A 55,309-nucleotide genomic window follows, 5' to 3' on the forward strand; every position below is an offset into this window, starting at 1 on the left:
AGTCAGCTCACCGACCTGGCGCCGTTCGAGGCGGCCTTCACCAAGGTGGCGGAACTGACCGAGGTTCTGCGCGCCGACGGTCACGACATCCGCCGGCTCGACCTGGGCGGCGGTCTGGGCATTCCTTATTCGCACAGCAATCAGGCACCGCCGCTGCCCACCGATTTCGGCGCGTTGATCAAGCGCACCGTGGGCCACCTGGGCTGCGAGATCGAAATCGAACCTGGCCGCCTGATCGCGGGCAACGCCGGGCTGATGGTCAGCCAGGTGATCTATGTGAAATCGGGCGAGGGGCGCGACTTTCTGATCCTCGATGGTGCCATGAACGACCTGATCCGCCCCGCGATGTATGATGCGCACCACGACATCGTCCCGGTGATCGAACCCGCGCCTGGCACCGAGGAACGCCCCTATGACATCGTCGGCCCGGTCTGCGAATCCGGCGACACCTTTGCGAAGCAGCGCATGATGCCGCCCTTGGCCGCCGGCGATCTGGTGGCCTTTCGGTCGGCGGGTGCCTATGGCGCGGTGATGAGCAGCGAATACAACACGCGCCCCCTCATTCCGGAAGTTTTGGTGAAAGACGATCAATTTGCGGTTATTCGCCGACGCCCGACCTTTGACGAAATGATAAATCGCGATACCATCCCCGAATGGCTTTAAGGCGTATACCCGCCCGACAGGCCTTGTCGGAGACGGTACATGGCTTCTTTTTCCAGATATGACGCGGCCCGCGGGCTGACTTCCGTGCGCTGGCCGCTGCGCCTGACGTGGGTGGGGCTTTTGGCCGAAGCGGTGGTGCGCAGCCTCTGGCCGCTCATGGCGGTCTGTCTGGTCGTGTTGGCCGCGCTGATGCTAGGCCTGCATGATATCGTCTCCGTCGAGGTCGTCTGGGTGGCGGCGGTGGCCAGCGCGCTTGGCGTGGCTATCGCGCTTTTCCATGCCTTTCGCCGGTTTCGCATCCCCAGCCGCGGCGATGCGCTGTTACGGTTGGACGCCAGCCTGCCGGGGCGACCGCTGCAAGCGTTGATCGACACCCAGGCCATCGGTGGCGGTGATGCGCAATCCAGCGCCGTGTGGCGCGCGCATCAGGCGCGGATGGCACAGCGCGCGGCAACCGCGAAACCGGTGCCCGCCGACCTGCGCGTGTCCTCGCGCGATCCCTTTGCCCTGCGCTATGTGGCGCTGCTGGCCTTTGCCGTGGCGCTGTTGTTCGGATCGATTTGGCGGGTGGGGTCGGTGGCCGACATGGCGCCGGGGGCCTCGGGCCTTGCCTCGGGTCCGGTCTGGGAGGGCTGGGCCGAAAGCCCGCGCTACACCGGTCGGCCCACGATCTATCTCAATGACATTCCTGCCGGGGCGCTGAAGGTTCCGGCCGGCAGCCTGATCACCCTGCGGCTCTACGGTGAAGTGGGCGCGCTCACGCTGGCGGAAACGGTGTCGGGCCGGGTGGGCGACGTGCCCGCCGCCTCTGCGCTGGCGCAGGATTTCACCGTGGTCCAGGACGGCACGATCGCCATCGACGGCCCCGGCGGCCGGACATGGGATGTGGCCGTGATCCCCGATCGTGCGCCCGGCATCGCCATCCTTGACGATCCGACCGCTGCCGCGCTGGGCGAGATGTCGTTGCCGTTCTCGGCCCGTGATGATTACGGCGTGGAAGCGGGCGAGGCCCGCATCAGCCTTGATCTGACGCGCGTCAGCCGCAGGCATGGCCTGACCATCGACCCCGACGCAAGGCCCGCGATCGTCGTGCCGCTGCCGATGCCGATTTCCGGCGACCGTGCCGACTTCGAGGAAAACCTGATCGAGGATTTCTCGGAGCATGCCTGGGCCAACCTGCCGGTCGATATCACGCTGACCGCCCTTGATGCCGCCGAACAGCAAACCGAGACGCCGCCGCGCGCCATCGTGTTGCCGGGCCGTCGGTTTTTCGATCCGATGGCGGCGGCGGTGATCGAACAGCGGCGCGATTTGCTGTGGTCGCGCGCCAATGGTCGCCGCGTCGGCCAGATTTTGCGCGCGGTGTCGAACCTGCCGGAGGACGTGTTCCGCAACCAGACCGATTACCTGCGCCTGCGCCAGCTGACCAAGCGGCTTGAGCTTTTTGCCAGATACGGGCTTGAGGAAGACGCGCAGAACGGGTTGGCCAAGGACCTTTGGGATCTTGCGATCACACTGGAGGAAGGCGATCTGGCCGATGCGTTGGAGCGGATGCGGCGTGCGCAGGACCGCTTGACCGAAGCGATGAAGAACGGCGCCACCGACGCCGAGATCGCCGAGTTGATGGACGAGTTGCGCCGCGCCACCGAGGATTACATCCAGCAGTTGTCGCGTCAGGCGCAGCGCGACCAGCAAGAGGGTCAGGATGGCGAGCAAGGCCAGCAGGGCAGCCCTGAAAACTCCATGCAGATGACCCAGGACGATTTGCAGCGCATGATGGACCGCATTCAGGAGTTGATGGAGCAAGGCCGCATGGCCGAGGCGCAGCAAGCCCTGCAGGAACTGCAACAGATGATGGAAAACATGCGCGTCACCCAAGGCCAGGGCCAGCAGGGCCAGTCGCCGGGCGAACAGGCGATGGAGGGCCTTGCCGATACGCTGCGCCAGCAGCAGGGGCTGAGCGACCAGGCGTTCCGCGACTTGCAGGAGCAGTTCAACCCCGGCGCGCAGGCCGGCGAGAACCAGGGCAACGAAGGGCGCAACGGCGGTCAGGGCCGGGGTCAAAGCCACGAAGGCCAGAACGGTCAGGGTGACGGGCGGCAGCCTGGTCAGGATGGCGAGCCCGGCGAGGGGGATCAAAGCGCGCAGGGTGATGCCGAGGGCAGTATCGCCGACCGCCAGCGCGCGCTGCGCAACGAACTGTCGCGCCAGCAGGGGCGCCTGCCGGGGACGGGATCCCCCGAAGGTGAAGCGGCCCGCGACGCCCTGGACCGTGCTGGCCGTGCGATGGACGGCGCCGAAGAGGCGCTGCGCCGTGACGATCTGGCCGATGCCATCGACAACCAGTCGCAGGCGATGGAGGCATTGCGCGAAGGGATGCGCAGCCTGGGCGAGGCGATGGCACAGCAAGAGCAGCAGAACCAGCCCGGCCAAGGCACATCACAGTCCGACCGCCGCGCCAATTCCCGCGATCCGCTGGGCCGCGATTCCGGAAATTCCGGTGCTGACGGCGACGACGGGCCGCTTGCTTTGAACGATGACGGGTATGGCCGGGCGCGCGAACTCCTGGATGAAATCCGCCGCCGGTCGGGCGAAACCAGCCGGCCGGAGGTCGAGCGTGACTACCTCAAACGGCTGCTGGACCGGTTCTGATCAGATCCGGTCCACTGGCCAGCACTGGCCAGATTTGGCCGCCCTCGGGGGGGGCGGTGCTACGTGGGCTCTGACTGGCTGGCGACGGTATCGAGCCAGGTCAGGAAGCTCGCCAGATGGGAATCGACCCACATCCGCGCCTGATCGACCTTGCCGACATAGGCGCTGATCCACGGATCCACCTGCGGCGCCGCGCGGGCAAGTTCCGGCGCGTAGATATACAAAAGCACCAAGGTGACGGTCAAAAGCGCCGCTAACGCGACGCCAAGGCTGAACCCGCGCTTGCGGTCCGTTTCTTCATGTGCGGTCTCTTGCTCTGACAGCGCCGCGCTGGCGGCTGTCCGATCGCTGGTCGAACGGAGCGTGGAATTGATTTCCTCGATGTCCGGCAACAGATCCCGGCGCGACCCGACGGCCGCGGCCGTGGCTGCCGCGTCGGTGGCCCCGGTCGTGGGTTCTTCGCCACGCATCCGGGCCATGCGGTCGCGCGCTTCGCGTGCGCGTCGGGCGGCGGCGTCATCGGTTGCGCCATGATCGTCCAGTCCCAGGTCGGGCTGGCTTTCCATCGGCGCGGGTGTCTCCTTGCGGCGCACCTGCGCCTCGTGCTCTGCCTCCTGGCGCAGGATATCCGCCACGTCGGGGTCCAGCGACTTGCGAATGCGCTGCTCCGGCTTTTGCTGCGGCTCGGGTTCCGGTTCCGCTTCGGGCGCGGTAATCACCTCTTCATCCGGGTCTTCGGGGCCGCTGTGCGGCTCATCGAACGCGTCCCGATCGGCGGTCTCTTCCGCCGGCGCGTGGTCGGGGTGATGCTGAAACCATGTCTGCCCACAATTGGAGCACTGCACATCGCGACCGGTCTCCGGCATGACCTCGTCAGGTACTTCGTACTGCGCATCGCAATTTGGACATATCAGCCGCATGTCGTGTCCTGCTATTATTTTTTCTATCTGCCTTACCTATTGAAACAGCATATGCCTTGGAAAGCACATCGAAAAGTGCAATTTGGGCCGGGGCGACGCCAAGCTGCGCATTGAAACCCAAACGGTGCTGAGGCACAACAGATCCAACCAATGCGGGGACGACGGTGATCGAGCTTGAAAACGTGGCCTATAGTTATGGCGGGGGGGAGCTGTTGTCCGATATATCGGTCAAACTGGCGCCCGGATCGTTTCACTTTCTGACCGGTCCGTCGGGGGCGGGGAAAACCACGCTGCTCAAGCTGTGCTACGGTGCGCTGCTGCCGACGGCGGGCGTCGTGCGGATTTTTGGGGCGGACGTGCGCGCGATGCAGCGCGACGATGTCGCGCATCTGCGCCGGCGGATGGGCGTGGTGCACCAGGATTGCCAGTTTCTCAACCATCTGCCCGTCGCTGAAAACATCGCATTGCCGCTGACCGCGTCGGGCCGCGACGCCAAGGCCGCCGAGGCCGATCTGGACGACCTGATGGCCTGGGTCGGCCTGACCGAGCGGGCGCAGGCCCTGCCGCCGGAACTGTCGGGCGGCGAACGGCAGCGCGCGGCGCTGGCCCGCGCGGTGATCATGTCGCCCGATGTGGTGCTTGCGGACGAACCGACCGGCAACGTCGATTGGGACATGTCGCAGCGGCTACTGCGTTTGCTGGTCGAGCTGAACAAGATGGGCAAGACGGTGCTGATCGCCACCCATGACCTGAGCCTGATCCGTGCAGCCAAGGTGCATGTCCAGGCGCGCGTGCTGCGCATCGCCAACCGGCGGGTGCAACTGGCGGGGGCCGATCTGTGAACCTCGGGCTGGGAAACCTGGGCGCGCTGGCGGCCGGCGACACACAGGCCGACCGCGTCGTGCCGCGTACCGGCTTTACCGCGCAGCTGACGCTGTTCGCGGCCGCGACGATGGCCTTTCTGGCGGTCTTCACGCTGGCGCTGTCGCTGGCGTCGGGGCGGTTGGCCGCGCGATGGGGTGACGAATTGGCGCGCTCCTCGACGATCCGGATCGTGGCGCCGCAGGATCAGCGCGCCGCCCAGACAGAAGCCGCCCTGCGCCTTTTGGAGACGACGCGCGGCGTGCAATCCGCCCGCGCCCTGACGGATGCGGAGCAACAAGCGCTGCTCGCGCCGTGGCTGGGCCCGGATCTGGCGCTCGATGCCCTGCCGGTGCCCCGCCTGATCGAGGTGATCGAGGCGCCGGACGGGTTTGACGCCACCGGGCTGCGCTTGCGGCTGCAGGCCGAAGTGCCTGGTGCCGTGCTTGACGATCACACCCGCTGGCGCGCGCCGCTGGTGCAGGCCGCCCACCGGTTGCGGGCGCTTGGGTGGCTGTCCACGCTGCTCATTGCCCTGACAATGGGGGCGATGGTCACGCTTGCGGCCCATGCGGCCCTTGCCGCAAATGCGCAGGTGATCGCGGTGCTGCGCCTGGTGGGCGCGACCGACACCTACATCGCGCGCGCCTTTGTGCGGCGCTTTACCCTGCGCGCGCTTGGGGGGGCGGCGATCGGCACGGCGCTTGGCATGGCGGCGATGTTGGCCCTGCCGCGCGCATCCGACGCCGGCAGCGTCCTGACCGGGATAGGGTTCCAGGGCTGGCACTGGGCGATCCCGCTGCTGGTTCCGCTGCTGGCGGCCATCGTCGCCTTTGCCGCCACGGGTGCCGCCGCGCGCCGCACTCTGAGGGAGCTTGCCTGATGTCGTTTCAATGGATCCGGTCGCTGATTTTCGTGGGTCAGATCTATCTCGCGATGGCCGTCATCGGGCTGGCGTTCATGCCCTGGGCGCTTTTCAGCCGCAAGGGCGCCTATGCGGCCTGCAAGACGTGGTGCCGCTGGGTGATGTGGAGTGCGCGCTGGATGGTCGGCATCCGCTGCGAGGTGCGCGGAGAGGTGCCGCAACACGAGGCGCTGATCGCCTCGAAACACCAGTCGTTTCTGGATATCATCATGATTTTCAATGCGCTTCCGGCGGGCAAGTTCATCATGAAAAAGGAAATCCTCTATCTGCCGATCATCGGTCAATACGCCAAGCGGATCGGCTGTGTCCCGGTCGATCGCGGCAAGCGCGGCAGTGCGATCGAAAAGATGGTGCGCGATGTCGATGCCGGGCGGATCGAGCCGGGGCAACTGATCATCTACAGCCAGGGCACCCGCGTCGCGCCGGGACAGCGGCTGCCCTACAAGGTGGGCACGGCGATCTTGTATGACCAGCTTGGTCAGCCCTGCGTGCCGGTGGCCACGAATGTCGGGCTGCTGTGGCCGCGCAAGGGGATCATCCGCCGCCCCGGCGTGGCGGTTGTCGAATTCCTGCCCGAGATGAAGACCGGACTGAGCCGGGCGGAGTTCATGTCAGAGCTCGAGGCCTCGGTCGAAGGGCGCTCCGATGCGCTGATGGCGGACTTGGGATATGTGAGGAAGGTCGATGCGCTGGATTGAGGATCAGACCGAATTGGAGGTGCATTACGGTTCGCCCGGAGCGCCGTCGCTACGCAAGGTCGCACGGCATCTGACACCGCTGTACCGCGACTGGATCATGGCGTCGAAGTTCTGCGTTCTGACCACCGTCGGCACAGAGGGCACCGACGGTAGCCCGCGCGGCGACGACGGCCCCGTGGTGCTGGAACTTGACCCAGGCACGCTGGCGCTGCCCGACTGGCGCGGCAACAACCGTCTGGACAGCCTGCGCAACATCGTGACCGATGGGCGCGTGTCGCTGATGTTCATGGTGGCGGGATCGAACACGGTGGTACGGGTCAATGGCCGCGCGCGGCTGACCGACGATGCCGGACTGCGCGCGCGGTTCGACAAGGACGGCCGACAGCCCGCGACCGTCATCGTGATCCGGATCGCCGAGGTCTACACCCAATGCGCCCGGGCGCTGATACGGTCCGGCCTGTGGACCGCAGCACAGGGCCGCACCGCCGATCTGCCGACGCCGGGCCAGATCCTGGCCGAGGTGACATCGGGCGAGGAAGGCGGAGCGGCGTATGACGGCGCGTGGGGGGAGCGCGCCGCCAAGACGATGTGGTAAGGGGCCGGTTCCGCGTCAGGGCCGGGCGAGCCGACGGGCCCGCCGCCGCGGGGTGACGATCAGGGCAACAGCACCTGGTCGATGATATGCACCACACCGTTCGACGCGATGATGTCGGCGGTGATGACGTTGGCGCCGTTCACGCGCACGCCGCTGCCGAATTTCCCCACGATTCCGTTCACATCCAGGGTGCCACCCTGCACGGTCGCGACATCCAGCCGTTGGCCCAGCACCTCGCCGGAGGTGATGGCACCGGGCACGACGTGATAGGTCAGGACGCTGACGAGCTGGTCCTTGTTCTCGGGCAGCAGAAGGTTTTCGACGGTGCCCGCGGGCAGGGCCGCGAAGGCCGCGTTCGTCGGCGCGAACACGGTGAAGGGGCCGGGCCCGCGCAGTGTGTCCACCAGGTCGGCGGCCTGAAGCGCGGTGACAAGCGTGCTCAACTCGGGTGTGGCGATGGCCAGATCGACGATATCGGGCGCCGTCTCTGGCTGGGCGCAGGCGGTCAGGGTCAGGAGCGCGGCAGCGCCTCCGATGAGTTTCAATGCGGATCGACGTTCCATGCGTAGTCCTCTTTCAAGTCCGGGGCCGCGGCACCACGCCGCACGCCAGTGATTGAAAGACTAGAGCCGCTTGGGAAAACGACGAAATTTTCGGCAATAATCCGCCAGCGCCCTTGCCCGGCGGCACCGTGGCGGATCATCGGTGTTGGCAATCGTCGCAGCTGCCCACCGAAAGAAAGGGGGGGCACGGCGCGCTGGGGAGGGCGCGCGCCGTGCCCAAGGGCATCACATGTGGATCGCGCCGTCGCCGCAGGCCAGCGCGGCCTCGCGCACCGCTTCGGAGTAGGTGGGATGCGCGTGGCAGGTCATTGCCAGATCCTGCGCCGACGCGCCGAATTCCATCGCGACGCAGATTTCATGAATGAGATCGCCCGCCGCTGGGCCGATGATATGCGCGCCCAGAATGCGGTCGGTGTCCTTGTCCGCGAGAATTTTGACAAAGCCGTCCCCGGCAAAGTTCGCCTTGGCGCGGCCGTTGCCCATGAAGCTGAACTTGCCGACCTTGTAGGCGCGGCCCGCTTCCTTCAACGCGTCCTCGGTCATGCCGACATTGGCGACCTCGGGGTGGGTGTAGATCACGCCGGGGATAACGCCGTAATTCACGTGCCCATGTCTGCCCGCGATCTGCTCGGCCGCGGCCATGCCCTCGTCCTCGGCCTTGTGCGCGAGCATCGGCCCTTCGATCGCGTCGCCGATGGCATAGATGCCGGGCACGGATGTCTGCCAGTGATCGTTGACCTGGATCTGACCGCGCTTGGTCATCTGCATGTCGAGCTTGTCGAGGCCCAGGCCCTCCGTGAAGGGCTTGCGGCCGGTCGCGACCAGCACGACATCGGCGTCGATCACATGCTCGCTGTCGTCTTTGCGCAGCTTGTAATGGACCTTGGCCTTGGTCTTGGTGGCTTCGGTCTTTTGCACCGCAGCGCCCATGACGAAGCTCAGACCCTGCTTCTTGAGGAGCCGCTGGAAGTTTTTCTGCACCTCGCCGTCCATGCCCGGCGTGATGGCATCGAGGAATTCGACCACCGTCACCTCGGAGCCGAGGCGCGCATAGACCGAGCCCAGTTCAAGCCCGATGACGCCGGCACCGATCACCACCATCTTCTTGGGCACCTTGCCCAGTTCCAGCGCGCCGGTGGAGGTCACGACAACCTTTTCGTCCACTTCGACGCCGGGAAGGGACGATGGTTCGGAGCCCGATGCGATGATGATGTTCTTGGCCTCGTGAATGTCGTCACCGACCTTGACGCGCCCGGCCTCGGGGATCGACGCCCAGCCCTTGATCCAGTCGATCTTGTTCTTCTTGAACAGGAATTCGATGCCCTTTGTGTTCGTTTCGATCGTTTCGGATTTGTACTTCAGCATCTTCGTCCAGTCGACCGACGGCGATTTGCCCTTGAGACCCATGGCGGCGAAATTGTGCTCTGCCTCGTGCAGCATGTGGCTGGCGTGCAGGAGCGCCTTGGAGGGGATGCAACCGACGTTGAGGCAGGTGCCGCCCAGGGTGTCGCGCCCTTCGACGCATGCGGTCTTCAGGCCGAGCTGCGCGCAGCGGATCGCGGCGACATATCCGCCGGGGCCGGAGCCGATGATGATGACGTCATAATTTGCCATTGTCTGTCCTTTCTCGATCGGGGTCAGGGGGCGCTGCCCCCCGGTGCCAAGGCACCGTCCCCCGCGGTATTTTTATCCATTTGGAAGCCTCAGATAAGGGCGGCCGCCAGCATGGAGAGGGTGGCCAACAGGCCGATGAACCAGATGTAGGAGCGCCAGGGCGTCCAGCCGAACGCGTAGGCGGGAACGTAGAGCACGCGCGCCGCGAGGTAGGTCCAGGCGCAGGCGGCGGTGAAAGCGGTCGACTGACCGCTCAGGTGGATCACGACGGCGGCGATGGTGAAGAGGATCAGCGCCTCGAAATGGTTGTTCATGGCGCGGATCAGGCGCGCGGTGCGCGTGCTGACCATGTCGATCATGTCGCCGCCCAACCGGTCGCGGTCGCGCGGGCTGAGTGTCTTTGCCGGACCGAGTTCGAGGTTGGCGGGCACCGCCATCAGCACGAATTGGCCGATCTGCAACAGCCCGGCGAGTGCGAGGACCGTGAGTTCCGGCGTCATCACAGGGCCATCAGGTAAAGGATTATGGTGGTGGCGAAGCCAAAGAGCCAGGCCAGGGTTCGCACGCCGACGATGCCGAAGATGTAGGCGGGCAGGTAGACGACCCGCGCCAGCAGGAAGACCTGGGTCGCGAGCAGCGAGCCGTTGCCGGTCTTGTCGGTGGCCACCAGCAGCAGCACGGCGGGCGCAAACAGCGCCATGGCGACGACCGAGTTGTCGAGTGCGCGGCCCAGACGGGCGGTCATGCCCTTGACGGTGCGATGTTCGTCCCGGCTGGACATCAGGTACCCCATGCCGAGCTGCTGCATGGCGCCCGTGGCCTGGAGAAGGATCGTCAGCAGCACCAGAAGGCCGTAGAGGGCGAGGACGGTTGTTTCGGTCATTGTGTTGTCTGTCCTTGTTGGCGTTGGATCGATGCGCCCACCCTACACACAAGGGGGCGGGCGTGCGCAAGCAATTGGTGCTCAGAGATCCATCAGCAGGCGGCGCGGATCCTCGAGCGCTTCCTTGACGCGGACGAGGAAGGTGACCGCGCCCTTCCCGTCGACGATGCGGTGGTCGTAGCTGAGGGCGAGATACATCATCGGACGGATCTCGACCTTGCCGTTCACGGCCATGGGACGGTCCTGGATCTTGTGCATGCCGAGAATGCCCGATTGCGGCGGGTTCAGGATCGGCGAGGACATCAGCGAGCCGTAGACGCCACCGTTGGAGATGGTGAAGGTGCCGCCCTGCATTTCCGCCATCGAGAGCTTGCCGTCGCGCGCACGGGCGCCTTTCTCGGCGATCGCCTTCTCGATATCGGCAAAGCTCATCTGGTCGGTGTCGCGAATGACCGGCACCACGAGCCCCGTGGGCGTGCCCGCGGCGATGCCCATATGCACGAAGTTCTTGTAGACGATGTCGGTGCCGTCAATCTCGGCATTGACCTCGGGCACCTCGCGCAGGGCATGCACGCAGGCCTTGGTGAAAAAGGACATGAAGCCCAGCTTGACGCCGTGCTTCTTCAAGAAAAGGTCCTTGTATTCGTTGCGGAGCGCCATGACCTCGGTCATGTCCACCTCGTTGTAGGTGGTCAGCATCGCGGCGGTGTTCTGGCTGTCTTTCAGACGCTTGGCGATGGTCTGGCGCAGGCGGGTCATCTTGACCCGCTCCTCGCGGCTGGCGTCATCGGCGCTGACCGGCGCGCGGGGCGCTGCCGCCGCTGCCGGCGCCGGCGCGGCGGCCTTGCCGGCCTCCAGCGCGCGGGCGACGTCTTCCTTCATCACGCGGCCATCGCGGCCCGATGCGGTGACCTGATCGCGGCTGAGGCCGGCCTCGGCCATCGCTTTCCTGGCCGAGGGCGCGTCCTCTATGTCCTTGCCGCTGCCGGTCCCGGATTTTTGCGCGGCGGGGGCGGGGGCTTCTTCCTGCGCGGGGGCCGACGCGGCGGCACCCTCGCCCGAGGTGATCACGGCAAGTCTGGCGGAGGCCTCAACCGTGCTGCCTTCCTCGGCGAGGATCTCGGTCAGGGTGCCTGCCGCGGGGCTTGGCACTTCGACGCTGACCTTGTCGGTCTCAAGCTCGCAGAGCATCTCATCCTGCGCCACGGTATCGCCGACTTTCTTGAACCATGTGCTGACCGTGGCTTCGGACACGCTTTCGCCCAGCGTGGGAACCATCACATCGACCGATGCACCGCCGCCGGACTTGGGCGCGGGGCTGTCTTCGGGGGCGGCGTCGGCCTTGGGCTCGGGCGCCTTCTCGGACTTGGCCGCGCTGCCGGGCTTGGCATCGCCTTCGGCGATCGTGGCCAACAGCGCGTCAACGCCCACGGTTTCGCCTTCGGCCGCGACGATGTCGCCCATCGTGCCGGCCGCGGGGCTGGGCACTTCGACGGTCACCTTGTCGGTTTCCAGTTCGCAGAGCATTTCATCGACCGCAACGGCGTCGCCGGGTTTCTTGAACCAGGTCGCCACGGTTGCTTCGGTCACGGATTCGCCCAGCGTGGGCACACGTACTTCGGTTGTCATCGTCACTTTCCTTCAATCGTCAGTGCTTCGTCGACGAGCGCTGCTTGTTGGGCTTTGTGTTGGCTGGCCAACCCGGTCGCGGGCGAGGCGGATGTCGCGCGGCCGACGTAGTGCGGCCGCTTGTGGGTGGCGTCGATGCGGCCCAGAACCCATTCGATATTGGGCTCGATAAAGGTCCAGGCCCCCTGGTTCTTGGGCTCTTCCTGGCACCAGAACATTTCGGCGCCCTTGAAACGCTCGAGCTCCTTGACGAGGCTCATCGCGGGGAAGGGGTAGTATTGTTCGATCCGCAGCAGATAGACATCGTCGATGCCGCGGGCGTCGCGTTCCTCGAGCAGGTCGTAGTAAACCTTGCCCGAACACATCACCACGCGCCTGATCTTGTCGTCGGCCGCCAGCTTGGTGTCGGAATTGCCATGCTGGGCGTCGTCCCACAACACCCGGTGAAAGCTGGACCCGGTGGTGAATTCATCCGCCGTGCTGACCGCGAGCTTGTGACGCAACAGCGATTTCGGGGTCATCAGGATCAGCGGCTTGCGGAACGAGCGGTGCAACTGCCGGCGCAGGATGTGGAAATAGTTGGCCGGCGTCGTGCAGTTGGCGACGATCCAGTTGTCCTGTCCGCACATCTGCAGGAACCTCTCGAGCCGGGCGGAGGAGTGTTCGGGGCCCTGCCCCTCGAAGCCGTGCGGCAACAGACACACGAGGCCCGACATCCGCAGCCACTTGCTTTCGCCCGAGCTGACGAACTGGTCGAACATGATCTGCGCGCCATTGGCAAAGTCGCCGAACTGCGCTTCCCACAGGGTCAGGGCATTGGGTTCGGCCAGCGAATAGCCGTATTCGAACCCGAGGACGGCATATTCCGACAGCATCGAATCGATCGCCTCGTAATGGGCCTGTTCGTCGCGGATATGGTTCAGCGGATAGAAGCGTTCCTCGGTGTCCTGGTTGATCAGCCCCGAGTGACGCTGCGAAAACGTGCCGCGGGTGCTGTCCTGGCCCGACAGGCGCACAGGGTAGCCTTCGGTCAGCAGCGATCCGAAGGCCAGCGCCTCGCCCGTGGCCCAGTCGAAGCCCTTGCCGGTCTCGAACATCTCGCGCTTGGCGTCCAGCAGTCGCCCGATGGTCTTGTGCATCGGGAAATCGTCCGGTGCGGTGGTCAGTGCGCGACCGACATCCTTGAGGGTCTTCTTGTCGATGGCGGTCTTGCCGCGCTGGTATCGCTTTTCCTTCATCCGGTCGAGGTGCGACCACTTGCCATCCAGCCAGTCGGCCTTGTTGGGGCGGTATTCCTTGCCGGATTCGAACTCTTCGTTCAGATGCGCCTGGAAGGCGGCCTTCATGTCCTCGATCTCGCCTTCGGGGATCAGCCCATCCTTGACCAGCCGTTCGGTGTAAAGGCTGAGCGTGGTCTTCTGGCCCTTGATCTTCTTGTACATCACCGGGTTGGTGAACATCGGCTCGTCGCCTTCGTTGTGACCGAAGCGGCGGTAGCAGAAGATGTCGATCACCACGTCCTTGTGGAATTTCTGGCGGAACTCGGTGGCGACCTTGGCGGCGTGAACCACGGCTTCGGGATCGTCGCCGTTGACGTGAAAGATCGGTGCCTCGACCACAAGCGCATTGTCGGTCGGATAGGGCGAGGAGCGCGAGAAATGCGGCGCGGTGGTGAACCCGATCTGGTTGTTGACCACCAGGTGCATTGTGCCGCCCGTCCGGTGACCCCGCAGACCCGAAAGCGCGAAACATTCCGCCACGACGCCCTGACCGGCAAAGGCGGCGTCGCCGTGCAGCAGGATCGGCATGACCTTGGTGCGTTCCGCATCCTTGAGCTGGTCCTGCTTGGCGCGGGCCTTGCCCAGAACGACGGGGTTCACGGCTTCAAGGTGGCTGGGGTTGGCGGTCAGCGACAGGTGCACGATGTTGCCATCGAATTCGCGATCCGAACTGGCGCCAAGGTGGTATTTCACGTCGCCCGATCCATCGACGTCCTCGGGCTTGAAGCTGCCGCCCTGGAATTCGTTGAAAATCGCGCGGTAGGGCTTTGCCATCACGTTGGCGAGCACCGACAGGCGGCCGCGGTGGGGCATGCCGATCACGATGTCCTGCAGCCCGAGGTTGCCGCCGCGCTTGATGATCTGCTCCATCGCGGGGATCAGGCTTTCGCCACCATCAAGGCCGAACCGTTTGGTGCCCATGTATTTGACGTGCAGGAACTTCTCGAAGCCTTCGGCCTCGACCAGCTTGTTGAGGATCGCGCGGCGGCCTTCGCGAGTAAACGAGATTTCCTTGCCCAGGCCCTCGATCCGCTCTTTCAGCCAGGCCGACTGCTCGGGGTCGGAAATGTGCATGTACTGCAACGCGAAGGTGCCGCAGTAGGTGCGCTTCACGATGTCGATGATCTCGCGCATGCTGGCAATATCCAGCCCGAGCACCTGATCGATGAAGATCGGCCGGTCCATGTCGCTTTCGGTGAAGCCGTAGGATTTCGGGTCCAGTTCCGGATGGGGCGTCGTCTCGCGCATGCCCAGCGGGTCCAGATCGGCGACCAGGTGCCCCCGGATCCGGTAGGCGCGGATGATCATCAGCGCACGAATGCTGTCCAGAACGGCGCGCTTGACCTGATCGTCGGTGACGGCGACGCCCTGCTCGCCGGCCTTCGCCTTGATCTTGTCGCCTGCCGCGCGCACCTCTGCCTGGGGCACGGGCCATTCGCCGGTCAGGGCGGCGGTCATCTCGTCGGCGGGCTGCGGCGGCCAATCCGGCCGGGCCCAGGACGGGCCCGACGCCTCCTTCTTGACGCTGACCTCGTCATCACCAAGCGCCTTGAAGAACGCCTGCCATGCCTCATCCACCGCGCCGGGGTCGTTGGCATAGCGCGCGTACATCTGCTCGAGGTATTCCGCATTGTGCCCCTGCATGAAGCTGGAGGCGTGGAACTGGTCGTTGGCGGGATGGTCGGTCATGGGGATACCTCGTGTGGGTTGGGACCGTAAGCGTTCTGGCCGGGGTGCGAGGGGCGCGTCAGCCACCACAGCACAATCAGGGGAGACAGCACCAAGATGATGGTCGCCATCGCAAGTACAAGGCCGCCGGCACCGGCAATGATCGCGCCAAGGTCCCCGGTCAGCACAGCGGTGAAGCCGCCAAGCAGGCCCAGGAACATCGTCACGCCGATCATCACGATGATCGGATAGAGCAGATACAGGCCGGATCGCCCGGTGTCATGCATCCTGCGCCAGCCTGCCGACAGCGACGGGATCAGCGTGGCCAGCGAAAACAGGCCCGACACCGGGCCGTTGCCGGCGTCCACCGCCGCCGCGCCGGGCGCCGTGGCGATCTGGCCGAACCCGAAGACGGCGCTGTCGACGACATTGGCGACAACGCCCCCCAAAAGAAGAAACAGAATGAACCACCAGTATTCGGACCGCGAGGCGCGGCCCGAAAAGGTGAAGTACTTGCGAAAGCAGGTTCTGACTGACTTGGTGAATGTCATTCCGTATCCTTCAACCGCGACGCGGCGGGTGTTCGGGGCCGATGATCAGCCCTTGTCGATGGCTTCCTGCACGGCCTCGCCCAGGGTTGCGGGGCTGTCGGCCACCACGATGCCCGCGGCGCGCATCGCTTCGATCTTGTCCTCGGCGCCGCCCTTGCCACCGGCGACGATTGCGCCCGCGTGGCCCATGCGGCGGCCCGGAGGGGCGGTGCGCCCGGCGATGAACCCGGCGGTGGGCTTCCAGCGGCCCTTCTTCTTCTCATCGGCCAGGAACTGTGCCGCGTCTTCCTCGGCAGAGCCGCCGATCTCGCCGATCATGATGATCGACTGCGTTTCCGGGTCCGCGAGGAACATCTCGAGCACGTCGATATGTTCGGTGCCCTTGATCGGGTCGCCGCCGATACCCACGGCCGACGATTGCCCCAGACCCATGTCGGTGGTCTGCTTGACCGCCTCGTAGGTCAGCGTGCCCGAGCGCGAAACGACCCCGCAGGAGCCGCGCTTGTGGATATGGCCCGGCATGATGCCGATCTTGCAGGCGTCGGGCGTGATCACGCCGGGGCAGTTCGGCCCGATCAGCCGCGACTTGGAGCCTTCGAGCGCGCGCGCCACGCGCATCATGTCCAGCACCGGGATGCCTTCGGTGATGCAGACGATCAGCTCCATCTCGGCGTCGATGGCTTCCAGAATGGAATCGGCGGCAAAGGGGGGCGGGACATAGATGACCGACGCGTTGGCCTCGGTCACGTGCTTGGCCTCGTGGACCGAGTTGAAGACGGGCAGGTCAAGATGCGTGCTGCCGCCCTTGCCCGGGGTCACGCCGCCGACCATCTTGGTGCCATAGGCGATCGCCTGTTCGGTGTGGAACGTCCCCTGCGAGCCGGTGAGGCCCTGGCAGATGACTTTGGTGTTTTCGTCGATAAGTACGGCCATGTGTGGCTCCTTGGTCAGTTCGGTCTTTATGGCGGGTCCGGCCCGCCCTGAATTCGGTTCGGTCAGAAAATCGTGTCGTCCTCGTCCACCAGCAGATCCAGCGCGCGCAGAGCCAAAAGCCCCGCGCCCATGACGATCAGCGATCGCCCGATGGCCCCGGTCATGTTGTCCGGCAACACGGTGGCCACGCCGTCCCGGCCTTTACGTGCGACGCGCTGGGCCGGGGTGCCGGCGTCGCTGGCCCCCTCGGCCCGTTCGGGCATGTCCAGCAGCCGGGGCTGCCAGCGACGCAGCACCAAGCCCGTTCCCAGCAGGGCAAGCCCTGCCAGTATCGGCGATGTGCGCGGGGTTTCGGTCATCGGGTCCAGTCCTTGATCGGTGGCAGAGGCAGCCGCCGGGGACCAGGCCCCCGGCACCGCCATGTCAGCCCTTGACCGCTTTCACGATCTTCTGGGCGCCATCCTTGAGGTCGTCCGCCGCGATGACGTCCAGACCCGAGGTGTTGATGATCTTCTTGCCCGCGTCCACGTTCGTACCCTCCAGGCGCACGACGAGCGGCACCTTGAGGCCCACTTCCTTGACTGCGGCGACCACGCCCTCGGCGATCACATCGCAGCGCATGATGCCGCCGAAGATATTGACCAGGATGCCTTTGACCTGCGGATCCGACGTGATGATCTTGAACGCTTCGGTGACCTTTTCCTTGGTCGCGCCGCCGCCGACGTCAAGAAAGTTGGCAGGTTCGGCGCCGTACAGCTTGATGATGTCCATCGTGGCCATCGCAAGGCCCGCACCGTTGACCATGCATCCAATCTCGCCATCCAGCGCGATATAGTTGAGGTCGTACTTGGAGGCTTCCAGTTCCTTGGGGTCCTCCTCGGTGGTGTCGCGCAGTTCCGCGATATCGGCGTGGCGGTACATCGCGTTGCCGTCAAAGCTGACCTTAGCGTCCAGCACCTTGAGTTCGCCGCCGTCGGTGACGATCAGCGGGTTGATCTCAAGCATCTCCATGTCTTTTTCGATGAAGGCGGAATAGAGGATGCCCATCAGGTTCACGCATTGCTTGACCTGCTTTCCGGTCAGTCCCAGCGAAAACGCGATGCGGCGGCCGTGAAAGGCCTGGTATCCGGTTGCGGGATCGACGCTGAAGCTCAGGATCTTTTCCGGCGTGGCGGCGGCCACCTCCTCGATGTCCATGCCGCCCTCGGTCGAACAGACGAAGGACACGCGGCTTGTCTGGCGGTCCACCAGCAGCGCGAGGTACATCTCGGTTTCGATGCCCGATCCGTCTTCTATATAGATGCGGTTGACCTGTTTGCCGGCGGGGCCGGTCTGGTGCGTGACCAGCGTGCGGCCGAGCATGCGCTTGGCCTCTTCGGCGGCTTCTTCCACGGATTTCGTCAGCCGGACACCGCCCTTTTCGCCGGCGTCGGCCTCTTTGAAGCTTCCCTTGCCGCGTCCGCCCGCGTGGATCTGGGCCTTGACCACCCACAATGGGCCATCCAGTTCTCCTGCGGCGTTCTTGGCGTCTTCGGCTTTCAGCACCACGCGCCCGTCGGACACAGGGGCGCCAAAGCTGCGCAGCAGGGCTTTGGCCTGGTATTCGTGGATATTCATAAAATGGATCCCGTTCAGTTTCGGTTCAGATCGCGGTATACGCCCTCTAGCGAAGGCTCCGAAAACACTATTTGGAAGTTGGGGGCCTTATGCCAGCGAAAACCGACATTTGTGATCACACCCCAAAATGCTGTGATCACAAAATATCTCTCGAAAACGACTTTGCAGGCCGAATCCCGGAATTATTCAAAAAATCGCTGAAAATGGTCGCATTGGCGGCGAAAAGCCCACCGATCCGTGGCCTGAAAGCAAATCGGCGCGCCGCAAAGGGCGCGCCGATTCACCTGTCTGGTCAGACGTGATTACTTGAGGGTCTCGTCGATGCCCTTGCACGCCTCGACAAGGCCTTTGACGGCCTTGACGGAATTGTCGAACATCGCCTGCTCGTCCTTGTTCATCGAAATCTCGACCACGCGTTCGATTCCGCCTGCGCCGATCACCGTGGGCACGCCGACGTAGAAGCCGTTGAGGCCATAGGCGCCATCCACATGCGCGGCGCAGGGCAGCACGCGCTTTTGGTCCTTGAGGTAGGCCTCGGCCATCTCGATGGCCGATGTCGCGGGCGCATAGAAGGCGGAGCCGGTTTTCAGCAGGCCGACGATTTCGGCGCCGCCGTCACGGGTGCGCTGCACGATCGCGTCAAGCTTTTCCTGGGTGGTCCAGCCCATCTTTACCAGATCGGGCAGGGGGATACCCGCGACCGTGGAATAGCGCACCAGCGGCACCATCGTGTCGCCGTGCCCGCCCAGCACAAAGGCCGTGACGTCACGCATCGACACCTTGAATTCCTCGGCAAGGAAGTGGCGGAAGCGCGCGGAGTCGAGAACACCCGCCATGCCGCAGACCTTTTCGTGCGGCAGGCCGGAAAATTCGCGCAGCGCCCAGACCATCGCGTCGAGAGGGTTGGTGATGCAGATGACGAATGCGTCGGGCGCATGGGCTTTGATGCCTTCGCCCACGGATTTCATGACCTTGAGGTTGATGCCCAACAGGTCGTCGCGGCTCATTCCCGGCTTGCGGGCGACCCCGGCGGTGACGATGCACACGTCCGCGCCCGCGATATCGGCATAGGACTGGGTGCCGGACATGGCCGCGTCAAAACCTTCGGCCGGGCCGCTTTCCGCGATGTCGAGCGCCTTGCCCTCCGGAATGCCTTCGGCGATGTCGAACAGGACAACGTCGCCCAGTTCCTTGATGGCTGCCAGATGGGCAAGCGTGCCGCCGATCTGACCTGCGCCGATGAGGGCGATTTTGGGTCTGGCCATGAAAAATATCCTCGCGATGGGTTAAATTTGCGCCTGTGCTATCCCGTCGGGACGCGCGGCGCAAGCGCGTGGAAACCGACCACGATGTCGTGCCACACGAAAATGGGCCGCTCCGATCGGGAGCGGCCCGGCTTTCGACCGGCCTGGGGCCAGATGCGCTTATCCCTCGTATTCGGGCAGAGCTTCCAGCGCCTCCTCGGTGCTGTCGATGTAGATGCGCGTGTCGTCGCCCTCGACGTTGCGCAGCACTCGCAGTTCCGGGAAGGTGACCGCGACCTGCTTTTCGCCCAATCCCAGGAAGCCGCCGACGTTGATCACGACTTTTTCGATCATGCCGCCGTCATTCAGGACCAAGCTGTCGATTTCGCCTACCGTCTCGTCATCGGGGCCGTAAACGTACGACCCTTGCAGTTCTTCCGCGGTCAGGGCGTCGATCTTGGCCCTGTCCAATTCGGCATAGCCGTCGCGCTCGACCGTGGGCGGCGTCAGCATGGTGCGGTCCGCGCTGTCGGACATAGCGGTTTCGGTCGCCTCGCTGGATTGCTCCATCGCGGCGCTGTCGTTCATGTCGCGCTCAAAGGCCGGCGCGGCCTCCAGCATTTCCTTGCTGGTCGTCACGACGAGAAACCGATCGCCCGCGTCGCCTTCTTCGGTCATGATCTTGATGCTGTCCATGGAAATGGCGACGTCACGCTCCCCCAGACCGAGGAAGCCGCCGACACCCAGGATCACCGCCTTCACCTCACCCTCGGGCGACACGATCAGATCATTGATCTCGCCGATGTCGTCCCATTCCAATTCCGCGCCGTCCGCCACGGGCGCCATGGCGTCAAGTTCGACCTCGGAATTGTAGATGCGCATTCCGATCAGGTCAGACGCAAAGAAATCGCTTGATTCCATTTGCGTCATGGCGCCAATTCCGTTGGAATGACCGGCCGCGTGGGCCGAGGTTGCAACAACGATGGCCAAAGCTGTAGTGCTCAGAAAACGTTTCATTTTCTTCCCTTTCGAAGTTTTGATTTCGCATGGTTACGTACTGGAAAAAGAACGTTTGATCGGACCTGACGTTCCGCGATGATCGAAATTAATTTCAACCCGGCGAAAGACCGCTTGCATGATCGTTCTTGATGCGGCGTTCTTCATGGTTGCCGGGCCTGCGGTGATTTTCGCCGGCATTTCCAAGGGCGGATTCGGGTCGGGTGCGGCGTTTGCGGCGGCGTCGGTGCTGGCGCTGGTGATCGAACCGGGGCAGGCGCTGGGCGTCATGCTGCCGCTGCTGATGCTGATCGATGTCAGCACTTTGCGCCCTTACTGGCAAAAATGGAGCATCCGCGACGCGGCGCTGCTGGTGGCGGGCGGCCTGCCGGGCGTGGCCCTGGGCGCGGCGCTCTACACCGTGGCGGAGGCCGACGTTTTCCGCTTGTTGATCGGGGGGATCTCGATTGCGTTCGTCGCCTGGCAGATCGCGGTCGCCCGCGGGCTGGTGCGTGCCGCGACACAGGCGCTGCCGACATGGGCGGGGGCGCTGTCGGGGGTCGTGGCGGGCTTCACCAGTTTCGTGAGCCACGCGGGCGGACCGCCTGCCGCCGTCTACCTGCTCTCGCGCAGGCTGTCGAAAACACAGTTTCAGGCGACCACGGTTCTGGTCTTCTGGGTGCTCAATATCGCCAAGTTCGTGCCCTATGCCGCCTTGGGCATGTTCACCTGGCAGACGGCGACGGCCAACCTGGCGCTGGCGCCTTTTGCGCTTTTGGGGGCGTGGCTGGGCGTTCGGGCCCACCGTGTCGTGCCCGAACGCCTGTTCTTTGCGCTGACGTATGTCCTGCTTGGTGTGACGGGGGTCAAGCTGATCTGGGACGGGCTGTTTTGACGCCCGCGCGTTATGACGGGATGCCGCGGGCGGGCAAGGGCTCGCTCAGCGCCTCATAGGACTGCCCCGACGCCATCAGGCAGGTCAGCCCGCCGGGCAGCGTCACCGTGATCGTCCAGCTTCCCGTCTCGGTCGAGGCAAAGATCTCCATCAATGCGGCGTTGGCCGCCAGCCCGATGGCCTGGCGCGTTTCGCCGTACCCTTCCGCCAGCCGGGTCACGACCACCTCGCGCGGTCCGCAGTTGCGCGGCGATTGCGCCAGCGCATCCGTCGTGGTGACAATCACAAGGGCGGCGGCGGTGGTCAGCGCGCCCAGGTGAAACATCTTTGAATAACGTGTCATTCGCGTCTGCCTTTCGATGCAAAGGCGACACCCGCTGTCATCCGTTGGGCCCGGTTTCCCGGCGATGACCGGGCGGCCCGGTTCAGGATCAATAACGGTCGCGGGCCCCCGCCCGGATGGTCCGGCGATATGCCGGGATGGCCCTATGCAGGATGCCGCGACCTCCCGATCATCCGTCCTAAGCCTTGAAATATTGGTTAACGGGTCGGTCGCGCCCGCCGCCCGGATGGTTTTTGCTGCGATGCGGCGCGATTGCCCTTGAAAGCTTCGCAAAAAAATGCCCCTCTCCGCGCAACTTTATAACCGGAGGTTTTGCCATGTCGTCGCTGTCTCGCCCGCTGCGGTCTGTCCTTTATATTCCCGGCTCCAAGCCGCGCGCGCTGGACAAGGCGCGGGGGCTGCCGGTGGATGCGATCATATTCGACCTGGAGGACGCGGTGACGGTCGAGGAAAAGCGCGCCGCGCGCGACACGCTGGCCGAAGCGCTGGCGCAGGGCGGCTATGGTGCACGGATGAAGATCATTCGCATCAACGGGCTGGATACCGAATGGGGGGCGCAGGACGCCGAGGCGGCCGCCGGCATGGGGGCGGACGCGATTCTGCTGCCCAAGGTCGGCGCGCCGGGTGATCTGGATGCGCTTGCGGCCCTGACCGGCGATATGCCGCTTTGGGCGATGATGGAAACGCCCGCCGGCATGCTGAACGCCGCCGCGATCGCCGCCCACCCGAAATTGCAGGGCATGGTCATGGGCACGAACGATCTGGCCAAGGAGTTGCAGGTGCGCGCCCGCCCCGACCGCCTGCCGATGATGACGGGTCTGGGCCTGTGCGTGCTGGCGGCCAAGGCGCATGGCATCGCGATCGTCGATGGCGTCTATAACGCGTTCAAGGATGAAGAGGGGCTGGCCGCCGAATGCGAACAGGGCCGCGACATGGGCTTCGATGGCAAGACGTTGATCCATCCCGCGCAGATCGACGTGGCCAACACCGCCTTTTCCCCGTCCGATGCCGAGGTCGATCTGGCCCGCCGCCAGATCGCCGCCTTCGACGAGGTGATGGCGACGGGGCAGGGGGTCGCTGTGGTCGATGGCCGCATCGTCGAGAACCTTCACGTTGCCACGGCCCGTGAAACTCTGGCAAAGGTAGAGGCGATCAACGCCCTCAAAACGGAGTAACCCCGCATGGCCCTCATGATTCTCGGTCTTGTCCTCTGGGCCGGTGCCCATCTTTTCAAACGGCTGATGCCCGCGCAGCGCGCCGCGATGGGCACGGCCGGCAAGGGGGTCGTGGCGCTGGTGCTGGGCGCGTCGGTCGTGGCGATGGTGCTGGGCTATCGCTGGGCCGATTTCGTGCCTGTCTGGTCGCCGCCCGCCGTCATGGTGCATGTCAACAACGCGGCGATGCTGCTGGCGTTTTGGGTCTACGGGTCGTCCGCGGCCAAGGGGGCCAAGGCCTGGCCCGCAAGCACGATCCGACACCCGCAACTGACGGCGGTCAAGATCTGGGCGGTGGCGCATTTGCTGGTCAACGGCGATCTGGCATCGATCATCCTGTTCGGCGGTATGCTGGCCTGGGCCGTGGCCGAGGTCATCGTGATCAACCGCGCCGAACCGGGCTGGGCCGCGCCGCTGCATGCGGGCCGCGCCACCTATATCCGCCTGTCGGTGATCACGGTGGTCATCTTTGCCATCGTCACCGCAATTCACACGTGGGCAGGTGTCTGGCCCTTCCCCTCCTGATCCTTCGGAGCACGACCATGAAACTTTATCGCTTCCTCTCGGAAGAGGACACATCCGCCTTTTGCCACAAGGTGACCGACGCGCTGAACAAGGGCTGGGAGCTTTACGGTACGCCGACGCAGACCTGGGACCACGCCGCGGGCGTCATGCGCTGCGGTCAGGCGGTGGTAAAGGACGCCGACGGCACCTATCACCCCGACATCAAGCTGGGGGCGCAGTGATGACCGCGACGCACACCGGCGCCAAGACCAACCCGGGCCGCTTTTTCGAGGATTACACCCTGGGCGAGACGATCACCCACGCGGTGCCGCGCACGGTAAAGGTGGGTGAACGCGCGCTTTACCACATGCTCTATCCCGCGCGTCACGCGCTGTATTCATCGGATCAATTCGCGCAGAACTGCGGTCTGCCGTTCAGCCCGCTGGACGATATGATCGCCTTTCACGTGGTGTTCGGCAAAACCGTTCCCGACGTGTCGCTGAACGCGGTGGCCAACCTCGGCTATGCCGAAGGCCGCTGGCACAAGCCGGTCTGGCCCGGCGATACCCTGCGCAGCACCTCCGAAGTCATCGGTCTCAAGCAGAATTCCAACGGCAAGACCGGCGTCGTCTATGTCCGGACCACCGGGGTGAACCAGCATGATGAAGCGGTGCTGGAGTATGTCCGCTGGGTGATGGTGCGCAAACGCGACATCGACGCGCCGGCGCCCGACCCGGTCGTGCCAAAGCTGGCGGCGGCGCTGGATGCCGGGCAACTGGTGATTCCCGAGGGCCTTGATTTCAGCGAGTACGATTTCGCCCTCGCGGGCGAGCCGCACCGCTGGGGCGATTACGCGGTGGGCGATAAGATCGACCACGTCGATGGCGTGACCGTCGAAGAGGCCGAACACATGATGGCCACGCGCCTGTGGCAGAACACCGCCAAGGTTCATTTCGACACGTCCGCCCGGCCTGATGGCAGCCGCCTGATCTATGGCGGGCACGTGATCTCGATGGCGCGCGCGCTGTCGTTCAACGGCTTGGCCAACGCGCAGATGGTCGTGGGGCTGAACGGGGGCGCGCATGCCAATCCCTGCCTTGCGGGCGATACGGTGCGCGCCTGGTCCGAAGTTCTGGACAAGGCCGAAACCGCGGCCCCGGGCGTGGGCGCGATCCGGCTGCGGCTGGTGGCGACCAAGGGGGGCGATGCGTTCACGCTCAGGGGTGCGGACGGCAAGTACCTGCCGCATGTTTTGCTGGACCTGGATTATTGGGCGCTGATGCCGATGTAGCCGCGCGATCGGGGTAACCGGGGGCGACGCGGCGGTGAATTCGCGCTAGTCTGTGCCGCATGATCCTGCGGTTTCTGATCCTCTGCCTCGGCCTCGCCACCGGTCCCGCCCGTGCCTGCGATCTGGCGCTGGTGCTGGCGGTCGATGTGTCGGGATCCGTGGATAGCCGCGAATACGACGTGCAGATGAGCGGGCTGGCCGCCGCCCTGCGCGACGGGATCGTGATCGACGCGCTGATCGAGCAAGCGGCACATATCACCCTGATCCAATGGACCGGCGCCACCCGCCAGCGCCAGACGATCCCCTGGACCGCCATCGCATCGGCCGCCGATGTCGCCGCGCTGGCTGACGCCATCGATGGCAACCGGCGCGTCTGGCGCAATTACTCGACCGCGATCGGCGAGGCGTTGATCACGGCGCGCGCCGCCTTTGACGGCGTGCCGCAGTGCAAGCGCCGGGTCATCGACGTCTCGGGCGACGGCATATCGAACGAAGGCGTCGCGCCGCAGGATCAGCGCGGGGCGCTGCGCGCGGCGGGGATCACCGTGAATGCGCTTGCGATCGAGACGGACGACACCGATCTGACCGGGTATTTTTACGAGAACATGATTACCGGCGAGGGCGCTTTTGTCATCACGGCCAATGGCTTTGACGATTATCCCGCACAGATCCGCCGCAAATTGCAGCGCGAAACCCTGCGGCAGCTCAGCGATCTTGACCGCGCGACGGTGCAGTGATCACAGCAATTTAAAGCGTGATCACAAAACAGGCCCTTTCGGCGGCATTTTATGCCAACCGCGCCAATTAACCGCGCCTGATCGCGCCACAGACCCGTGACAGTCGCGTCAGAAGCGTTAGAAAGAGCAGCAAGAGATTGCAAAAAGGGAATCCCTCATGGCCGATGTGAACCGGGGCAACCGCCCCCTGTCACCGCATATAACGATCTATCGCCCGCAACTGACGTCGATGACCTCGATCCTGACGCGGATCACGGGGAACGCCATGCTGATCTCGGCGCTGCTGGTGGTGTGGTGGTTCCTGGCCGCGGCGACATCCGCCGACGCCTATGCGACGGCCAACGGCGTGCTGACAAGCTGGTTCGGCGATCTGGTGATGACCCTGTCGCTGTGGGGGCTGTGGTATCACACCCTCGCGGGCGTGCGGCATCTCATCTGGGATCAGGGCGTCGGCCTCGACCTCGATACGGCCTACAAGATGGGCTACGCGGTCATCGGCGGCTCGTTCGTTCTGACCATCCTGACCATCCTCGTGATCTGAAAAGGGCGCTGACATGCAATATCTGACAGACCGCAAACGGGCCGCTGGCCTTGGATCGGCCAAATCCGGCACCGCGCATTTCTGGTCCATGACCGTCAGTTCCGGCGCGCTGCTGGTTCTTATCCCCCTTTTCGTCTTTACCTTCGGGCCGATGCTGGGCGCGCCGCATGCCGATGTGGTCGCCTATTTCGGGCGCCCCTTCCCGGCGATCGTGGCCACGCTGACGATCGTTGTGACGTTCAAACACTTCAACGACGGTGTGCAGACCCTGATCGAGGACTATGTTCACGGATTGGCACAAAAGGTCAGCATCGTCGTGATGACCTGCATCAGCTTTGCCGCAGCCGCGACCGGCCTTTTCGCCATCGCGCGCCTTGCGCTTTAACGCATCCACTCAGGAGACCGACACATGGCTTCTTACGATTACGAGACACATGAATACGACGTCGTCGTCGTCGGCGCCGGCGGTGCCGGCCTGCGCGCGACACTGGGTATGGCCGAACAGGGCCTGCGCACGGCCTGCGTGACCAAGGTGTTCCCGACCCGCAGCCACACCGTCGCGGCGCAGGGCGGCATCGCCGCGTCACTGTCTAACATGGGTCCGGACAACTGGCAGTGGCACATGTACGACACCGTCAAGGGCTCCGACTGGTTGGGCGATACGGATGCGATGGAATACCTTGCCCGCGAAGCGCCCAAGGCGGTGTACGAGCTTGAACACTACGGCGTGCCGTTTTCGCGCACCGAAGAGGGCAAGATATACCAGCGGCCCTTTGGCGGTCACACCACGCAATTCGGCGAAGGCCCGCCGGTTCAGCGCACCTGTGCCGCCGCCGACCGCACCGGCCACGCGATCCTGCACACGCTCTATGGCCAGAGTCTCAAGAACAACGCGGAATTCTACATCGAATATTTCGCCATCGACCTGATCATGTCGGACGATGGCGTGTGCCAGGGCGTGCTGTGCTGGAAGCTCGATGACGGCACGATGCACTTGTTTTCGGCCAAGATGGTCGTGTTGGCCACCGGCGGCTATGGCCGCGCGTATTTCAGCGCCACCAGCGCGCATACCTGCACCGGTGACGGCGGCGGCATGACCGCGCGTGCCGGTCTGCCCCTGCAAGACATGGAATTCGTGCAGTTCCACCCCACCGGGATCTACGGCGCGGGCTGCCTGATCACCGAAGGCGCGCGGGGCGAGGGCGGATACCTGACCAACTCCGAAGGCGAGCGGTTCATGGAACGCTACGCGCCGACCTACAAGGATCTGGCCTCGCGCGATGTGGTGTCGCGCTGCATGACCATGGAAATCCGCGAGGGCCGCGGCGTCGGCGAAAAGAAAGACCATATCCACCTGCACCTCAATCACCTGCCCAAGGAAACGCTGGACCTGCGCCTGCCGGGCATCAGTGAAAGCGCCCGGATCTTTGCGGGGGTGGACCTGACCAAGGAGCCGATCCCGGTGCTGCCGACCGTTCACTACAACATGGGCGGCATCCCCACGAACTACTGGGGCGAAGTTCTGGCACCGACCAAGGACGACCCCGACAACGTCGCACCCGGCCTGATGGCCGTGGGCGAGGCGGGGTGCGCCTCGGTGCACGGGGCCAACCGCCTGGGCTCGAATTCGCTCATCGATCTTGTGGTGTTCGGTCGTGCCGCCGCGATCCGCGCCAAGGAAACCGTGGACCCGGCGGCCCCCGTGCCGACGCCCAACAAACGATCGGTCGAGGCCGCGTTCAGCCGCTTTGACGGGCTGCGCTATGCCAAGGGGCATGTGCCCACTGCAGAGCTGCGCCTCGAGATGCAGCAGACGATGCAGGCCGACGCCGCTGTCTTCCGGACCGACAAGACGCTGGCCGAGGGCGAAGAGAAAATGAAGTCCGTGGCGGGCAAGATCTCGGACCTCAAGGTCACGGATACCTCGCTGGTCTGGAACTCCGACCTGATGGAGACGCTGGAACTGACGAACCTGATGCCCAACGCGGTGGCCACAATCACCGCAGCCGCCGCGCGCAAGGAAAGCCGGGGCGCACATGCGCACGAGGACTACCCCGACCGCGATGACGAGAACTGGCGCAAGCACAGCCTTGTCTGGTTCAAGGGCAACGAGGCCAGCCTTGGCTTTCGCGGCGTTCACCTGCAGCCGCTCACGAGCCACAACGAGGGCGGCATCGACCTGAAAAAGATCGCGCCCAAGGCACGGGTGTACTGATCGCGATGCGTGGTCGCTGTCTGACAGAACCCAAACGGCAGGGCGGCGTCGCCGCCGCGCGCTTGGCGCTTGGGCTATGCGCGGGGCTGATCCTGTCGGCCTGTGTCGAAATCCAGCAGGCCGCGGACCGAACGGGGCGCACCGCGGCCAAATCCGCCGTGACCGAAGCGATTTACACCCGTTTCCCGCAGGTGCCCAAGGAATTGGTCGCGCCCTTCACCGACTGCATCGTCGACAATGCGACGGGTCCCGAAATCGCAGCGCTGGCGCAGGACGCCATTGTCGGCGTCGATGGCGAAAGCGCCGAGATGATCCGCACCATCCTATCCCGGCCCGCAACGGCTCGCTGCCTGACAGCGGTGCCGTTGAAGCCCGGCCAGACCATTTAAGGAGACGCGACATGGTTCAACTGACCCTGCCCAAGAATTCCCGCATGACCAAGGGCAAGACATGGCCCAAGCCCGAAGGGGCCACAAACCTGCGCAAGTTCCAGATCTATCGCTGGAACCCCGATGACGGAAAGAACCCGCGCGTCGACACTTATTTCGTCGATCTGGATGACTGCGGCCCGATGATCCTGGACGCGCTGATCAAGATCAAGAACGAGATCGATCCCACACTGACCTTCCGCCGGTCCTGCCGCGAGGGGATCTGCGGGTCTTGTGCGATGAACATCGACGGGATCAACACGCTGGCCTGTATCTATGGCATGGACGAGGTGAAGGGCGACGTGAAGATCTATCCGCTGCCGCACATGCCGGTGGTCAAGGACCTGATCCCCGATCTCACGCATTTCTACGCGCAGCACGCGTCGATCATGCCGTGGCTCGAGACCAAGACGAACCGCCCCGCCAAGGAGTGGCGCCAGTCGATCGAAGACCGCAAGAAGCTTGATGGTCTGTATGAATGCGTGATGTGCGCGTCGTGTTCCACCGCGTGCCCCAGCTACTGGTGGAACGGCGATCGCTACCTCGGGCCAGCCGCCCTGTTGCATGCGTATCGCTGGATCATCGACAGCCGCGACGAGGCGACCGGCGAACGCCTGGACGAGTTGGAGGATCCCTTCAAGCTTTATCGCTGCCACACGATCATGAACTGCGCCAAGACCTGCCCAAAGGGATTGAACCCGGCGGAGGCGATTTCGAACATCAAGAAGATGATGGTCGAACGTACGGTCTGATCCCGGTGCACACCGGGGGCTATCCCCCCGGACCCTACGGGGTATTTGACGTCGGAAGAAACGGCAGGGCGGGGACCGGTTGCACGGTTCCCGCTTTTGTTTGACCATGCGTCAGGTTGGACAGGTCGCGGCGCAATGGCTTAGCGTTCCGGCACGGCCGGGGAGGGCAGAATGGCGGATGCGGATATCATCATCGTGGGGGCGGGGCTGTCGGGGCTCGTCGCCGCGCACGAGGCCATAGGGCGCGGGCGCAGTGTGCTGATGCTCGACATGGAGGGGCCGCAAAGCCTTGGCGGGCAGGCGTTCTGGTCGCTGGGCGGACTGTTCATGATCGACACGCCGGAGCAGCGCCGGATGGGGATCCGCGACAGCCGCGACCTGGCCGCCGCCGACTGGATGGGGTCGGCGCAATTCGACCGCCCAGAGGATGCCAACCCCCGCGCCTGGGCAGAGGCCTATCTGGACTGGGCCGCGGGCGGCAAGCGCAGCTACCTTGCCGGTGTCGGCATGCGCTGGTTTCCGGTGGTCGGCTGGGCCGAACGGGGCGGGGCGCTGGCGGACGGACATGGCAATTCGGTGCCGCGGTTTCATATCACCTGGGGCGTGGGCGAAGGCATCGTCGCGCCATTCGCCGACCTGGCGCGGTCCTACGTGGCGGCGGGCAAGCTGCGCATCGCCTATCGCCACCGGGTGACAACGCTCGACGTGGTGGATGGCCGCGTGACGGGTGTCGCGGGCGAGGTTCTGGCCGACGACGATGCCCTGCGCGGCGCGCCCACCACCCGCGACGTGGCGGGCGAATTCCGCTATTCGGCCGAGAACGTGATCCTCGCCTCCGGGGGCATCGGCGGCAACCACGACCTGGTGCGCGCGCAGTGGCCGGTGGGGCGGCTCGGCACACCGCCGGCGCATATGATCTCCGGCGTACCGGATTTCGTCGATGGGCAGATGGGGCAGGTGGCCGAAGCGGCCGGCGCCCATGCGATCAACGGCGACCGGATGTGGCACTATACCGAGGGCGTGCACAACTGGGATCCGATCTGGCCCCGCCACGGTATCCGCATCTTGCCGGGGCCGTCGTCGATATGGTTCGATGCAAACGGTGTCCGGATGCAGGCGCCCTGTCTGCCGGGGTTCGACACGCTTTCGACGCTCAGGCGCATCTTGCAGACCGGGCATGGGCACAGTTGGTTCATTCTGACGCAAAAGATCATTGAAAAGGAATTCGCGCTTTCCGGATCCGAACAGAACCCGGATCTGGTTTCGGGCAAATGGGCAAATGTTCTGCGTGAGCGGTTGGCAAAAGGGGCGACGCGCGCGGTCGAGGCGTTCAAGACCAAGGGCGAGGATTTCGTCGTCGCCACCACGCTTGAGAAACTTGTTGCGGGTATGAATGCGCTTGCCCCCGATACACCGCTGGATGCCTCTGCCCTGCGTGCACAGATCGAAGCGCGTGACCGCCAGATCGACAACCCGTTTTCCAAGGATGCGCAGGTAACGGCGATCCGCGGCGCGCGGGCATACCGGGGCGACCGGTTGATCCGGACTGCCAAACCGCACCGCATACTGGATGCCGCACATGGGCCGCTGATCGCCGTGCGCCTCAACGTGCTCACCCGCAAATCGCTGGGCGGGTTGCATACCGACCTTGATGCGCGTGTGCTGCGCCCCGACGGACGCCTGTTCGAAGGGCTTTATGCCGTGGGCGAGGTGTCGGGGTTCGGCGGGGGCGGCTACCACGGCTACAACGCGCTCGAGGGAACGTTTCTGGGTGGGTGCATCTTTTCCGGCAGGCAGGCGGGCCGTCACGCGTGATCGTCGTCATCGGCCTGATCGTCGCATTCGTTCTCGTCGTGATATTCTCGCGGCGCGGCACACGGGCATGCCGGTGGCGGGCGGATCGAACCGGCGACAAGGGTGCGCTGCGGAAATACCGTTGTGCCGCCTGCGGCGCCGAAGCCTTCACCGCCACGGACGGGCCGCCGCGCGACTGCAAGGCCGATGTGAACCGCCCCAGACTGTGATGCCTTGCACCCCTGCCGCAAGGGTATAGCTTGGTCGCAGTGAAACCGACCGAAGGCCCGCCACCATGACACCACCCCCAGACGCCGACGCCCGCCGCGCGGTCTTGCCCGTCATCTGCTATCCGGTGGAAACCCTGCCGCAAGCGGACATGGCGCTATACGCAAACGCGCGCGAGACCCTGACAAAAACCGGCGAAACCGTGGTTCCGCCCCGCGATGCCGCCTGTTTTACCGTGCCGGCAGGACATTTTTTCCGTATCACCTCTGTCGATGGGCCTCAGGTGGGCGACCTGAACCTGTGGAACGCCGCCGACCTGTCGGAACGATTTTACTCCGGCAAGACCCGCGCGCTGCACGGGACGCATGTCACACGGGGCGACAGGGTGTGGTCCGCTTTTCCGCATCTACGCCCGATGGCCACCATCACGCACGACAGCCTTGACTGGTACGGCATCGATGCATTCGGGGGATCCGTCCACGATGTGATCGGCACCCGCTGCGACCCTTACACCCACAATCTCCTCTCCGGCGGCCAGTACCATCACTGCTGCCACTCCAACCTCACGCGCGCGCTGGCGTCACATCTGGGGGTGCCGGTGGAGGTTGCAGAACCGCATGTCCACGATGTGCTGAACGTGTTCATGTGCACGGGGTTCACGCGCGACACGGGCCAGTATTTCATGAAGGCCAGCCCGGTACGGCCCGGTGACAGCCTGGAATTCTTCGCCGAGATCGATCTCCTCGGCTGCCTCAGCGCCTGTCCCGGCGGCGATTGCTCCACCGTTCATTCCAGCGATGCCGCGGCCTGCCATCCCCTGCTTGTCGAAGTGTTCGCACCACGGCCCGAAACCCTCCAAGGGTGGCGGCAGCCCGCCCGCAACGGATACGACCGCGGTCACGGCGCCTGATCTTCTTTGGGTCGGAAATACTCCCGCCGGAGGCCCTCTCAAAACCACCGGCACGCCGTCCCGATCTCAGGCAAAGGCCGCCTCGAGTGCAATCTCCACCATATCGCCAAAGCTGCGCTCGCGTTGATCGGCGGGCAGGGCCTCGCCGGTCTGCAAATGGTCGCTGACGGTCAGCACCGCCAGCGCGCGGCGTTTGTGACGGGCCGCAAGCGTGTACAGTTCCGCCGCTTCCATCTCGACTCCCAGGATGCCGTGGCGCACCATCTGTTCATCCAGGTCCGGCCGCTCGGCATAGAACACGTCCGAGGAATAGATACCGCCCACATGGGTTTTCGTGCCGCGGGCCTCGGCTGCATCCACCGCGGCGCGCAACAGGGTCCAATCGGCGCAAGGCGCGAAGTTCAGCTCGCGCAGGATCCCCGACGAAGGCGAGGTGATCGTGCTGGCCGTCATCGCGATGATCACATCGCGGATCCCCACATGGGGTTGCATTCCGCCACACGACCCGATCCGAACGAGCGTCTGTGCGCCGTATTCGGCCATCAGTTCGTTGGCGTAGATCGACAAGGATGGCATTCCCATCCCCGAACCCTGGATCGTCACCCGGTGCCCGCGCCATGTGCCGGTAAAGCCCAACATGCCGCGGACTTCGTTGACAAGCTGGGCATCCTCCAGAAAGGTCTCCGCCGCCCATTTGGCGCGATAGGGATCGCCCGGCATCAACACGGTTTCGGCGATATCGCCCGGTTTCGCACCGATATGAACTGTCATGGCATGTCTCTCCTGTCGGACAGCGCCGCCGATCCATTGGCGCGCGTCTTGGTCCGTCTTGGCGTGAAACCGCGCGCGGATCAACCCCGCCACGACAGGGCGCGCGTCTTGACGGTCGCTGAATGACTGCCGATACGACTGCCGCCTGCCGCGCAATTGCCGCGTGCCGCAGATTATTCGGCCCGTCGGAATCGGGGCAAGGAAAGGCTGGAAACGAAACCAGCGAAACCCGCCAGGATCAATCCGTCAGCGGGCCGGGCTGGATCGGCGGCAAGCGTCTGGCGACGAAATCAAATCGCCATGTCTTCGGGGGCAACGCCCTTTGCAACCGCGTCCCGGTACCAATTCGGCTGGCGGCCCTTGCCGGTCCAGGTCTGGGATGCGTCAGCCGGGTTGGCGAATTTCGCCTTTGATTTCGGCTTTGCGGGTTTCGCCTTTTTCGCGGATTTTGCGGGTTTTTCGCCGCCTTCCAATTCCGCCAGCGAAAACCCGAATTCCGCAGCCGCCTTTTCCGCGGCCTTGCGCGCGTCGCGCCGGTCACGTGCCTGTGCCGCGGCAAGCGCCTTTTTGGTGTCGAACAAGAGCTTTTCAAGCTCTTTTCGCGACATGGATTTCAAATCGGCCATCATTGCATATCTCCGGAATGTGCAGGATTATGCAACTTTTACACAATAGCCGATTACAATTGCAATTCCAAAATCGATTGCAGGCAATATTCAACCATATGCGGAAATCCCTATTCCGCCGCAACCGAGCGAGGATCGACCAATGTGACGATATCTTGCATAATGGTATTCAGCTCGAAATCCTTTGGCGTATAGACCCGCGCCACGCCCATGCGACGCAGGCGTTCGGCGTCGTCTTCGGGAATGATCCCGCCCACGATCACCGGCACATCGCCCAATCCGGCCGCGCGCATCTGGGCCAAGAGATCCTCGACCAGCGGAATGTGACTGCCTGACAGGATCGAAAGCCCCACCACATGCGCGCCATCCTGCTGTGCGGCCGCGACGATTTCGGCCGGGGTAAGCCGGATACCCTCATAGGCGATGTCCATGCCGCAATCGCGCGCCCGCACGGCGATCTGTTCGGCCCCGTTGGAGTGCCCGTCAAGGCCGGGCTTGCCGACCAGAAAGCTGAGCCTGCGGCCAAGCCGGTCGCTGACCGCGTCCACTTGCGCGCGCAATTCGTCCAGCCCCTCGGTACGGTTCGACCGCGACGCGGAGACGCCCGTCGGTCCGCGATATTCGCCATGCACGGCACGCATCTGCGCGGCCCATTCGCCGGTTGTCACACCTGCCTTGGCCGCGGCGATCGACGGCTCCATGACGTTGCGGCCTTCGGCGGCGGCGGCCCGCAGATCCGCCAGCGCCTTTTCGACTGCATCGGCGTCGCGGTCAGCCCGCCATTCGGTGAGCCGGCCAATCTGCTCGGCTTCGACGGCCGGATCGACGACCATGATCCCGCCGTCGCCGGTCATCAAGGGCGAAGGCTCGCCCTTGGTCCATTTGTTGACTCCAACGACCACGGTCTCGCCCGCTTCGATCCGGTTCAGGCGCTCGGCATTGCTGTCCACAAGGCGGCTTTTCATGTAGTCGATTGCCGAAATCGCCCCGCCCATTCCGTCGAGGTTGGCCAATTCGGCGCGCGCGCCTTCTTTCAATTCCTCGACCTTGGCATCCACGGCCGGGTTGCCATCGAACAGATCGTCGAATTCCAGCAAATCGGTTTCATAGGCCAGGATTTGCTGCATCCGCATCGACCACTGCTGATCCCAGGGGCGCGGCAGGCCAAGCGCCTCGTTCCAGGCGGGCAATTGCACCGCACGCGCGCGCGCCTTTTTGCTCAGCGTCACCGCCAGCATTTCTATCAGGATCCGGTAGACGTTGTTTTCCGGCTGCTGTTCGGTCAAACCCAGCGAATTGACTTGCACGCCATACCGGAACCGGCGGTATTTCGGGTCGGCCACGCCATAGCGCGTCTCGCAAATCTCGTCCCACAAATCGACAAAGGCGCGCATTTTGCACATCTCGGTCACGAACCGAATTCCGGCATTCACGAAAAACGAAATACGCCCGACAAGCACCGGGAAATCGGCATCGGGCACGCGCGGCTTCAGGGCGTCCAGAACGGCGGTGGCGGTCGCCAGCGCAAAGGCCAGTTCCTGCTCCGGCGTCGCACCCGCTTCCTGCAGGTGATAGGAACACACGTTCATCGGGTTCCATTTCGGCACATTCGTATAGCAATACTCGGCCACGTCGGCGATCATCTTCAGCGACGGCTCGGGCGGGCAGATATAGGTGCCTCGGCTCAGGTATTCCTTGATCAGATCGTTCTGCACCGTGCCCTGCAGGGTCGACACATCGGCGCCCTGTTCTTCGGCCACCGCGATATACAGCGCCAGCAGCCACGGCGCGGTCGCATTGATCGTCATGGAGGTGTTCATCTGCTCCAGCGGAATGTCCTGAAACAGCGCGCGCATGTCGCCCAGGTGCGCAACGGGAACGCCCACCTTGCCAACCTCGCCGCGGGCCAGGATGTGATCGCTGTCATAGCCGGTCTGGGTCGGCAGATCGAAAGCGACGGAAAGGCCGGTCTGACCCTTTTCCAGGTTCGAGCGGTAAAGCGCGTTGGACGCGGCCGCGGTGGAATGGCCCGCATAGGTACGGATCAGCCAGGGGCGATCTTTTTGGGTCTGGGTCATGGGCGGCCTCGTTGAGTAGGTTCGGTAAGATTGTTGCGTCCGGTGTCTAATACTTGGAACTTTATGTCAATGCGATAGACGCTGCAATGCGGCATTTCTATCGAGCGCGGGAACGCGGCGGCATTTGCATATTTACCTGGGCGCGTCACCCTGCAAGGGTTCTTGGCATGAATACCGTCGTTCAACTTCCGCTCTGGCTGTTCGTGCTGATCGTGCTGTTCGCGGCCGTGACATTCGCGTCGCACTTCCTGTTTCCGTCGGTGCGCTGGTTTTTCCGCCGTCGGCTGGAAAAGGCGGTCAAACAGCTCAACACGCGGCTGACGCGACCCATCGAGCCCTTCAAGCTGGCGCGGCGCTACGACATGATCCAGCGGCTGATCTATGATCCCGAGGTCACCCGCGAAATCGTCAACTACGCACGTGAAAATCATGTGCCCGAAAACGTCGCGTTTCAAAAGGCCCGCACCTACGCGCGCGAAATCGTGCCCAGCTTCAGTGCGTTTGCGTATTTCAGCTTTGGCATCCGGCTGGCGCGGCTTTTGGCGAATTCGCTTTACGTGATCCGCACCGGACCGCGCAACGACGACATCCTGCGCGCAATTCCCAAGGATGCGACGGTCGTCTTCATCATGAACCACCGCAGCAACATGGATTACATGCTGGTGACCTATCTTGCCGCTCGCGCCTCCGCGCTCAGCTATGCGGTGGGGGAATGGGCGCGTGTCTGGCCGCTGAGCCGGCTGATCAAATCGATGGGCGCCTATTTCATCCGGCGCCGGTCGCGCGGGGCCCTCTATCGCCGGGTGCTCGCGCGCTACGTGCAGATGGCCACGGCGGGCGGCGTCACCCAGGCGATCTTTCCCGAAGGGGGGCTGAGCCTGAATGGCCGCTTGATGCCGCCGAAAATGGGGCTGCTGGCCTATGTCGTCGAAGGGTATCAGGCCGATGGCCGTGACGTGGTGTTCGTGCCTGTCGCCATCAATTATGACCGCGTGCTCGAGGATTCAGTGCTGATCGCGGCGGCGGCCCGTGGTGACAGGCGGTTCGGTGCACGCATTTCGGTGGTCGTGCGGTTCATCCTGCGCAAGCTCTGGCAGTTCCTGCGTGGGCGCTACAAGCGCTTCGGAACGGCGGCGGTCGCCTTTGGCGAACCCGTGTCGCTGCGCGACTTTGGCCCCGATCGCCCGTTGGAGGATTTGTCGCGCACCCTGATGACCCGGATCGAAGCCGCGATGCCGGTGCTGTTCGTCCCGCTGACCTCGTGGGTCTTGCAGCAGGCCGGTGGCCCGCTATCCGACGCCGACCTGCTGGCCCGGACCGACGCCGAGGCGCGCAAGCTGCCGGCACGGTCGCTGTTGATCGCGCCCGAGGCCCGTCACGCCGCCATCGAGGAGGCGCGGGACCTGATGGTCAAGCATGCCATGATCGAGCAAGGGGCAGGCGGTTGGCGGATCGCGCCCGGAAAGCAGGCCACCGTCGCGTTCTATGCCAATTCAATCGCACATTATTTCGCTGAGGATGCTGCGGCCGCAGAATAAAATGCTGCAATTGCGGGGTTATAAAATTTCAAAAAATTGGCGATCAAGGTTGCAATGTTGCGCAACGGGCAATATTCCATCCTCAGTCCGTCGCGATTCTGCAGCGCGGCACAACCCAAAGACGGCAGGAGGCTGGCATGGCACTGGACACGACCATCGCACAATACGATGCACCCGAAAAGGACCTCTACGAGGTTGGAGAAATGCCCCCGATGGGCCATGTCCCAAAGCAGATGTATGCTTGGGCAATTCGCCGCGAACGTCACGGCGAGCCGGACAAGGCGATGCTGCAGGAAGTCGTGGATGTGCCGCACCTCGACAGCCACGACGTGCTGGTCCTCGTCATGGCGGCGGGCGTCAACTATAACGGTGTCTGGGCGGCGCTCGGCGTGCCGATCAGCCCCTTTGACGGTCACAAGCAGCCCTATCACATCGCCGGTTCGGACGCGTCGGGCATCGTCTGGGCCGTGGGCGACAAGGTCAAGCGCTGGAAAGTCGGCGACGAGGTCGTGATCCACTGCAACCAGGACGACGGCGACGACGAGGAATGCAATGGCGGCGATCCGATGTATTCCCCCAGCCAGCGGATCTGGGGCTACGAGACACCCGACGGGTCGTTCAGCCAGTTCACCCGCGTTCAGGCGCAACAGCTCATGCCGCGCCCCAAGCACCTGACCTGGGAGGAAAGCGCCTGCTACACGCTCACGCTGGCCACCGCCTACCGGATGCTGTTCGGCCACGAGCCGCATGACCTGAAGCCCGGGCAGAACGTGCTCGTCTGGGGCGCGTCCGGCGGTCTGGGGTCCTATGCGATCCAGTTGATCAACACAGCGGGCGCAAATGCCATCGGCGTCATCAGCGACGAAAGCAAGCGTCAGTTCGTGCTGGACCTGGGGGCCAAGGGCGTTCTGAACCGCAAGGATTTCAACTGCTGGGGCCAGTTGCCCACCGTCAACACGCCCGAATACAAGGCGTGGTTCGACGAAACCCGCAAGTTCGGCAAGGCGATCTGGGACATCACCGGCAAGGGTGTGAACGTCGACATGGTGTTCGAACACCCCGGCGAGGCGACCTTCCCGGTTTCCACCTTCGTGGTGAAAAAGGGTGGCATGGTGGTGATCTGCGCGGGCACCTCCGGCTTCAACCTGACGTTCGACGTGCGCTACATGTGGATGCACCAGAAGCGTTTGCAAGGCAGCCACTTCGCCCACCTCAAGCAGGCATCGTCGGCCAACAAGCTGATGCTGGAACGGCGCCTCGATCCCTGCATGTCCGAGGTCTTCACCTGGGCCGACCTGCCGCAGGCGCACATGAAAATGATGCGCAACGAGCACAAGCCGGGCAACATGTCGGTGCTGGTGCAGGCCCCCAAGACGGGTCTGCGCACGCTTGAGGACGCGCTGGAGGCGCGTCAGTAAGCCAAGGCGGCAATCGGCGTCGCCAAAGCACGCCCGCGAGTCGGCCAAGGCCGGTCGCGGGCGTGCTGCGTTTTGGGGACCATCCTGTCAGATCAATCGCTTATAAGCGGCCGGTTCCCCGTTTCTGGGGAGTGATTTCAGGCGAGTTGGCAGAATTCTTGACGCCCCTTATGCTTGTGTTTACCAATTGTTAACATCTTTAGGGAGAGTCTGTGTTGAAACGCGACTGGATGCTGGACGTTCTGACGGACTTGAAAACCTTTGCACGTGAAAACGGGATGCCCGCCCTGGCAGAGCATCTGGATGACACTGCAATCGTGGCCCTGGCCGAGATCGCCGCCCTTGAGGATAGGACGCAAGATCAGCCCGATGGCAGTGGACGCTCGCCTGCAGACCATTCTGGACCAATTGGATCAGACCGACACGCTTGACGATCTGCAGGTCACGATAGAGGCGTTGCGCGACCATTACCGGGTCGATCACATGGTCTATCATTGGGTCGGGTCCGCCGGCGAACAATACGGCTGCGGCACCTATGACCGCGCCTGGGCAGCCGTGTACCAAGATCGGAACTACCTGCGGATCGATCCGGTCGTGATCGGCTGCTTTCAACGATTTCACCCCGTCGACTGGAAGCAACTGGACTGGTCGGCCAAGGCATCGCGCGCCTTTCTGGCCGAAGCGATGCGTTTCGGCATCGGAAATCAGGGGTTTTCGGTGCCTATCCGCGGGCCCAACGGGCAATTCGCGCTCTATACGGTGAACCACACCTGCGACGATGCCGACTGGGCCGCCTTTACCGACCTCAACCGGCGCGCGCTGATCCTGATCGCGCATGATTTCAACCAAAAGGCGCTTGAGCTGGAGCCGGGGCGCGCGCCAGTGGCGGTGCCTGCGTTGTCGCCGCGCGAAGTGGACGCAATTACATTGCTGGCCATCGGCTACAATCGCGCACAGGTCGCCAACACTCTTTCCATTTCTGAGCATACCCTGCGCGTCTATATCGAAAGCGCGCGGTTCAAGCTGGGGGCGATGAACACCACCCACGCCGTCGCCCGTGCGCTCAGCCGGGGATTGATCGTGATCTGACCCGTTGCGCGGCCCGCAAAAGCATCGCGCGCCCTGCTGAACCTGCCTTAACGCGCGCGCCGCTACGCCTTTTTCCGACGTCAGTCAGGGAAAAAGGACCGCCGACATGCTTCGTTATCTCTATGCCGACCAACTGAAGACACGTCCCGATCTTGCCCGCGCGATGTTTGCCGACCGCGCGCACCAGTTCAAGACGCGGCAGGGGTGGGATGTGACCGTCGATGCCGATGGGGCCGAACGCGACAGTTACGATGCGATGAACCCGCTCTATGTCATCTGGGAAACGCCGCAAGGGGCGCACGGCGGATCGATGCGGTTCCTGCCCACCACCGGCGCGGTGATGGTCAACGACCATTTTGGCCATCTGACGGGGGGCGTGACGATCAGCAGCCCGCTGATCTGGGAATGTACGCGCTTTTGCCTCGCTCCGGGGGCCGGTGCGCATGTCGCGGCGGCGCTGATGCTGGCCGGCGGCGAGATCATGCAAGGTTTTGCCATCGACCATTTCGTCGGCGTCTTTGACGCACGCATGGAACGGATCTATCGCCGGATCGGCGCCGCGCCAGAGGTCTTGGGGACCGAAGGCGAAGGACGGGACAGGATCAGCGTCGGATTATGGGCCTTTGACCGTGCGTCGCAGGCCCGCGTGGCCGCGCGGGCCGGGATCGCACCCGCGCTTTCGCGGATGTGGTTCGACCGGGCCTTTGGCGCGGACGCGGCGCGCGGCGAATACCACGCCAAAACCGGCTGACGCCGTCAGGTCGTCACTGGCACCCGGACGCGCGCGCAGGTAGGGTCGCGCCATGACACTGCCCGCCCTCACATTCTCCGACGATCAGGCCGCCGCCTACGATGCGGTGGCCGACCTGTTGCGCAGCGCGGGCATTGATCTGGACGACCAGCTTCTGACCCCGCCGCGCGGCACTGCGGCCTCGGTCATGGCCGTCACGGGCAAGGCCGGATCGGGCAAGACGCTGCTCTTGGCCGAACTGTACAAGGCGCTCGAAGCTGCCGGGGTCGAGATCGTGTCGGGCGATTACGAATCGCGCAAACGCCGCGACAAACGTTCGCTGGCGATCCTTGCGCCCACCAACAAGGCGGCCTCGGTGCTGCGGCTGCGCGGTGTGCCCGCGACGACCATCCACCGCATCCTCTATACGCCCGTCTATGATCCCGAATACGAACGCATCGCCGAATGGCTGGCGGGCAACGGCGACCGCCCCGATATCGCGGGCATGAGCGATCTGGCGCTGGACCGGGCCGAGGCGTTTTACGCCAACAACAAATCCATCCCCGGCGCATTGGCGGCGGCCGGTCTGCGCGGATCGGATTTCATCACCGGCTGGAAACGCCGCGAGGAACCGCTTGATATCGGCTTCGTCGATGAATCCTCGATGCTGGACGACAAGCAGTTCGAAGACCTCAAGGAGATTTTTCCGACCCTCTTGCTGTTTGGCGATCCGGCGCAGTTGGCCCCGGTGAACCAGTCGGGAACGATGGTTTTCGAAAAGCTGCCCGACCCGCGGATCCTCACGCTCAACCGGATTCACCGGCAGGACGCCGACAACCCGATCCTTGATCTGGCCCATGCGCTGGCCGACCCCGACCTGGGGTTCGACGCGTTCGAGAGGATGGTCGAGGACGCCGCAAAGCGTGATGACCGCGTTGTCTGGGGCCAGCGGGTCGAGGTCGATCTGATGGCGCGCAGTCCGGTTCTGGTGTGGCGCAACGCCACGCGCATCCGTCTGATCAACGCCTTCCGCGCGGTCCACGGCGCCCCCCAGGATGCGCTGCTCGAGGGCGAGCCGCTGATTTGCGACGGGCTGGAACTGCCGCTCAAGCACCGCAAGAAGCGGCTGGACCTCGAGGCGCGGGGCCTGATCAAGGGCGCGCAGGTGATCTATCTGGGCGAGGGGCGCAAGCCAGGCTTTTCGCGCCTACACGTCATGGGCGCGGAGGATCCGCAGGTCAGCGCCGCGTCGATCGTCAAGATCGAAAAGCCGGACGAGGAAGAACCCTTTATCCCCTTTGCCGCGCGCATGGGGGCCACGTTTCTGCACGGTGCTGCGGTGACCATCCACAAGGCACAGGGCAGCCAATGGGACACGGTTCAGGTCTTTGCGCCTGATCTCTATGCCGCGGCGCGCATGGGCCGCAGCGAGGCGGGCCAACCCCTTTGGAAACGCCTGGCCTATGTGGCGATCACCCGCGCGCAGAACCGCCTGATCTGGGTGGTGCGCAACCGGCTGTCGAAACCGACGGAGGGCCTGCGCGTCGATGATCTGCGCCGTGTGCCTGCCGCCCCACTTAGCCTGTCGGAACCCGAACCGGAGGAACAGACATGAAAAGCATTATCGTCACCGGCGCCAGTTCCGGCATCGGACGCGCAACGGCCGAGCTGTTTCTGACCGAGGGCTGGCGCGTCGGCCTGATCGCACGCCGCGCCGACCGACTTGAAGACATCGCGCAGGCCCACGCCAATGCCGTCGCACTGCCTGCCGACGTGACCGACGCAGGTGCGATGCAGGCGGCCTTCGATGCTTTCGGCCCGCTCGATGTGCTGTTCAACAATGCAGGTGCCTTTGGCCCGTCGGCACCCATCGACGAGGTCGCGCTGGAGGATTGGGTCGAAGTTCTGTCGGTCAACCTGACAGGCATGTTCATCGCGGCACGGCTGGCCTTTGGCCAGATGCGGCGGCAAACCCCGCAGGGCGGGCGCATCATCAACAACGGATCGCTGTCCGCCCATGCCCCGCGCCCTGGATCGGTCTGCTATACCACGACCAAACATGCGATCACCGGGCTGACGAAATCGCTGTCGTTGGACGGTCGCGCCTTTGACATCGCCTGTGGCCAGATCGACATCGGCAACGCCGAAAGCGAACTTGTCGCGGGGCTGAAGGCGGCCAATCCGGGGATGGATACGATGGATGTCACCCATGCCGCGCGGTCGGTGCTGCACATGGCGGCCATGCCACCAGAGGCGAACGTACAGTTCCTGACCGTAATGGCGACCAAGATGCCCTATATCGGGCGCGGCTGAACCGTCAGGTCCGCAGCATCCGGAACGCCGCCGACGCCAGCCAGCCCGCGGCGATGGCGATGGCCAGCGACATGAGCCCGTAGATCAGCGGTTGGCCGCGCGACAATTCGAAGAGCCATCGCTCCAACCCGACTTTCTGCACGTCGATCGTGGTCTGGTACTGTGACACGATCTGCCCGCCGCGGGTCAGGAAGATACGTGTGGCATAATCCCCTTCAGTCAGCGCCGCGGGCAGTTGAACCGAAGTGCGGAACAGCGTCTGCTCGTCCACGCTCACGGCACTTTCGCGCAACTGATACAGGTCGGAACGTGACCGGATGCGGATCAGCGCATCCGTGAACAGCGTCGCATCGCTGATCGATTGTGGCGCCCCCACCGACCGGATCGCGCGTGGCACGGAGATCTTGTGGCGAAGGTCTTCGATATCCCTGAGCACCGTTCTCAGGGGCCCGCTTGTCACGACGGCGTAAAAGCTGGGCGCGCGGTCCACTTCGACAGCATCGACGTTGACCCAGATGCCGAACCGCTTTTCCTTGCGCCGCACGATCAGCGGCGCGCTGGGGCCGGCCACCGTCACGATCACCTCGAGCGGAGGGCCCTCCGGGATGGGCGTCTCGCGCTTGACCGCGCCAAAGATCAGGATCTCCGAGCCCTCGAAACTGGTCGTGATCGACACCTTGTCGGCGCTCAGGCCCAGAACGACCTCTTCGGTCTGCGCGGGGTGGGCCCACAGCAGCGCCAGACCGGCCGCCAGGTGGATCGCCCAACGCCGCATCAATGCCCCCCCGCCGTGCCGATCGCATACAGCTCGGTCGGCATCAGCAAAAGGTCGAGCGCCAGCTTGCCGCAGACCGCAAGCACCAGCATCGCCAGCAGGATGCGCAACTGCTCGGCCTTCATCTTGACGCCGATGCGTGTGCCGATCTGGGCGCCTATCACACCGCCCACCAGCAACAGAACCGCCAGCACGATATCGACCGTGTAGTTGGTCGTGGCATGCAACAGCGTGGTAAAGGCGGTGACAAAGATGATCTGGAACAACGAGGTGCCGACCACGACCTTCGTGGGCATCCCCAAAAGATAGATCATGGCCGGCACCATGATAAACCCGCCGCCCACGCCCATGATCGCCGCCAGAATGCCGACGCTGACCCCCACCAGCAGGGGCGGAATGACCGAGATGTAGAGCCCCGACACCCGGAACCGCATCTTGAACGGCAAGCCGTGGATCCAGTTGTGCTTTTTGCGCGGCGCGGGCTTGCCGCCCCTGGTCTTGCGGATGGCATTCAGCGATTCGATGAACATCAGCCCGCCGATCACGCCCAGAAAGACCACGTAGCACAGCCGCACCAGCAGATCGACCTGACCCTGCGCACGCAGGTAGTTGAACACCACAACGCCCAACGCGGCCCCGACCAGGCCACCGATCAGCAGCACGACACCCATCCTCAGATCGACGGTTTTGCGCTTGAAATGCGCCAGAACGCCGGAAAAGGACGAGGCGACGATCTGGTTCGCTTCGGTGGCCACGGCCACGGCGGGCGGGATGCCGATGAAAAACAGCAGCGGCGTCATCAGGAACCCGCCACCGACGCCGAACATGCCCGACAGAACGCCCACGATCCCGCCCAACCCCAGAAGGAGGAACGCATTGACCGACACTTCGGCGATGGGCAGGTAGATTTGCATGGCACCAGTTAGACCGTGGCCCGCGCGGAAATCAACATATCTCGCTGCTGCGCAGCGTCGAACCCGAAACTTATACTCGGATACGGCCTTTTTGCGGCCCGCCGCGGCCCCGCCTAGCGTTCCTTGACGTAGGGCGCGCCGCCCGCGCGGGGCGGAATGGCCTTGCCGACGAACCCTGCAAGGATCACCACGGTCAGGATATAGGGCAGCGCATCGAGCAGTTGCACCTGCACCTGAAAGCCAAGCGCGCCTTCGATGATGTCGGGGCGCAGGGCGATGGCCTGAAGGTAGCCGAACAAAAGGGTCGCCCACAGCGCATGCCAGGGCCGCCACTTGGCGAAGATCAGCGCGGCCAATGCGATGAACCCCCGGCCGGCGGTCATGTCCTTGACGAACCCGGCCTGAAGGCCGGTGGCCAGATACGCACCCGCGATGCCACATAGAATGCCGCAGATGCCCACGGCGGCAAAGCGCAGGCCCACCACCGACACGCCCGCGGTATCGACCGCCGCGGGGTTTTCGCCCACCGCCCGCAGGCGCAGGCCAAAGCGGGTGCGAAACAGGATCCACCAGGTGCCCGGAACCATCGCAAAGGCGACATAGACAAGGATCGAATGCCCCGAGATCAGCTCGTAGTAGAGCGGGCCGAAAAACGGCACCGCGCGCAACGTCTCGGCGAAGGGCAGGGTGATGCCCTCGAACCGGCCCCCGCCGAACAGTGACGGCGTGCGCCCGCCCTGGCTGAACCAGTCCTGCGCGATCAGCACCGTCAGGCCCGCGGCCAGAAAGTTGATCGCCACGCCCGAGATAAGCTGATTGCCGCGAAAGGTGATCGACGCCAGCCCGTGCAGACCGCTGAGCGCCAGCGACGCGGCGATGCCTGCCAGCAGCCCCAGCCAGACCGACCCGGTGATGGCGGCGACGGCGGCGGAAAAGAACGCGGCGGCCAGCATCTTGCCTTCAAGCCCGATGTCGAAGATCCCCGCCCGCTCCGAGAAGAGGCCCGCGAGGCAGGCCAGCAAAAGCGGCGTGGCCAGTCGCACGGTGCTGTCGAGAACCGACAGGTCGATCAGTGCCAGAAAATCCATCAGATCCGTCCTATCGTCATTGCGCGGGCGTGGTGGGTTTGCGGTCGGGCTTGGGCGCGCGGCGCATCCGCGCGGCCAGGAACATCCGCTCAAGCGGCATCCGCACCATGTTGTCGAGCGCTCCGGTGAACAGGATGACCAGCGCTTGGATGACCACGATCAATTCGCGCGGGATAGATGTCCAGAGTGCCAGTTCGGCCCCGCCCTGATAGAGAAACCCGAACAGAATCGCGGCCAGGAACACGCCCAAGGGGTGACTGCGCCCCATCAGCGCAACGGCGATTCCGATAAAGCCGGCGCCCTCGACCGCGTTGAGCACCAGCCGCTCTGCCTCGCCCATGACGTTGTTGATCGCCATCATCCCCGCCAGCGCACCGGATATCAGCATCGCCACCATCGTGATCTTGACGGGCGAGATGCCGGCGTATTTCGCCGCACTTTCGGAATGGCCATAGGCGCGGATCTCATAGCCCAGCTTGGTGCGCCAGATCAGCACCCACAGCAGGATGCAGGCTCCGACAGCGACCAGCAGCGACACGTTGGCGGGCGCCGCCTTGGAAAACGAAATGCCCAGTGGCGTCAGCATGTCGTGCAGCGTGGGCAGATGCGCCGCCTCGGGAAAACGGGCCGTGGCGGGGTCCATGCTGCCCGCCGGGCGCATCAGGTTGACCAGCACATAGTTCAGCACGGCGGCGGCGATGAAGTTGAACATGATCGTCGTGATCACGATATGGCTGCCGCGCTTGGCCTGCAAAAAGGCCGGCACCGCGGCCCAGGCCGCGCCGAATAGCCCGGCCATCACCGTCGCGCCGACCAATGCCAGCGACCAATGCGGCCAGGGAATGTACAGGCATGCCAGCGCCACGCCCAAGCCGCCCAGCGTCGCCTGGCCTTCGCCGCCGATGTTGAACAGCCGGGCGTGAAAGGCGATCGCCACGGCCAGGCCGGTGAACATGAAGTTCGTCGCGTAATACAGCGTATAGCCCCAGCCATAGGTGCTGCCCAGCGCACCCGACACCATCAGCTTGACCGCCGCCACCGGGTCTTCGCCGATGGCAAGGATCACCAGCGCGGACAGGATCGCGGCCAGCAGCAGCGAAATCAGCGGCACGAGGATGACCTCGGCCCATTTCGGCATCACATCCATCTGTTACGCTCCCACCCCGGCCATCAGCAGGCCCAGTTCTTTCTCGTCCGTCTCGGCGGACAGGCGTGTGCCCATGATATGCCCGTCGAACATCACCGCCACCCGGTCCGACAGGGCCAGGATCTCTTCGAGCTCGACGCTGACCAGCAGGATCGCCTTGCCCTGGTCGCGCAGGGCGACGATTTGCTGGTGGATGAATTCGATCGCACCGATATCCACGCCGCGCGTCGGCTGCCCTACCAGCAACAGGTCCGGGTTGCGCTCGATCTCGCGGGCCAGAACGATCTTTTGCTGGTTGCCGCCGCTGAAATTCTTGGCGGCAAGGTTGGGGTCGGGCGGGCGCACGTCAAAGCGTTCCATCTTGCCCACCGTGTCGCGCCGGATGGCGGCGTTGTCCATCAGCAGACCCTTGGAATAGGCCGGATCGCGGTGATAGCCGAAGGCGGTGTTTTCCCATGCGTGATAGTCCATGATCAGACCCTCGCGCTGGCGGTCCTCGGGGACGTGCGCGATGCCGCTGCGGCGCCGCGACTGCCCGTCGGAATGTTTGCCTGACAGATCGAGCGGCTGACCGCTGACCACGATGTCGCCCGTGCCCACCGCATAGCCGCCCAACACCTCGAGCAATTCCGACTGCCCGTTGCCCGCCACGCCCGCGATGCCCACGATCTCGCCCGCGCGCACCTGCAGGTCGATGCCCTTGACGCGCTCGACGCCCTGTTCGTCGATCACCCGAAGGCCCTTGATGTCCAGCACCACCTCGCCGGGGGTCGCTGGCTTTTTATCGACCCGCAACAACACCTTGCGCCCCACCATCAGCTCCGCCAGTTCGGCGGGCGAGGTCTCGGCGGTCTTGACGGTCGCCGTCATTTCGCCGCGGCGCATGACGCTGACGGTATCGGTCGTCTCCATGATCTCGCGCAGCTTGTGGGTGATCAGGATGATCGTCTTGCCCTCTTCGCGCAGGCGGCCAAGGATGCGGAACAGCTGGTCGGCCTCGGCCGGGGTCAGCACGCCTGTCGGTTCGTCCAGGATCAGGATATCGGCCTGCCGATACAGCGCCTTGAGGATCTCGACCCGTTGCTGCATGCCGACGCCGAGGTCCTGGATGACCGCGTCGGGATCGACGTTCAGCCCGTATTCCTGCTCGAGCTCGACCAGCGTCTTGCGCGCCTTGGACAGCGAGGGCTTCAAAAGGCCCCCGTCTTCGGCGCCCAGAATGATGTTCTCCAGCACCGTGAAATTCTCGACCAGCTTGAAATGCTGGAACACCATCCCGATGCCGGCGGCGATCGCGGCCTGGCTGTCGGGGATGTCAGTTTTTCGCCCGGCGATGAAAATTTCGCCCGCGTCGGCCTTGTAAAAGCCGTAGAGGATCGACATCAGCGTCGATTTGCCCGCGCCGTTTTCCCCGATGATCCCGTGGATCGTGCCGGGCTGCACACGGATCGAGATGTCCTTGTTGGCCTGAACCGGACCGAAGGCCTTGGAAATCCCCTTCAGTTCAATAGCCGGGGCGGCAGTTTCCTGCCGCCCCAAAGTGTCGCTCGCGGTCATGTTCAGAAGCTCAGAACAGGGCAGCTGTCGTCGGACATGTAATCATGCACGGTGATCTCGCCGCTGGCGATCTTGGCCGCGGCCTCGTCCACCATCGCCTGCATCTCGGCGTTGACCAGCTCGGCGTTGTTCTCGTCCATCGCATAGCCGACGCCGCCGTTCGCCAGACCCATGACGTTAAAGCCCTTTTCCATGCCGGGGCCGTCCTTCATCGCCTGGTAGACGGCGTTGTCGACGCGCTTGAGCATGGAGGTCAGGACCTTGCCGGGGTGCAGGTAGTTCTGGTTGCTGTCCACGCCGATCGACAGGATGTTCTCGTCGGCGGCCGTCTGCAGCACGCCCACGCCGGTGCCGCCCGCCGCGGCATAGACCACGTCGGCGCCCTGGCTGATCTGCGCCTTGGTCAGCTCGGATCCCTTGACGGGGTCGTTCCACGCGGCAGGTGTCGTGCCGGTCATGTTGGCAACCACGTTCGCGTCGGGGTTCACAGCCTTCACGCCCTGGGCATAGCCGCATGCGAATTTGCGGATCAGCGGGATGTCCATACCGCCGATGAAGCCGACCGTGTCGTTCTCGGAGGCCATCGCGGCCATCATGCCCACCAGATACGACCCCTCGTGTTCGTTGAAGACGACGGACCGGACGTTGGGCGCATCGACCACCATGTCGATGATCACGAAATCGGTGTCGGGGTAATCGCCCGCGACCTGACCCAGTGCGTCGCCAAAGGCAAAGCCGGTCATGATGATCGGGTTCGATCCGGCCTCGGCAAAGCGGCGCAGCGCCTGCTCACGCTGGGCTTCGGACTGAAGCTCGATCTCGCGGAACGACTCGCCTGTCTCCTCGGCCCAACGCTGCGCGCCGTTGAATGCCGCCTCGTTGAAGGATTTGTCGAACTTGCCGCCAAGGTCAAAGATCAGTGCGGGTTCGGCAAGGGCCGCCCCGGCGCTCAGCGCCAGCGTGGCGGTCGCGCCGAGGAATTTTTGCATAAGGGTCATGTGGTGTCTCCCAGTTTTCATATGTTGGGGCAAAGACGCAGGCCTGCGGGCCGCGCATCGCCGCCCGGGGTCGAGCAGATCGGATGTGATCCGGCGCAATTTAGCGCGCAGCCACAGGGTAGGGTCAACCGCTTTCTGCCGTGCCCGGCTTGGTTTACGCTTCGTGACCCCGCGTGAGCGTCGCGCGCATCAGCAGCGCATCGACCGGAGCGGTGTCTTTGCGCGTATAATAGCCGGTCCTGCGGCCGGCCGGCGCGAATCCATGCGCCGCATAAAGCGAAATCGCGGGCGCATTGTCGGCGGCGACCTCCAGAAAGGCTTCATCGGCATCCGCGGCGGACATCCAGATGCGCATGAGTTTGCGCGCGTGGCCCTGCCGATGGTGGTCGGGGTCGACCGCAAGGGTCAAAAGCTCTGCCTCGCCCGCCACGGCGCGGATCAGCGCAAAGCCCTGCGGCGTGGCATATGTGCTGACGTGCGGCCCTGCGATCAGCGCCTTGAACTCGTCCTCGCTCCAGCTTCGGTCATGCGGAAAGGCGCGCGCATGAATCCGCGCCATCGCCGCCGGTGTCACGACAGGATCACTGGCGGGGCATCGCGCGCCGGCGCCGCGTCGGCGGGCCGAAGATAGAGCGGCGCAGGCCGGGTCGTGGTCGTGGAAAACCGGGACGCGGTCAGACGTGCGATCGCCTCGGCCACGGGCAGCGCGGGCGGCCGGCCATGCGCGCCGATCAGCGGGCCGTCATGGGCGGGAAGTTGGGACAGCGAATGCAGGCCGGGCGCATCTGCAAGGCCGGTGGCGCCAAAGACCTGGACGAACACCTGATCGCGTCGAGCATCCACCGCGCAGGCGCAGGCGCCCTCTGTGCCAAAGCGCAGCGCGTCAAAGGCGCTGACGCCCACCGCCGGAATACCCAGCCCCAAAGCCAGCCCGCGCGCCGCCGACACCGCGATGCGGATGCCGGTGAAATTGCCCGGCCCGATGCCCACGCCCACCGCCGCAAGGTCGCCGGCCCCGTGTCCGTGGTCGGCCATGATGTCGTTGCACAGACCCAATAGGCGCTCGGCCTGGCCTTTGGCCATCGGCTCGACCACGCTGGCAAGCAATCGGTCACCCGACAGCAAAGCGGCCGCGCAATGCGCGGCCGATGTGTCAAACGCCAGAATAAGCGGTGGCTTACTGGGCAACCGGGCGCACCTCTGTCACCTCTGGGATGTAGTGGCGCAGCAGGTTCTCGATCCCCATCTTCAACGTCAGGGTCGAGGACGGGCAGCCCGCGCAGGCCCCCTGCATGTGCAGGTAAACCACACCGCGGTCAAAACCGTGGAAGGTGATGTCGCCGCCATCCTGCGCCACGGCGGGGCGCACGCGGCTGTCCAGCAACTCCTTGATCTGGCCCACGATCACGCCGTCTTCGCCATCATGCTCGGCATGGCCGGACACGGGCGTATGATCGCCTGCCATCACCGGTTGGCCGGATTGGAAATGCTCCATGATGGCCCCCAGAAGGGCGGGCTTGATATGGTCCCACTCGATCGCGTCATCCTTGGTCACGGTCACGAAGTCGGTGCCAAAGAAAACGCCGGTCACGCCGTCAACCGTGTAAAGGCGCGTCGCAAGCGGCGACTTGTCCGCCGTATCCGCGCTGGGAAAATCGGCGGTGCCCATTTCAAGCACGGTCTGACCCGGCAGAAACTTGAGCGTGGCGGGGTTGGGCGTGGATTCGGTCTGGATGAACATGAGAGGCCTCCTGAGGTTACCGCAGATATGCGGATGCGAGCGCAAACTGTCAAGGTTTGGAACCATTCTAAAGCCGAATGCCCGCCATGAAAATACTGCGCGGCGGATCACTATTCCTCTTCGCAGGTGGCCGGGTTGGGCGTATATCGTCGCGCATTGGTGCATGAGTCGCCCGCCCCGGAGAGGACGCTGCGATTGCGCTGCACCCTTTCTTGGAGACTGAAATGGATTTTCTGTCGGGTGTCAGTTGTCTGGCGGCTGGACTGCTTGTGTATGCCTTTGGGTATGGGGCGCACCGCCGCCCCGTGCCATCGCGCTGGACCCGTTTGCCGGGCGCGACGATGGCGGTCTGCCTGATCGCGATCTACCTCGTGCCTGTTGGGCTAGGCCTGATCGGGCTGGCGGCGGTCCACCCGCTCGAGGAATTGGCGTCGATGACCGCAGCCATGACGCTTGTGACCGTCGGAATCGTCGCGCTTGCTGTTGTCGGGGTGCCGCTGGCCCTGCGCCCGGCCAAGGGGGCGATGATTTACGGGGCCGGACAACGCCCCGCGCTTGTGGCGGATCACCCCGCCGCCGCGCCTGCGGGGCCGGCACACGCCGCATAGGCAATGCCGCACCTGACCCGGCGCGCCGGGTCAGGTGATCGCTTCGAGCTTTTCCTTGCTGAGATCACCGGGCACGATCGTGATCGGAATGGGCAGACCGCCCGCGTTGCGCGTCAGATGCGAGATGATGGGGCCGGGGCCCTTCTTGTCGGTGCCCGCGCCCAGCACCAGCACGCCGATTTCGGGGTTGTCGCGGATCTGTGCCAGGATTTCCGTCACCGGCTGTCCTTCGCGGATGACCAGATTGGGGTCCACGCCCTGCTTGTCGCGCATCCACTTGGCGAAGACCTCGAAATGGGCGTGGATGCGCTCGCGCGCCTCTTCGCGCATCACCTCGCCGACGCCGATCCAGTGGTTGAACTCCTCCGGCGGGATGATCGACAGGATTTCCACGCCCGCGCCGGTCTTGGCCGCGCGCATCGCGGCAAACCGCATGGCGTTCAGGCATTCGCGGCTGTCATCCAGAACGACAAGAAACTTACGCATGGTCTTGGGTCTCCCTCAGGGCGGGATCATGGCGACAGATCCGGTGCCGCGCAATCGCAATCTGGCGGCCCCCCGACAGCGCTGGACAGCCCCGCGCCAAGCGCGCATCCTCGCACGACCTGCCACCGGATAGGACGCCGCCGCATGAGCCTGCACAGACTGATCTATGCCTCGCGCCCCTTCGGCTTCGACGCGGGTGTTCTGGCGGGCATACTGATCACGGCGCGGGCGCACAATGCCCGCAACGACATCACCGGGGCGTTGATCTGCCGGTCGGATATCTACCTGCAACTGCTCGAAGGGCCCGGTGACGCCGTGCACGCGACCTTCGACCGGATCAAGCAGGACGACCGGCACGTCGAGGTGAAGACCCTGCACGATGCGCCGAGTGGCGAGCGGATATTCGGGCGATGGGCCATGCGGCACGACCCCTTCACCTCATGGATGTGGACCCGCCAGGAGTTGCAGGACGGGGCCGTCCAGGGCGCAAGCGCGCTTGAGGCGCAGGCCATCTTTACGCGGATCGCCAGTCAGCCGGATTAGACCCGTTCGCTTGCGGCCCAGTCCCAATACATCTCGCGCACCCGCCGGGTGACCGGGCCGATCTGGTACTGCGTGTCATCCAGTGCCTTGACCGGTGTGACTTTCATCATGTTGCCCGACAGGAACACCTCGTCGGCGTCATGGAAATCGGCAAACCCCAGCACGGTTTCATGCACCTTGATGCCATCTGCACGCATGTTTGCCATGTGGCGCGCGCGGGTGATGCCCGCCAGGAACGTGCCGTTGGGAATGGGGGTAAACACCTCACCGTCCTTGACCATAAAGACATTCGCGGTTGCCGTTTCGGCGACATTGCCAAGCGCGTCGGCCACCAGCGCGTTGCCAAACCCCTTGGAGCGCGCTTCGGCCAGCATCCGGGCGTTGTTGGGATACAGGCAGCCTGCCTTGGCGTTCACCACGTTGTCGTCCAGCACGGGACGGCGGAACCGCGTGGTGGTCAGCGTCGTCGCGGCCTCCGGCGGGGCCATCGGGATCGCCTCCAGGCAGATGGCGAACCCGGTGGCGTTCTCGCGCGGAACGATGCCCAGCTCGTCGCCCTCGAGCGCCCAGTACATCGGCCGGATATAGACCGCGTCGTCGGATCCGTAGCTGCGCAGCCCCTCGCGGGCGATCTCGATCATCTGGTCGGTCTCGACCGTGGGCGTGATCATCAGCGCGGCGGCGGACCGGTTGACCCGTGCGCAATGCGCCGCAAGATCCGGCGCCAGCCCACCGAACAACCGCGCCCCGTCGAAAACCGTCGTGCCCAGCCAAGAGCCGTGGTCGGCGGCCTTCATCACGGGCACGTCGCCATCATGCCAGCGGCCTTCGAAATAGGTTTTGATCTTGGTGCCGGTCGCCATGTTCGCCCCTCCTGGTTGATCGGCGCAGCCTAGGCGCGGTTAGGTCAGTCGTCCAGACCTAAGTTAGCGCCGCACGGTGCGGTAAATGCCTTCGGGCAGGTTCAGCGCGGCCTGCAAGTCCGACAATTGCTCGGGCGACAGGCGGATGGTGAGCACGCTGTCGGTGCGCGGATCGTATTGGTTGATCAGCACCGCGCTTTCGGTGGCGTGTACGCTCACGTCCTCCTGCAAGGGGCTGTGACCCTCGTCCACGAGGGTGATCACGGTGGCGTCGAATTCATGCTCGATGGTAAACATGAGGTCAGACTACGCCATAGGCGGAGCTTTGCAAGCTGCAACAAAGCTGCGTGATCGGGGCTGGCAGCGCCGCGGCGGCGTGGTACAACAAGCGCCAAAACGTTGGTTCCGCAAAGGACGTCGCCCATGATTTCAAGACTTTTGGCCGCAACCGCCGCCGCCCTCGCGCTGGCGGCCTGCGATGTCACCACATCCACCTACAGCGGGCCGATCCCCTCCGCTCCGGCCAGCACGCCGACCGCAAGCGGGCCGACCCTGTCCGCCAATCAGGCCGCCCGCGCCTTCGTGCAGGTGGTCAGCACGGTGGAGCCGGTGGCCGAACGCGAATGCCGGGCCCGCACGACAAGCGTCAACTGCGATTTCAACATCGTGGTCGATGACCGCCCCGGCCAGCCCGCCAACGCCTACCAGACGCTGGACCGCAGCGGCCGCCCGGTGATCGCCTTCACCCTGCCGCTGATCGCGGATGCGCGCAACGCCGACGAACTGGCCTTTGTGATGAGCCATGAGGCCGCGCACCATATCCAGGGCCATATCGCCCGCCAACAACAGAATGCCGTGGCCGGTGCGGTGATCTTTGCCGGGCTGGCAACCCTGTCGGGCGGCAACACCGACGCGGTGCAGACGGCGCAGCGTGTCGGCGCGCAGGTGGGCGCACGCAGCTATTCCAAGAATTTCGAGCTTGAGGCCGACGCGCTGGGCACGATCATCAGCGCGCGTGCAGGCTACAACCCGGTCAGGGGCGCGCAGTTCTTTACCCGCATTCCCGATCCGGGCGACAAGTTCCTCGGCACGCACCCGCCAAATGCCGACCGCCTCGACACCGTGCGGCGGACTGCTGCGGGCCTGTGAGCCCGAAGGCCCCGCAGGTCATCCGACTGGGGCAGGTGCTCAAGGATCGCGGGTCGAAATACGCGGTGTCCGGCACGCCGGTGACGGGCCGTGCGGATATCGACGCGGCGCTGAAATCGCTGTTGCGTGACCGCGCCTATGCCAAGGCCACGCACAACACCTGGGGGGCCGTCCTGACCGACGGCGGCCCGGTCAAGGGCGACGACGGCGAAACCGGCGCGGGCATGGTGATCCTGCGGATGCTGGAGCGGGAAGGGCTGACCGATCATCTGATCGTCGTCACGCGCTGGTACGGCGGCAAACATCTGGGCGGCGACCGGTTTCGCCATGTCCAGACCTGCGTGCGCGACTATCTCGATGCGCTCGCGCCGTAGCCGTCAGGCGGACAACGACGTGACCCCGACGGCAATGGCGCCGTAGAAACACGCCGACGCCCCCAGCACGAAGGCATGCCAGATGGCGTTCTGATAGCGCATCGCCTTGGCCGCAAAGACCACCGTTCCAACGGTATAAAGCGCACCGCCCGCACAGATCAGCGCGATCGCCGTGCCGGGCAAGGCCTGCCACATCGGCCAGATCAACAGCACGCTGGCCCACCCCAGCGCCAGGTAAAGCGCCAGCGACCCACGTGCGTCGGTCGCCCAGATCGACAGCTTGGCAACCGCGCCGGCCAGGGCCACCAGCCACACCAGTGCCAGCACCACATACCCAAAGGCCGACCCGATCAAAACGA

The 55,309-nt window shown here is 64.5% G+C and carries 60 protein-coding genes (2 of these 60 running past the window's edge); 30 read left to right on the top strand and 30 right to left on the bottom strand.

The annotated features are described in order from the left end of the window. Both lysA and FDT80_RS12535 read left to right on the top strand, forming a co-directional pair. Positions 1-663, top strand: the 3' portion of a protein-coding gene (gene lysA / locus FDT80_RS12530; RefSeq protein ID WP_138662655.1) for a diaminopimelate decarboxylase. Its footprint begins 603 nt before the window's first position; 663 of the gene's 1,266 nt are visible here — the last part of the coding sequence; its start codon lies beyond the left edge, outside the window; it ends in the stop codon at positions 661-663. 39 nt (positions 664-702) lie between these two features. Then, positions 703-3,315 (top strand): TIGR02302 family protein, encoded by a 2,613-nt coding sequence (locus FDT80_RS12535; protein ID WP_138662656.1) that lies wholly within the window; start codon positions 703-705, stop codon positions 3,313-3,315. 59 nt (positions 3,316-3,374) lie between these two features. Here FDT80_RS12535 and FDT80_RS12540 read toward each other — a convergent pair whose 3' ends face one another. Next, entirely contained in the window at positions 3,375-4,235 is an 861-nt protein-coding gene (locus FDT80_RS12540; RefSeq protein WP_138662657.1) for a zinc-ribbon domain-containing protein, read from the bottom strand. Positions 4,236-4,399: 164 nt separating this feature from the next. On the opposite strand from FDT80_RS12540, the gene FDT80_RS12545 reads away from it, so the two are divergent. Genes FDT80_RS12545 through FDT80_RS12560 form a run of 4 tightly spaced genes read left to right on the top strand, consistent with a single transcriptional unit; the run spans position 4,400 to position 7,314 of the window. Next, positions 4,400-5,077 carry a cell division ATP-binding protein FtsE gene (locus tag FDT80_RS12545; RefSeq protein WP_138662658.1) on the top strand — a complete coding sequence of 226 codons (678 nt, stop codon included), beginning with the start codon at positions 4,400-4,402 and terminating at the stop codon, positions 5,075-5,077. Further along, positions 5,074-5,979 (top strand): cell division protein FtsX, encoded by a 906-nt coding sequence (locus FDT80_RS12550; protein WP_246039943.1) that lies wholly within the window; start codon positions 5,074-5,076, stop codon positions 5,977-5,979. Before FDT80_RS12545 ends, FDT80_RS12550 begins: the two co-directional genes overlap by 4 nt. Then, positions 5,979-6,719 (top strand): lysophospholipid acyltransferase family protein, encoded by a 741-nt coding sequence (locus FDT80_RS12555; protein ID WP_138662659.1) that lies wholly within the window; start codon positions 5,979-5,981, stop codon positions 6,717-6,719. The genes FDT80_RS12550 and FDT80_RS12555 overlap by 1 nt, the downstream gene beginning before the upstream one ends. Next, positions 6,706-7,314: a pyridoxamine 5'-phosphate oxidase family protein gene (locus FDT80_RS12560; protein WP_138662660.1), complete on the top strand. Its 609-nt coding sequence runs from the start codon at positions 6,706-6,708 to the stop codon at positions 7,312-7,314. The genes FDT80_RS12555 and FDT80_RS12560 overlap by 14 nt, the downstream gene beginning before the upstream one ends. Positions 7,315-7,373: 59 nt before the next feature. Here the strand turns inward: FDT80_RS12560 and FDT80_RS12565 are convergent, their stop codons facing one another. From FDT80_RS12565 to FDT80_RS12620, 12 genes are all read right to left on the bottom strand, one after another. Beyond that, entirely contained in the window at positions 7,374-7,877 is a 504-nt protein-coding gene (locus FDT80_RS12565) for a fasciclin domain-containing protein (RefSeq protein ID WP_138662661.1), read from the bottom strand. Between the two features lie 225 nt (positions 7,878-8,102). Beyond that, positions 8,103-9,491, bottom strand: a complete 1,389-nt coding sequence (gene lpdA, locus FDT80_RS12570; RefSeq protein ID WP_138662662.1) for a dihydrolipoyl dehydrogenase — start codon at positions 9,489-9,491, stop codon at positions 8,103-8,105. 89 nt (positions 9,492-9,580) lie between these two features. Beyond that, positions 9,581-9,991: an MAPEG family protein gene (locus tag FDT80_RS12575; RefSeq protein WP_138662663.1), complete on the bottom strand. Its 411-nt coding sequence runs from the start codon at positions 9,989-9,991 to the stop codon at positions 9,581-9,583. After that, entirely contained in the window at positions 9,991-10,374 is a 384-nt protein-coding gene (locus FDT80_RS12580) for an MAPEG family protein (RefSeq protein WP_138662664.1), read from the bottom strand. The genes FDT80_RS12575 and FDT80_RS12580 overlap by 1 nt, the downstream gene beginning before the upstream one ends. Before the next feature lie 81 nt (positions 10,375-10,455). Then, the gene (gene odhB / locus FDT80_RS12585) at positions 10,456-12,003 is read right to left on the bottom strand and encodes a 2-oxoglutarate dehydrogenase complex dihydrolipoyllysine-residue succinyltransferase (protein WP_138662665.1); all 1,548 of its coding nucleotides are present in this window, start codon (positions 12,001-12,003) and stop codon (positions 10,456-10,458) included. A gap of 2 nt (positions 12,004-12,005) precedes the next feature. Then, positions 12,006-14,972, bottom strand: a complete 2,967-nt coding sequence (locus tag FDT80_RS12590; RefSeq protein WP_138662666.1) for a 2-oxoglutarate dehydrogenase E1 component — start codon at positions 14,970-14,972, stop codon at positions 12,006-12,008. After that, positions 14,969-15,502, bottom strand: a complete 534-nt coding sequence (locus tag FDT80_RS12595; RefSeq protein WP_138662667.1) for a DUF805 domain-containing protein — start codon at positions 15,500-15,502, stop codon at positions 14,969-14,971. The genes FDT80_RS12590 and FDT80_RS12595 overlap by 4 nt, the downstream gene beginning before the upstream one ends. A gap of 45 nt (positions 15,503-15,547) precedes the next feature. Then, the gene (gene sucD / locus FDT80_RS12600) at positions 15,548-16,435 is read right to left on the bottom strand and encodes a succinate--CoA ligase subunit alpha (protein WP_138662668.1); all 888 of its coding nucleotides are present in this window, start codon (positions 16,433-16,435) and stop codon (positions 15,548-15,550) included. Between the two features lie 62 nt (positions 16,436-16,497). Then, positions 16,498-16,794 carry a hypothetical protein gene (locus FDT80_RS12605; protein ID WP_138662669.1) on the bottom strand — a complete coding sequence of 99 codons (297 nt, stop codon included), beginning with the start codon at positions 16,792-16,794 and terminating at the stop codon, positions 16,498-16,500. A 64-nt stretch (positions 16,795-16,858) separates the two neighbouring features. Then, positions 16,859-18,052: an ADP-forming succinate--CoA ligase subunit beta gene (gene sucC / locus FDT80_RS12610; RefSeq protein WP_138662670.1), complete on the bottom strand. Its 1,194-nt coding sequence runs from the start codon at positions 18,050-18,052 to the stop codon at positions 16,859-16,861. Positions 18,053-18,354: 302 nt separating this feature from the next. After that, positions 18,355-19,317: a malate dehydrogenase gene (gene mdh / locus FDT80_RS12615; RefSeq protein ID WP_138662671.1), complete on the bottom strand. Its 963-nt coding sequence runs from the start codon at positions 19,315-19,317 to the stop codon at positions 18,355-18,357. 159 nt (positions 19,318-19,476) lie between these two features. Then, positions 19,477-20,313, bottom strand: a complete 837-nt coding sequence (locus FDT80_RS12620; protein WP_138662672.1) for a PRC-barrel domain-containing protein — start codon at positions 20,311-20,313, stop codon at positions 19,477-19,479. A 118-nt stretch (positions 20,314-20,431) separates the two neighbouring features. Here FDT80_RS12620 and FDT80_RS12625 point away from each other — a divergent pair, with 118 nt between their 5' ends. After that, positions 20,432-21,187 (top strand): sulfite exporter TauE/SafE family protein, encoded by a 756-nt coding sequence (locus FDT80_RS12625; protein WP_138662673.1) that lies wholly within the window; start codon positions 20,432-20,434, stop codon positions 21,185-21,187. A gap of 10 nt (positions 21,188-21,197) precedes the next feature. On the opposite strand, the gene FDT80_RS12630 is transcribed toward FDT80_RS12625, so the two are convergent. After that, a complete protein-coding gene (locus FDT80_RS12630) occupies positions 21,198-21,530 on the bottom strand; it encodes a hypothetical protein (protein WP_138662674.1) in 333 nt (110 codons plus the stop codon). 317 nt (positions 21,531-21,847) lie between these two features. On the opposite strand from FDT80_RS12630, the gene FDT80_RS12635 reads away from it, so the two are divergent. The 13 genes from FDT80_RS12635 (at position 21,848) to FDT80_RS12695 (ending at position 32,144) form a co-directional block, all read left to right on the top strand. Further along, positions 21,848-22,705: an HpcH/HpaI aldolase/citrate lyase family protein gene (locus tag FDT80_RS12635; RefSeq protein WP_138662675.1), complete on the top strand. Its 858-nt coding sequence runs from the start codon at positions 21,848-21,850 to the stop codon at positions 22,703-22,705. A 6-nt stretch (positions 22,706-22,711) separates the two neighbouring features. Next, positions 22,712-23,269 carry an NnrU family protein gene (locus FDT80_RS12640; RefSeq protein WP_138662676.1) on the top strand — a complete coding sequence of 186 codons (558 nt, stop codon included), beginning with the start codon at positions 22,712-22,714 and terminating at the stop codon, positions 23,267-23,269. A gap of 17 nt (positions 23,270-23,286) precedes the next feature. Then, on the top strand, positions 23,287-23,490 hold the full coding sequence (locus tag FDT80_RS12645) for a DUF1737 domain-containing protein (protein ID WP_138662677.1): 204 nt from the start codon (positions 23,287-23,289) through the stop codon (positions 23,488-23,490). Next, positions 23,490-24,539 carry a MaoC family dehydratase gene (locus tag FDT80_RS12650; RefSeq protein ID WP_138662678.1) on the top strand — a complete coding sequence of 350 codons (1,050 nt, stop codon included), beginning with the start codon at positions 23,490-23,492 and terminating at the stop codon, positions 24,537-24,539. Before FDT80_RS12645 ends, FDT80_RS12650 begins: the two co-directional genes overlap by 1 nt. Before the next feature lie 59 nt (positions 24,540-24,598). Then, positions 24,599-25,276 carry a DUF1194 domain-containing protein gene (locus tag FDT80_RS12655; protein ID WP_138662679.1) on the top strand — a complete coding sequence of 226 codons (678 nt, stop codon included), beginning with the start codon at positions 24,599-24,601 and terminating at the stop codon, positions 25,274-25,276. A 157-nt stretch (positions 25,277-25,433) separates the two neighbouring features. Beyond that, positions 25,434-25,817 carry a succinate dehydrogenase, cytochrome b556 subunit gene (gene sdhC / locus FDT80_RS12660; protein ID WP_138662680.1) on the top strand — a complete coding sequence of 128 codons (384 nt, stop codon included), beginning with the start codon at positions 25,434-25,436 and terminating at the stop codon, positions 25,815-25,817. A gap of 13 nt (positions 25,818-25,830) precedes the next feature. After that, positions 25,831-26,202, top strand: a complete 372-nt coding sequence (sdhD, locus tag FDT80_RS12665; protein WP_138662681.1) for a succinate dehydrogenase, hydrophobic membrane anchor protein — start codon at positions 25,831-25,833, stop codon at positions 26,200-26,202. A gap of 24 nt (positions 26,203-26,226) precedes the next feature. Next, on the top strand, positions 26,227-28,032 hold the full coding sequence (sdhA, locus tag FDT80_RS12670) for a succinate dehydrogenase flavoprotein subunit (RefSeq protein ID WP_138662682.1): 1,806 nt from the start codon (positions 26,227-26,229) through the stop codon (positions 28,030-28,032). Between the two features lie 5 nt (positions 28,033-28,037). Beyond that, positions 28,038-28,421 (top strand): hypothetical protein, encoded by a 384-nt coding sequence (locus FDT80_RS12675; protein WP_138662683.1) that lies wholly within the window; start codon positions 28,038-28,040, stop codon positions 28,419-28,421. An 11-nt stretch (positions 28,422-28,432) separates the two neighbouring features. Next, a complete protein-coding gene (locus FDT80_RS12680; RefSeq protein WP_138662684.1) occupies positions 28,433-29,212 on the top strand; it encodes a succinate dehydrogenase iron-sulfur subunit in 780 nt (259 codons plus the stop codon). A 171-nt stretch (positions 29,213-29,383) separates the two neighbouring features. Beyond that, positions 29,384-31,027, top strand: a complete 1,644-nt coding sequence (locus tag FDT80_RS12685; RefSeq protein ID WP_138662685.1) for an FAD-binding dehydrogenase — start codon at positions 29,384-29,386, stop codon at positions 31,025-31,027. Then, a complete protein-coding gene (locus tag FDT80_RS12690) occupies positions 31,024-31,236 on the top strand; it encodes a hypothetical protein (protein ID WP_170311859.1) in 213 nt (70 codons plus the stop codon). The genes FDT80_RS12685 and FDT80_RS12690 overlap by 4 nt, the downstream gene beginning before the upstream one ends. 65 nt (positions 31,237-31,301) lie before the next feature. Further along, positions 31,302-32,144 carry an urea carboxylase-associated family protein gene (locus FDT80_RS12695; RefSeq protein WP_138662686.1) on the top strand — a complete coding sequence of 281 codons (843 nt, stop codon included), beginning with the start codon at positions 31,302-31,304 and terminating at the stop codon, positions 32,142-32,144. Positions 32,145-32,210: 66 nt separating this feature from the next. On the opposite strand, the gene deoD is transcribed toward FDT80_RS12695, so the two are convergent. The 3 genes from deoD to FDT80_RS12710 all read right to left on the bottom strand — a co-directional run bounded on the left by deoD (position 32,211) and on the right by FDT80_RS12710 (position 35,619). Continuing rightward, on the bottom strand, positions 32,211-32,915 hold the full coding sequence (deoD, locus tag FDT80_RS12700; protein ID WP_138662687.1) for a purine-nucleoside phosphorylase: 705 nt from the start codon (positions 32,913-32,915) through the stop codon (positions 32,211-32,213). Positions 32,916-33,205: 290 nt separating this feature from the next. Beyond that, complete coding sequence (locus FDT80_RS12705; protein ID WP_138662688.1) at positions 33,206-33,544, bottom strand: H-NS histone family protein; 339 nt, start codon at positions 33,542-33,544, stop codon at positions 33,206-33,208. Positions 33,545-33,651: 107 nt separating this feature from the next. Then, the gene (locus FDT80_RS12710; RefSeq protein WP_138662689.1) at positions 33,652-35,619 is read right to left on the bottom strand and encodes a protein meaA; all 1,968 of its coding nucleotides are present in this window, start codon (positions 35,617-35,619) and stop codon (positions 33,652-33,654) included. Positions 35,620-35,786: 167 nt separating this feature from the next. On the opposite strand from FDT80_RS12710, the gene FDT80_RS12715 reads away from it, so the two are divergent. From FDT80_RS12715 to FDT80_RS12740, 6 genes are all read left to right on the top strand, one after another. Further along, positions 35,787-37,157, top strand: coding sequence for a 1-acyl-sn-glycerol-3-phosphate acyltransferase (locus FDT80_RS12715; RefSeq protein ID WP_138662690.1), 1,371 nt, complete (start codon positions 35,787-35,789; stop codon positions 37,155-37,157). 137 nt (positions 37,158-37,294) lie between these two features. Further along, positions 37,295-38,575, top strand: coding sequence for a crotonyl-CoA carboxylase/reductase (gene ccrA, locus FDT80_RS12720; protein WP_138662691.1), 1,281 nt, complete (start codon positions 37,295-37,297; stop codon positions 38,573-38,575). A gap of 369 nt (positions 38,576-38,944) precedes the next feature. Next, positions 38,945-39,664 carry a helix-turn-helix transcriptional regulator gene (locus tag FDT80_RS12725; protein WP_138662692.1) on the top strand — a complete coding sequence of 240 codons (720 nt, stop codon included), beginning with the start codon at positions 38,945-38,947 and terminating at the stop codon, positions 39,662-39,664. A gap of 106 nt (positions 39,665-39,770) precedes the next feature. Beyond that, entirely contained in the window at positions 39,771-40,415 is a 645-nt protein-coding gene (locus tag FDT80_RS12730; RefSeq protein ID WP_138662693.1) for an acyl-homoserine-lactone synthase, read from the top strand. Positions 40,416-40,467: 52 nt separating this feature from the next. After that, on the top strand, positions 40,468-42,009 hold the full coding sequence (locus FDT80_RS12735; RefSeq protein ID WP_138662694.1) for an ATP-dependent DNA helicase: 1,542 nt from the start codon (positions 40,468-40,470) through the stop codon (positions 42,007-42,009). Further along, on the top strand, positions 42,006-42,707 hold the full coding sequence (locus FDT80_RS12740; RefSeq protein ID WP_138662695.1) for an SDR family oxidoreductase: 702 nt from the start codon (positions 42,006-42,008) through the stop codon (positions 42,705-42,707). The genes FDT80_RS12735 and FDT80_RS12740 overlap by 4 nt, the downstream gene beginning before the upstream one ends. 4 nt (positions 42,708-42,711) lie before the next feature. Here FDT80_RS12740 and FDT80_RS12745 read toward each other — a convergent pair whose 3' ends face one another. The 9 genes from FDT80_RS12745 to FDT80_RS12785 all read right to left on the bottom strand — a co-directional run bounded on the left by FDT80_RS12745 (position 42,712) and on the right by FDT80_RS12785 (position 50,927). Further along, a complete protein-coding gene (locus FDT80_RS12745; protein ID WP_138662696.1) occupies positions 42,712-43,482 on the bottom strand; it encodes a TIGR02186 family protein in 771 nt (256 codons plus the stop codon). Continuing rightward, positions 43,482-44,396, bottom strand: a complete 915-nt coding sequence (locus FDT80_RS12750) for a sulfite exporter TauE/SafE family protein (RefSeq protein WP_138662697.1) — start codon at positions 44,394-44,396, stop codon at positions 43,482-43,484. The genes FDT80_RS12745 and FDT80_RS12750 overlap by 1 nt, the downstream gene beginning before the upstream one ends. Positions 44,397-44,509: 113 nt before the next feature. Beyond that, positions 44,510-45,484, bottom strand: a complete 975-nt coding sequence (locus tag FDT80_RS12755) for an ABC transporter permease (protein ID WP_138662698.1) — start codon at positions 45,482-45,484, stop codon at positions 44,510-44,512. Positions 45,485-45,500: 16 nt separating this feature from the next. Next, positions 45,501-46,631 (bottom strand): ABC transporter permease, encoded by a 1,131-nt coding sequence (locus tag FDT80_RS12760; protein ID WP_138662699.1) that lies wholly within the window; start codon positions 46,629-46,631, stop codon positions 45,501-45,503. Positions 46,632-46,634: 3 nt separating this feature from the next. Beyond that, positions 46,635-48,188, bottom strand: a complete 1,554-nt coding sequence (locus tag FDT80_RS12765) for an ABC transporter ATP-binding protein (protein ID WP_138662700.1) — start codon at positions 48,186-48,188, stop codon at positions 46,635-46,637. 2 nt (positions 48,189-48,190) lie between these two features. After that, a complete protein-coding gene (locus FDT80_RS12770; protein ID WP_138662701.1) occupies positions 48,191-49,186 on the bottom strand; it encodes a BMP family lipoprotein in 996 nt (331 codons plus the stop codon). A 154-nt stretch (positions 49,187-49,340) separates the two neighbouring features. Further along, complete coding sequence (locus tag FDT80_RS12775) at positions 49,341-49,760, bottom strand: GNAT family N-acetyltransferase (RefSeq protein ID WP_246039944.1); 420 nt, start codon at positions 49,758-49,760, stop codon at positions 49,341-49,343. Next, a complete protein-coding gene (tsaB, locus tag FDT80_RS12780) occupies positions 49,757-50,374 on the bottom strand; it encodes a tRNA (adenosine(37)-N6)-threonylcarbamoyltransferase complex dimerization subunit type 1 TsaB (RefSeq protein ID WP_138662702.1) in 618 nt (205 codons plus the stop codon). Before tsaB ends, FDT80_RS12775 begins: the two co-directional genes overlap by 4 nt. Continuing rightward, the gene (locus FDT80_RS12785; protein WP_138662703.1) at positions 50,364-50,927 is read right to left on the bottom strand and encodes a NifU family protein; all 564 of its coding nucleotides are present in this window, start codon (positions 50,925-50,927) and stop codon (positions 50,364-50,366) included. Before FDT80_RS12785 ends, tsaB begins: the two co-directional genes overlap by 11 nt. Positions 50,928-51,151: 224 nt before the next feature. Between FDT80_RS12785 and FDT80_RS12790 the strand changes: the two genes are divergently transcribed. Then, positions 51,152-51,535, top strand: coding sequence for a hypothetical protein (locus FDT80_RS12790; protein WP_138662704.1), 384 nt, complete (start codon positions 51,152-51,154; stop codon positions 51,533-51,535). 30 nt (positions 51,536-51,565) lie between these two features. Here the strand turns inward: FDT80_RS12790 and FDT80_RS12795 are convergent, their stop codons facing one another. Next, complete coding sequence (locus FDT80_RS12795; RefSeq protein ID WP_138662705.1) at positions 51,566-52,021, bottom strand: universal stress protein; 456 nt, start codon at positions 52,019-52,021, stop codon at positions 51,566-51,568. 144 nt (positions 52,022-52,165) lie between these two features. On the opposite strand from FDT80_RS12795, the gene FDT80_RS12800 reads away from it, so the two are divergent. Beyond that, positions 52,166-52,564 carry a BLUF domain-containing protein gene (locus FDT80_RS12800; RefSeq protein WP_138662706.1) on the top strand — a complete coding sequence of 133 codons (399 nt, stop codon included), beginning with the start codon at positions 52,166-52,168 and terminating at the stop codon, positions 52,562-52,564. Here FDT80_RS12800 and FDT80_RS12805 read toward each other — a convergent pair. Beyond that, the gene (locus FDT80_RS12805) at positions 52,561-53,427 is read right to left on the bottom strand and encodes a branched-chain amino acid aminotransferase (protein ID WP_138662707.1); all 867 of its coding nucleotides are present in this window, start codon (positions 53,425-53,427) and stop codon (positions 52,561-52,563) included. The two genes, FDT80_RS12800 and FDT80_RS12805, sit on opposite strands and share 4 nt — an antisense overlap. Before the next feature lie 63 nt (positions 53,428-53,490). Continuing rightward, positions 53,491-53,724, bottom strand: a complete 234-nt coding sequence (locus FDT80_RS12810) for a hypothetical protein (RefSeq protein ID WP_138662708.1) — start codon at positions 53,722-53,724, stop codon at positions 53,491-53,493. A gap of 126 nt (positions 53,725-53,850) precedes the next feature. Between FDT80_RS12810 and FDT80_RS12815 the strand changes: the two genes are divergently transcribed. After that, on the top strand, positions 53,851-54,576 hold the full coding sequence (locus FDT80_RS12815; RefSeq protein WP_138662709.1) for a M48 family metallopeptidase: 726 nt from the start codon (positions 53,851-53,853) through the stop codon (positions 54,574-54,576). Further along, positions 54,573-54,950 (top strand): YigZ family protein, encoded by a 378-nt coding sequence (locus FDT80_RS12820; RefSeq protein ID WP_138662710.1) that lies wholly within the window; start codon positions 54,573-54,575, stop codon positions 54,948-54,950. Before FDT80_RS12815 ends, FDT80_RS12820 begins: the two co-directional genes overlap by 4 nt. Before the next feature lie 3 nt (positions 54,951-54,953). On the opposite strand, the gene trhA is transcribed toward FDT80_RS12820, so the two are convergent. Beyond that, positions 54,954-55,309: the 3' portion of a PAQR family membrane homeostasis protein TrhA gene (gene trhA, locus FDT80_RS12825; protein ID WP_138662711.1), read on the bottom strand. Its footprint extends 286 nt past the window's final position; the window shows 356 of its 642 coding nt (coding positions 287-642); its start codon lies beyond the right edge, outside the window; its stop codon occupies positions 54,954-54,956.

Source organism: Sulfitobacter sabulilitoris, from assembly GCF_005887615.1.
Taxonomy (GTDB): Bacteria; Pseudomonadota; Alphaproteobacteria; order Rhodobacterales; family Rhodobacteraceae; genus Sulfitobacter_E; species Sulfitobacter_E sabulilitoris.

Coding starts and splice junctions, on each gene's coding strand:
- FDT80_RS12640 (WP_138662676.1), top strand. CDS start 22,712: ATGGCCCTCATGATTCTCGGTCTTGTCCTCTGGGCCGGTGCCCATCTT.
- FDT80_RS12770 (WP_138662701.1), bottom strand. CDS start 49,186: ATGACCCTTATGCAAAAATTCCTCGGCGCGACCGCCACGCTGGCGCTG.
- FDT80_RS12765 (WP_138662700.1), bottom strand. CDS start 48,188: ATGACCGCGAGCGACACTTTGGGGCGGCAGGAAACTGCCGCCCCGGCT.
- ccrA (WP_138662691.1), top strand. CDS start 37,295: ATGGCACTGGACACGACCATCGCACAATACGATGCACCCGAAAAGGAC.
- FDT80_RS12815 (WP_138662709.1), top strand. CDS start 53,851: ATGATTTCAAGACTTTTGGCCGCAACCGCCGCCGCCCTCGCGCTGGCG.
- sucC (WP_138662670.1), bottom strand. CDS start 18,052: ATGAATATCCACGAATACCAGGCCAAAGCCCTGCTGCGCAGCTTTGGC.
- FDT80_RS12715 (WP_138662690.1), top strand. CDS start 35,787: ATGAATACCGTCGTTCAACTTCCGCTCTGGCTGTTCGTGCTGATCGTG.
- FDT80_RS12725 (WP_138662692.1), top strand. CDS start 38,945: ATGGCAGTGGACGCTCGCCTGCAGACCATTCTGGACCAATTGGATCAG.
- FDT80_RS12620 (WP_138662672.1), bottom strand. CDS start 20,313: ATGAAACGTTTTCTGAGCACTACAGCTTTGGCCATCGTTGTTGCAACC.
- FDT80_RS12805 (WP_138662707.1), bottom strand. CDS start 53,427: ATGGCGACCGGCACCAAGATCAAAACCTATTTCGAAGGCCGCTGGCAT.
- FDT80_RS12630 (WP_138662674.1), bottom strand. CDS start 21,530: ATGACACGTTATTCAAAGATGTTTCACCTGGGCGCGCTGACCACCGCC.
- FDT80_RS12565 (WP_138662661.1), bottom strand. CDS start 7,877: ATGGAACGTCGATCCGCATTGAAACTCATCGGAGGCGCTGCCGCGCTC.
- sdhD (WP_138662681.1), top strand. CDS start 25,831: ATGCAATATCTGACAGACCGCAAACGGGCCGCTGGCCTTGGATCGGCC.
- FDT80_RS12535 (WP_138662656.1), top strand. CDS start 703: ATGGCTTCTTTTTCCAGATATGACGCGGCCCGCGGGCTGACTTCCGTG.
- FDT80_RS12745 (WP_138662696.1), bottom strand. CDS start 43,482: ATGCGGCGTTGGGCGATCCACCTGGCGGCCGGTCTGGCGCTGCTGTGG.
- FDT80_RS12650 (WP_138662678.1), top strand. CDS start 23,490: ATGACCGCGACGCACACCGGCGCCAAGACCAACCCGGGCCGCTTTTTC.
- FDT80_RS12755 (WP_138662698.1), bottom strand. CDS start 45,484: ATGGATTTTCTGGCACTGATCGACCTGTCGGTTCTCGACAGCACCGTG.
- FDT80_RS12710 (WP_138662689.1), bottom strand. CDS start 35,619: ATGACCCAGACCCAAAAAGATCGCCCCTGGCTGATCCGTACCTATGCG.
- FDT80_RS12605 (WP_138662669.1), bottom strand. CDS start 16,794: ATGACCGAAACCCCGCGCACATCGCCGATACTGGCAGGGCTTGCCCTG.
- FDT80_RS12785 (WP_138662703.1), bottom strand. CDS start 50,927: ATGTTCATCCAGACCGAATCCACGCCCAACCCCGCCACGCTCAAGTTT.
- FDT80_RS12695 (WP_138662686.1), top strand. CDS start 31,302: ATGACACCACCCCCAGACGCCGACGCCCGCCGCGCGGTCTTGCCCGTC.
- FDT80_RS12800 (WP_138662706.1), top strand. CDS start 52,166: ATGAGCCTGCACAGACTGATCTATGCCTCGCGCCCCTTCGGCTTCGAC.
- FDT80_RS12575 (WP_138662663.1), bottom strand. CDS start 9,991: ATGACGCCGGAACTCACGGTCCTCGCACTCGCCGGGCTGTTGCAGATC.
- sucD (WP_138662668.1), bottom strand. CDS start 16,435: ATGGCCGTACTTATCGACGAAAACACCAAAGTCATCTGCCAGGGCCTC.
- mdh (WP_138662671.1), bottom strand. CDS start 19,317: ATGGCCAGACCCAAAATCGCCCTCATCGGCGCAGGTCAGATCGGCGGC.
- FDT80_RS12795 (WP_138662705.1), bottom strand. CDS start 52,021: ATGCGTAAGTTTCTTGTCGTTCTGGATGACAGCCGCGAATGCCTGAAC.
- FDT80_RS12635 (WP_138662675.1), top strand. CDS start 21,848: ATGTCGTCGCTGTCTCGCCCGCTGCGGTCTGTCCTTTATATTCCCGGC.
- FDT80_RS12740 (WP_138662695.1), top strand. CDS start 42,006: ATGAAAAGCATTATCGTCACCGGCGCCAGTTCCGGCATCGGACGCGCA.
- FDT80_RS12655 (WP_138662679.1), top strand. CDS start 24,599: ATGATCCTGCGGTTTCTGATCCTCTGCCTCGGCCTCGCCACCGGTCCC.
- FDT80_RS12580 (WP_138662664.1), bottom strand. CDS start 10,374: ATGACCGAAACAACCGTCCTCGCCCTCTACGGCCTTCTGGTGCTGCTG.
- sdhC (WP_138662680.1), top strand. CDS start 25,434: ATGGCCGATGTGAACCGGGGCAACCGCCCCCTGTCACCGCATATAACG.
- FDT80_RS12595 (WP_138662667.1), bottom strand. CDS start 15,502: ATGACATTCACCAAGTCAGTCAGAACCTGCTTTCGCAAGTACTTCACC.
- FDT80_RS12675 (WP_138662683.1), top strand. CDS start 28,038: ATGCGTGGTCGCTGTCTGACAGAACCCAAACGGCAGGGCGGCGTCGCC.
- FDT80_RS12750 (WP_138662697.1), bottom strand. CDS start 44,396: ATGCAAATCTACCTGCCCATCGCCGAAGTGTCGGTCAATGCGTTCCTC.
- FDT80_RS12680 (WP_138662684.1), top strand. CDS start 28,433: ATGGTTCAACTGACCCTGCCCAAGAATTCCCGCATGACCAAGGGCAAG.
- FDT80_RS12685 (WP_138662685.1), top strand. CDS start 29,384: ATGGCGGATGCGGATATCATCATCGTGGGGGCGGGGCTGTCGGGGCTC.
- FDT80_RS12625 (WP_138662673.1), top strand. CDS start 20,432: ATGATCGTTCTTGATGCGGCGTTCTTCATGGTTGCCGGGCCTGCGGTG.
- FDT80_RS12760 (WP_138662699.1), bottom strand. CDS start 46,631: ATGGATGTGATGCCGAAATGGGCCGAGGTCATCCTCGTGCCGCTGATT.
- deoD (WP_138662687.1), bottom strand. CDS start 32,915: ATGACAGTTCATATCGGTGCGAAACCGGGCGATATCGCCGAAACCGTG.
- FDT80_RS12560 (WP_138662660.1), top strand. CDS start 6,706: ATGCGCTGGATTGAGGATCAGACCGAATTGGAGGTGCATTACGGTTCG.
- FDT80_RS12730 (WP_138662693.1), top strand. CDS start 39,771: ATGCTTCGTTATCTCTATGCCGACCAACTGAAGACACGTCCCGATCTT.
- FDT80_RS12540 (WP_138662657.1), bottom strand. CDS start 4,235: ATGCGGCTGATATGTCCAAATTGCGATGCGCAGTACGAAGTACCTGAC.
- FDT80_RS12555 (WP_138662659.1), top strand. CDS start 5,979: ATGTCGTTTCAATGGATCCGGTCGCTGATTTTCGTGGGTCAGATCTAT.
- FDT80_RS12705 (WP_138662688.1), bottom strand. CDS start 33,544: ATGATGGCCGATTTGAAATCCATGTCGCGAAAAGAGCTTGAAAAGCTC.
- sdhA (WP_138662682.1), top strand. CDS start 26,227: ATGGCTTCTTACGATTACGAGACACATGAATACGACGTCGTCGTCGTC.
- lpdA (WP_138662662.1), bottom strand. CDS start 9,491: ATGGCAAATTATGACGTCATCATCATCGGCTCCGGCCCCGGCGGATAT.
- odhB (WP_138662665.1), bottom strand. CDS start 12,003: ATGACAACCGAAGTACGTGTGCCCACGCTGGGCGAATCCGTGACCGAA.
- FDT80_RS12645 (WP_138662677.1), top strand. CDS start 23,287: ATGAAACTTTATCGCTTCCTCTCGGAAGAGGACACATCCGCCTTTTGC.
- FDT80_RS12590 (WP_138662666.1), bottom strand. CDS start 14,972: ATGACCGACCATCCCGCCAACGACCAGTTCCACGCCTCCAGCTTCATG.
- FDT80_RS12810 (WP_138662708.1), bottom strand. CDS start 53,724: ATGTTTACCATCGAGCATGAATTCGACGCCACCGTGATCACCCTCGTG.
- FDT80_RS12735 (WP_138662694.1), top strand. CDS start 40,468: ATGACACTGCCCGCCCTCACATTCTCCGACGATCAGGCCGCCGCCTAC.
- FDT80_RS12790 (WP_138662704.1), top strand. CDS start 51,152: ATGGATTTTCTGTCGGGTGTCAGTTGTCTGGCGGCTGGACTGCTTGTG.